At 61.3% G+C, this 56,103-nt stretch carries 52 protein-coding genes and 1 riboswitch (2 of these 53 running past the window's edge); of the genes, 30 read left to right on the top strand and 22 right to left on the bottom strand.

Features of this window, described 5'->3' with window-relative positions; translation table 11 throughout:
* The 5 genes from dapB to mepA all read right to left on the bottom strand — a co-directional run.
* Window positions 1-711, bottom strand: partial view of a 4-hydroxy-tetrahydrodipicolinate reductase gene (gene dapB, locus ACHZCU_RS06810; RefSeq protein WP_319518169.1) — the 5' portion only. The gene continues 117 nt to the left of window position 1, outside the view; only the first 711 of its 828 coding nucleotides appear in the window; the start codon lies at window positions 709-711; its stop codon lies off the left edge, out of view.
* A gap of 132 nt (window positions 712-843) precedes the next feature.
* Entirely contained in the window at window positions 844-1,704 is an 861-nt protein-coding gene (locus ACHZCU_RS06805; RefSeq protein ID WP_319518168.1) for an SDR family NAD(P)-dependent oxidoreductase, read from the bottom strand.
* A 180-nt stretch (window positions 1,705-1,884) separates the two neighbouring features.
* Window positions 1,885-2,469, bottom strand: coding sequence for a TetR/AcrR family transcriptional regulator (locus ACHZCU_RS06800; RefSeq protein WP_319518167.1), 585 nt, complete (start codon window positions 2,467-2,469; stop codon window positions 1,885-1,887).
* Window positions 2,470-2,729: 260 nt separating this feature from the next.
* Window positions 2,730-3,752 carry a glucokinase gene (locus tag ACHZCU_RS06795; protein ID WP_319518166.1) on the bottom strand — a complete coding sequence of 341 codons (1,023 nt, stop codon included), beginning with the start codon at window positions 3,750-3,752 and terminating at the stop codon, window positions 2,730-2,732.
* A 257-nt stretch (window positions 3,753-4,009) separates the two neighbouring features.
* Window positions 4,010-5,026, bottom strand: a complete 1,017-nt coding sequence (mepA, locus tag ACHZCU_RS06790; protein ID WP_319518165.1) for a penicillin-insensitive murein endopeptidase — start codon at window positions 5,024-5,026, stop codon at window positions 4,010-4,012.
* A 158-nt stretch (window positions 5,027-5,184) separates the two neighbouring features.
* Here mepA and ACHZCU_RS06785 point away from each other — a divergent pair, with 158 nt between their 5' ends.
* The 20 genes from ACHZCU_RS06785 to ACHZCU_RS06690 all read left to right on the top strand — a co-directional run bounded on the left by ACHZCU_RS06785 (window position 5,185) and on the right by ACHZCU_RS06690 (window position 29,353).
* Window positions 5,185-7,014: an extracellular solute-binding protein gene (locus ACHZCU_RS06785; protein WP_319518164.1), complete on the top strand. Its 1,830-nt coding sequence runs from the start codon at window positions 5,185-5,187 to the stop codon at window positions 7,012-7,014.
* Window positions 7,015-7,444: 430 nt separating this feature from the next.
* The gene (locus ACHZCU_RS06780) at window positions 7,445-8,542 is read left to right on the top strand and encodes a microcin C ABC transporter permease YejB (RefSeq protein WP_106307275.1); all 1,098 of its coding nucleotides are present in this window, start codon (window positions 7,445-7,447) and stop codon (window positions 8,540-8,542) included.
* Window position 8,543: 1 nt separating this feature from the next.
* The gene (locus tag ACHZCU_RS06775) at window positions 8,544-9,683 is read left to right on the top strand and encodes an ABC transporter permease (RefSeq protein ID WP_319518163.1); all 1,140 of its coding nucleotides are present in this window, start codon (window positions 8,544-8,546) and stop codon (window positions 9,681-9,683) included.
* On the top strand, window positions 9,680-11,299 hold the full coding sequence (locus ACHZCU_RS06770; protein WP_319518162.1) for an ABC transporter ATP-binding protein: 1,620 nt from the start codon (window positions 9,680-9,682) through the stop codon (window positions 11,297-11,299). Before ACHZCU_RS06775 ends, ACHZCU_RS06770 begins: the two co-directional genes overlap by 4 nt.
* Before the next feature lie 51 nt (window positions 11,300-11,350).
* Window positions 11,351-12,310 carry a glyoxylate/hydroxypyruvate reductase A gene (locus tag ACHZCU_RS06765; RefSeq protein ID WP_319518161.1) on the top strand — a complete coding sequence of 320 codons (960 nt, stop codon included), beginning with the start codon at window positions 11,351-11,353 and terminating at the stop codon, window positions 12,308-12,310.
* Window positions 12,311-12,393: 83 nt separating this feature from the next.
* Window positions 12,394-12,615: a hypothetical protein gene (locus ACHZCU_RS06760; protein ID WP_319518160.1), complete on the top strand. Its 222-nt coding sequence runs from the start codon at window positions 12,394-12,396 to the stop codon at window positions 12,613-12,615.
* A 19-nt stretch (window positions 12,616-12,634) separates the two neighbouring features.
* Window positions 12,635-12,865 carry a hypothetical protein gene (locus tag ACHZCU_RS06755; RefSeq protein WP_319518159.1) on the top strand — a complete coding sequence of 77 codons (231 nt, stop codon included), beginning with the start codon at window positions 12,635-12,637 and terminating at the stop codon, window positions 12,863-12,865.
* Window positions 12,866-13,010: 145 nt separating this feature from the next.
* Window positions 13,011-14,315: a nicotinate phosphoribosyltransferase gene (pncB, locus tag ACHZCU_RS06750; protein WP_106307292.1), complete on the top strand. Its 1,305-nt coding sequence runs from the start codon at window positions 13,011-13,013 to the stop codon at window positions 14,313-14,315.
* Window positions 14,316-14,404: 89 nt separating this feature from the next.
* Window positions 14,405-14,605, top strand: a riboswitch (cobalamin riboswitch).
* 167 nt (window positions 14,606-14,772) lie between these two features.
* Entirely contained in the window at window positions 14,773-16,677 is a 1,905-nt protein-coding gene (locus ACHZCU_RS06745; RefSeq protein WP_319518158.1) for a TonB-dependent receptor domain-containing protein, read from the top strand.
* Window positions 16,678-16,707: 30 nt separating this feature from the next.
* Complete coding sequence (locus ACHZCU_RS06740; protein ID WP_319518157.1) at window positions 16,708-17,562, top strand: ABC transporter substrate-binding protein; 855 nt, start codon at window positions 16,708-16,710, stop codon at window positions 17,560-17,562.
* On the top strand, window positions 17,555-18,556 hold the full coding sequence (locus ACHZCU_RS06735; RefSeq protein ID WP_319518156.1) for an iron ABC transporter permease: 1,002 nt from the start codon (window positions 17,555-17,557) through the stop codon (window positions 18,554-18,556). The genes ACHZCU_RS06740 and ACHZCU_RS06735 overlap by 8 nt, the downstream gene beginning before the upstream one ends.
* Window positions 18,556-19,317 carry an ABC transporter ATP-binding protein gene (locus ACHZCU_RS06730; RefSeq protein ID WP_319518155.1) on the top strand — a complete coding sequence of 254 codons (762 nt, stop codon included), beginning with the start codon at window positions 18,556-18,558 and terminating at the stop codon, window positions 19,315-19,317. Before ACHZCU_RS06735 ends, ACHZCU_RS06730 begins: the two co-directional genes overlap by 1 nt.
* A 198-nt stretch (window positions 19,318-19,515) precedes the next feature.
* On the top strand, window positions 19,516-20,766 hold the full coding sequence (locus ACHZCU_RS06725; RefSeq protein ID WP_106307392.1) for an aspartate kinase: 1,251 nt from the start codon (window positions 19,516-19,518) through the stop codon (window positions 20,764-20,766).
* A gap of 82 nt (window positions 20,767-20,848) precedes the next feature.
* A complete protein-coding gene (gene ptsP, locus ACHZCU_RS06720; protein ID WP_106307395.1) occupies window positions 20,849-23,116 on the top strand; it encodes a phosphoenolpyruvate--protein phosphotransferase in 2,268 nt (755 codons plus the stop codon).
* Between the two features lie 57 nt (window positions 23,117-23,173).
* A complete protein-coding gene (prfA, locus tag ACHZCU_RS06715; RefSeq protein WP_319518154.1) occupies window positions 23,174-24,256 on the top strand; it encodes a peptide chain release factor 1 in 1,083 nt (360 codons plus the stop codon).
* A gap of 10 nt (window positions 24,257-24,266) precedes the next feature.
* On the top strand, window positions 24,267-25,133 hold the full coding sequence (prmC, locus tag ACHZCU_RS06710) for a peptide chain release factor N(5)-glutamine methyltransferase (RefSeq protein WP_319518153.1): 867 nt from the start codon (window positions 24,267-24,269) through the stop codon (window positions 25,131-25,133).
* Window positions 25,134-25,451: 318 nt separating this feature from the next.
* Window positions 25,452-26,213: a DUF4167 domain-containing protein gene (locus tag ACHZCU_RS06705; protein ID WP_319518152.1), complete on the top strand. Its 762-nt coding sequence runs from the start codon at window positions 25,452-25,454 to the stop codon at window positions 26,211-26,213.
* A gap of 147 nt (window positions 26,214-26,360) precedes the next feature.
* Complete coding sequence (cmk, locus tag ACHZCU_RS06700) at window positions 26,361-26,993, top strand: (d)CMP kinase (RefSeq protein WP_319518151.1); 633 nt, start codon at window positions 26,361-26,363, stop codon at window positions 26,991-26,993.
* A 171-nt stretch (window positions 26,994-27,164) separates the two neighbouring features.
* Window positions 27,165-28,871, top strand: a complete 1,707-nt coding sequence (gene rpsA, locus ACHZCU_RS06695) for a 30S ribosomal protein S1 (protein WP_106307313.1) — start codon at window positions 27,165-27,167, stop codon at window positions 28,869-28,871.
* 128 nt (window positions 28,872-28,999) lie between these two features.
* The gene (locus ACHZCU_RS06690; RefSeq protein ID WP_319518150.1) at window positions 29,000-29,353 is read left to right on the top strand and encodes a DUF6665 family protein; all 354 of its coding nucleotides are present in this window, start codon (window positions 29,000-29,002) and stop codon (window positions 29,351-29,353) included.
* A 75-nt stretch (window positions 29,354-29,428) separates the two neighbouring features.
* Here the strand turns inward: ACHZCU_RS06690 and ACHZCU_RS06685 are convergent, their stop codons facing one another.
* Complete coding sequence (locus tag ACHZCU_RS06685; protein ID WP_106307316.1) at window positions 29,429-29,602, bottom strand: YdcH family protein; 174 nt, start codon at window positions 29,600-29,602, stop codon at window positions 29,429-29,431.
* Between the two features lie 273 nt (window positions 29,603-29,875).
* On the opposite strand from ACHZCU_RS06685, the gene purE reads away from it, so the two are divergent.
* From purE to ACHZCU_RS06665, 4 genes are all read left to right on the top strand, one after another.
* A complete protein-coding gene (purE, locus tag ACHZCU_RS06680) occupies window positions 29,876-30,379 on the top strand; it encodes a 5-(carboxyamino)imidazole ribonucleotide mutase (RefSeq protein WP_227023671.1) in 504 nt (167 codons plus the stop codon).
* 4 nt (window positions 30,380-30,383) lie between these two features.
* Window positions 30,384-31,457 (top strand): 5-(carboxyamino)imidazole ribonucleotide synthase, encoded by a 1,074-nt coding sequence (locus ACHZCU_RS06675; RefSeq protein WP_319518149.1) that lies wholly within the window; start codon window positions 30,384-30,386, stop codon window positions 31,455-31,457.
* Between the two features lie 127 nt (window positions 31,458-31,584).
* Window positions 31,585-31,710, top strand: a complete 126-nt coding sequence (gene ykgO / locus ACHZCU_RS06670) for a type B 50S ribosomal protein L36 (protein WP_018064355.1) — start codon at window positions 31,585-31,587, stop codon at window positions 31,708-31,710.
* A 76-nt stretch (window positions 31,711-31,786) separates the two neighbouring features.
* Window positions 31,787-32,380 carry a hypothetical protein gene (locus ACHZCU_RS06665; protein WP_319518148.1) on the top strand — a complete coding sequence of 198 codons (594 nt, stop codon included), beginning with the start codon at window positions 31,787-31,789 and terminating at the stop codon, window positions 32,378-32,380.
* An 83-nt stretch (window positions 32,381-32,463) separates the two neighbouring features.
* Here ACHZCU_RS06665 and cydX read toward each other — a convergent pair whose 3' ends face one another.
* The 9 genes from cydX to ACHZCU_RS06620 form a co-directional block, all read right to left on the bottom strand.
* Window positions 32,464-32,586, bottom strand: a complete 123-nt coding sequence (cydX, locus tag ACHZCU_RS06660; RefSeq protein WP_061449716.1) for a cytochrome bd-I oxidase subunit CydX — start codon at window positions 32,584-32,586, stop codon at window positions 32,464-32,466.
* A 56-nt stretch (window positions 32,587-32,642) separates the two neighbouring features.
* Window positions 32,643-33,797: a cytochrome d ubiquinol oxidase subunit II gene (gene cydB / locus ACHZCU_RS06655; RefSeq protein ID WP_319518147.1), complete on the bottom strand. Its 1,155-nt coding sequence runs from the start codon at window positions 33,795-33,797 to the stop codon at window positions 32,643-32,645.
* Window positions 33,798-33,803: 6 nt separating this feature from the next.
* Complete coding sequence (locus ACHZCU_RS06650; RefSeq protein ID WP_106307917.1) at window positions 33,804-35,399, bottom strand: cytochrome ubiquinol oxidase subunit I; 1,596 nt, start codon at window positions 35,397-35,399, stop codon at window positions 33,804-33,806.
* A 92-nt stretch (window positions 35,400-35,491) separates the two neighbouring features.
* Window positions 35,492-37,192, bottom strand: a complete 1,701-nt coding sequence (cydC, locus tag ACHZCU_RS06645) for a thiol reductant ABC exporter subunit CydC (protein ID WP_319518146.1) — start codon at window positions 37,190-37,192, stop codon at window positions 35,492-35,494.
* Window positions 37,189-38,979, bottom strand: coding sequence for a thiol reductant ABC exporter subunit CydD (gene cydD, locus ACHZCU_RS06640; RefSeq protein ID WP_319518145.1), 1,791 nt, complete (start codon window positions 38,977-38,979; stop codon window positions 37,189-37,191). The genes cydC and cydD overlap by 4 nt, the downstream gene beginning before the upstream one ends.
* A 3-nt stretch (window positions 38,980-38,982) precedes the next feature.
* Window positions 38,983-39,567 carry a GbsR/MarR family transcriptional regulator gene (locus ACHZCU_RS06635; protein ID WP_181190784.1) on the bottom strand — a complete coding sequence of 195 codons (585 nt, stop codon included), beginning with the start codon at window positions 39,565-39,567 and terminating at the stop codon, window positions 38,983-38,985.
* 274 nt (window positions 39,568-39,841) lie between these two features.
* A complete protein-coding gene (locus ACHZCU_RS06630) occupies window positions 39,842-41,041 on the bottom strand; it encodes an MFS transporter (protein WP_319518144.1) in 1,200 nt (399 codons plus the stop codon).
* Window positions 41,042-41,094: 53 nt separating this feature from the next.
* Window positions 41,095-41,415, bottom strand: coding sequence for a helix-turn-helix transcriptional regulator (locus ACHZCU_RS06625; protein ID WP_106307902.1), 321 nt, complete (start codon window positions 41,413-41,415; stop codon window positions 41,095-41,097).
* Window positions 41,416-41,496: 81 nt separating this feature from the next.
* Window positions 41,497-42,264, bottom strand: a complete 768-nt coding sequence (locus tag ACHZCU_RS06620) for a LamB/YcsF family protein (protein ID WP_106307899.1) — start codon at window positions 42,262-42,264, stop codon at window positions 41,497-41,499.
* Window positions 42,265-42,497: 233 nt separating this feature from the next.
* On the opposite strand from ACHZCU_RS06620, the gene pyrC reads away from it, so the two are divergent.
* A complete protein-coding gene (gene pyrC / locus ACHZCU_RS06615) occupies window positions 42,498-43,538 on the top strand; it encodes a dihydroorotase (protein WP_319518143.1) in 1,041 nt (346 codons plus the stop codon).
* On the opposite strand, the gene ACHZCU_RS06610 is transcribed toward pyrC, so the two are convergent.
* From ACHZCU_RS06610 to ACHZCU_RS06595, 4 genes are read right to left on the bottom strand one after another with little or no spacing between them, the layout of a single operon-like run.
* Window positions 43,517-44,368: a metal ABC transporter permease gene (locus tag ACHZCU_RS06610; RefSeq protein WP_319518142.1), complete on the bottom strand. Its 852-nt coding sequence runs from the start codon at window positions 44,366-44,368 to the stop codon at window positions 43,517-43,519. The two genes, pyrC and ACHZCU_RS06610, sit on opposite strands and share 22 nt — an antisense overlap.
* Window positions 44,365-45,228: a metal ABC transporter permease gene (locus ACHZCU_RS06605; RefSeq protein ID WP_319518141.1), complete on the bottom strand. Its 864-nt coding sequence runs from the start codon at window positions 45,226-45,228 to the stop codon at window positions 44,365-44,367. Before ACHZCU_RS06605 ends, ACHZCU_RS06610 begins: the two co-directional genes overlap by 4 nt.
* The gene (locus ACHZCU_RS06600) at window positions 45,221-46,117 is read right to left on the bottom strand and encodes a manganese/iron ABC transporter ATP-binding protein (protein ID WP_319518140.1); all 897 of its coding nucleotides are present in this window, start codon (window positions 46,115-46,117) and stop codon (window positions 45,221-45,223) included. The genes ACHZCU_RS06605 and ACHZCU_RS06600 overlap by 8 nt, the downstream gene beginning before the upstream one ends.
* Complete coding sequence (locus tag ACHZCU_RS06595; protein WP_319518139.1) at window positions 46,101-46,997, bottom strand: metal ABC transporter substrate-binding protein; 897 nt, start codon at window positions 46,995-46,997, stop codon at window positions 46,101-46,103. Before ACHZCU_RS06595 ends, ACHZCU_RS06600 begins: the two co-directional genes overlap by 17 nt.
* A 332-nt stretch (window positions 46,998-47,329) precedes the next feature.
* On the opposite strand from ACHZCU_RS06595, the gene ACHZCU_RS06590 reads away from it, so the two are divergent.
* Window positions 47,330-49,216 carry a DUF2264 domain-containing protein gene (locus ACHZCU_RS06590; RefSeq protein ID WP_319518138.1) on the top strand — a complete coding sequence of 629 codons (1,887 nt, stop codon included), beginning with the start codon at window positions 47,330-47,332 and terminating at the stop codon, window positions 49,214-49,216.
* 68 nt (window positions 49,217-49,284) lie between these two features.
* Here ACHZCU_RS06590 and ACHZCU_RS06585 read toward each other — a convergent pair whose 3' ends face one another.
* From ACHZCU_RS06585 to ACHZCU_RS06575, 3 genes are all read right to left on the bottom strand, one after another.
* Complete coding sequence (locus tag ACHZCU_RS06585; RefSeq protein ID WP_319518137.1) at window positions 49,285-50,043, bottom strand: FadR/GntR family transcriptional regulator; 759 nt, start codon at window positions 50,041-50,043, stop codon at window positions 49,285-49,287.
* Between the two features lie 162 nt (window positions 50,044-50,205).
* Window positions 50,206-50,994, bottom strand: a complete 789-nt coding sequence (locus tag ACHZCU_RS06580) for a carbohydrate-binding protein (protein ID WP_319518136.1) — start codon at window positions 50,992-50,994, stop codon at window positions 50,206-50,208.
* 11 nt (window positions 50,995-51,005) lie between these two features.
* On the bottom strand, window positions 51,006-52,796 hold the full coding sequence (locus tag ACHZCU_RS06575; RefSeq protein ID WP_319518135.1) for a heparinase II/III family protein: 1,791 nt from the start codon (window positions 52,794-52,796) through the stop codon (window positions 51,006-51,008).
* 274 nt (window positions 52,797-53,070) lie between these two features.
* Between ACHZCU_RS06575 and ACHZCU_RS06570 the strand changes: the two genes are divergently transcribed.
* The 4 genes in view from ACHZCU_RS06570 to ACHZCU_RS06555 are tightly spaced (at most 30 nt apart) and all read left to right on the top strand, a layout consistent with a single transcriptional unit that may run on beyond the window.
* Window positions 53,071-54,042, top strand: coding sequence for a carbohydrate ABC transporter permease (locus tag ACHZCU_RS06570; RefSeq protein ID WP_394706032.1), 972 nt, complete (start codon window positions 53,071-53,073; stop codon window positions 54,040-54,042).
* Between the two features lie 12 nt (window positions 54,043-54,054).
* Window positions 54,055-54,891, top strand: coding sequence for a carbohydrate ABC transporter permease (locus ACHZCU_RS06565; protein ID WP_106307869.1), 837 nt, complete (start codon window positions 54,055-54,057; stop codon window positions 54,889-54,891).
* Window positions 54,892-54,896: 5 nt separating this feature from the next.
* Window positions 54,897-56,072 carry a glycoside hydrolase family 88 protein gene (locus ACHZCU_RS06560; RefSeq protein WP_319518133.1) on the top strand — a complete coding sequence of 392 codons (1,176 nt, stop codon included), beginning with the start codon at window positions 54,897-54,899 and terminating at the stop codon, window positions 56,070-56,072.
* Between the two features lie 30 nt (window positions 56,073-56,102).
* Window position 56,103: a 1-nt sliver of a sn-glycerol-3-phosphate ABC transporter ATP-binding protein UgpC gene (locus ACHZCU_RS06555; protein ID WP_319518132.1), read on the top strand. It continues 1,109 nt past the right edge of the window; just 1 of its 1,110 coding nucleotides falls inside the window; the start codon is cut by the window's right edge — 1 of its three bases falls inside, at window position 56,103; its stop codon lies off the right edge, out of view.

Genomic DNA, 56,103 nt, shown 5'->3' with positions numbered 1-56,103 from the left:
CTTGTGGGAGAGGCTGACGGTCTCGCCCTCGCCGGCCAGGAGAACGGAATGTTCCCCGACCACCGACCCGCCGCGCAGCGTGGCAAAGCCGATCGTGCCTTCCTCGCGCGGGCCGGTATACCCGTCGCGAACCTTCACGGCATTGTCCTTCAGCGCGATGCCGCGGCCTTCAGCCGCTGCCTCGCCCAGAAGAAGAGCCGTGCCGGAAGGTGCATCGACCTTGTGGCGGTGGTGCATCTCGAGAACCTCGATATCCCAGCCCTTCGCCGAAAGTGTGGCGGCGGCCTGCTTGACCAGTTCGCCAAGCAGATTGACGCCCAGTGACATGTTTCCGGATTTGATAATACGGGCGTGGCGGGCGGCCGCCTTGATCTGGGTCTCGTCGTCTTCGGAAAAACCGGTCGTGCCGATGACGTGGACGATGCGCGCCTGTGCGGCAAGGCCGGCATATTCGACGGATGCGGCGGGTGCGGTGAAATCGAGCACGCCGTCGGCATCGACGAACGCCTTCAGGGGATCGTCGGTGATTGCCACGCCGAGCGTGCCGACGCCGGCAAGTTCGCCGGCATCCTTGCCGAGTGCTGCGCTTTCCGGGCGGTCGATTGCGGCGTGAAGGACCGCGCCTTCGGTTTCGCTGATCACGCGGATGAGGGTCTGTCCCATCCGTCCGCTGGCGCCCACGACGACGAGTTTCATTGCCGGACTGGTCATGCTTCTTCCTGGTATTGCTTCAGATCTGGTTTTCGCCGCGCTGAACGCGTGGCGAAAGCAGTGAGACCTTATTGGAAGCGCCTGCGGAAGAAAAGGTCGATCTTGGCTTAGCGGGTCCGGTGCTGACCCACGCTAGAGATTCCGGAGAAAGGAAAGGTCGGCGTCCTCGTAGTCGGTGGAGCGGCTGACGCTTTCCCATGCATCGGCCTCCCTGCGGCGGTTTTCTTCCGCTTTCTTCAGAAGTTCCACGGCGTCACTGCCCAGAACAAGGTGTTCGGGGACGTCGTCGCCATAGACGAGATCGAGGATGACCGCGGCGACCCTGTCGGGGTTGCCGATCTCGTTGCCGACCACCTTCTCGAGCGCGGCCTGCATGGCCCCCAGCGAAGCCTGGTAATCTTCCGTCAGCGCGGGCGCATCGCCGCGGGCGATCTGTCCCCACTCGGTGCGCATGCCGCCGGGTTCGATCGAAACCGTCTTGATGCCGAGATGGCGGGTTTCCTTCGCGATGATTTCGGAAAAGCCGCTGACGGCCCATTTCGATGACTGATAGGCCGCCATACCGGGGCCTGTCATGCGCCCGCCGACCGAGGAGATGTTGATGATGTGGCCGGAATGCTGGCGTCGCATCACCGGAAGCACTGCACGGGTCATGTTGACCACGCCGAAGAAATTGGTGTCGACCTGCGCGCGGAAATGATCGGGATCGCTCTGCTCGAACGGCGCGAAATGGCCGAAACCGGCATTGTTGACCAGCACATCGAGCCGGCCGAAAGTGTCGACGGCGAAATCGACGGCGGCCTGGGCCGCTTTCGGATCGGCGACATCCAGCGCGAAGGAGGCAATCCGGTTGCCGAACTCTTCCACGAGCGGTTCGAGATGTTCCGGCCTGCGGGCTGTTGCGATCAGACGGTCGCCTGCTTCGAGAACGGCGCGGGCGATGTGCAGGCCGAGACCGCGGGCGCTTCCGGTAATGAGCCAGACTTTGGACATTGTCATTCTCCTTGTTAATGAGTGAGCAGGCACTCAAATTATCTCTGATATTTTCGGATGGTCCGGTTTGTTTGCGGGGTGGTCATCCTGAAGGGTTTGCGTCGGGCTGGGTCGCTACAGGACGTTTATTGCGGAAATTCGTCGTGGCATGTGGCGGGGCATTGTCGCTGGCCTTTGCATCTATCCGGTGGTGGCGAGCCCGGCCATGCCGGCCCAGAAAACGGCGAACCCGCGTTGTTTCAGGCGCGTGCTCTGGTCGGGATCGTATGCAATCGAATCGAAGGTCGCCTCGGCAATCGCCGTCATGATCAGGCCGGCATAACGCAGGCTGGCGCCTTCTCCGGCCTGTTGCGCAAGCGCGCGCTTGAGCACGCCGGCGGCCTGTTCAAACAGCCGCTCGCCTTCCTCGCGGGCGCTGTCCGACACCAGGCTGGATAATTTGAGCCGCCTGAGGGTCCGCCATTTTTCGGGATTGACCGCACCCCAGTCGATCAGCCTGTTCCAGAAATACTGCATGTCCTTGCGGCCGCCGTCGCCGGGCAGAGGGCCGGCGAGCACGGCTGCGGCAAGTTCGTTCTCGATCGCAAGAAGCACGGCGCCGAACAGCGCTTCCTTGGTGGCAAAATAGGTGAAGATCGTACCTTCGGCCACGCCGGCCTTTCTGGCGATCTTGGCGGTCGATGTGCCGGTGCCCGCAGTTGCGATGAGCTCCGTTGCTGCATCCAGGATGGCGATCCGTTTTTCTTCACTGGCGGGGCGGGCCATGGTGTATCCGATTAATGATTGAGTAGTCACTCAAATATATGGATGCAGTCCCCACATGCGCAAGAGCTTCGTGCGGAAAAATGCAAAAAAGCGCGGCGCTGTGCCGCCAATGGGGCAAAAAATGCTGTCTGTGGGCCGTCATGCCGGGCTCAAAGCCTGTGGGCACCGGTCGGGAAAACGGAGCTCACATCCGGTGCGCCAAACATGCGCTATCTGGCGCGTCTTACCCTCATGAATGCGGAGGAAAACGTGCCGGTCGTTCACCCCTGCCAGCGGCGACCATCCAGCGCCAGGCCGAAACGCAGCGGTGTGCGGGCATAGGTGGCAAGGCCGGCAAGGGCTGCCAGCGGGTGGGTGACGACATAGGTCGGGATCGACTGCAGCAGCGCGTTGTGCGGCGCCTTGTCCTCGAAGGCGGCGCGGAATTCCGGCCTTTTCAGCGCAGGCAGGATTTTCTGCGAAATGCCGCCGGCCAGATAAACGCCGCCGCGCGCCATGAACACCATCGCCATGTCGCCGGCAATGCGGCCGAGATAGGTCGAAAACAGCGAAAGCGTCTCGACTGCCTGCGGATCGGAACCGTCGAGGCCGGAATGGCTGACATCCTTGGGCTCGTATGGCTTTGCCTCGATCCCGTCGGCGGCACAGATGGCATTATAGAGGTTGACCATGCCGCGTCCGCACAGGATCTGTTCGGCCGCGACCCGGCCCTCGATGGTCTTGATGTGCGGGAAAACCTGATAGTCGCGGTCGGTGCGCGGGCCGACATCGATATGGCCGCCTTCGCCGGGCACCGGAATCCAGCGCTCTTCGGCATGCACCAGACCGGCAACGCCGAGCCCCGTTCCCGGGCCGAGCACGACGCGCGAGGCGATCATGGTGTCGGGACGCGGGGCGATCGGCTCGCGAAATTCGTCGGGCATATTGGCGATTGCCAGCGCCTGCGCTTCGAAATCGTTGATGATCACCACATCCTCTAGCCCGAGCGAACTGATCATATCCTTCGGCTTGATCACCCAGTCGCAATTGGTCAGCGGAATTTCATCGCCGCGAATGGGACCGGCGACGGCCAGAATGGCGCTGCGCGGCTGCAGCGAGGTCTTGTCCATGACGCCCGCCTGAATGGCGGCATCGACGGTCGGAAAATCGGCCGTGTGCACGATCGGAAATTCACGCGGCTCGGCATAGGGGTCAACAAGCAGCGAGAAACGCGCATTGGTGCCGCCGATATCGCCGATCAGGATGGGAAAGGAAAGAGGATCCGCAGTGGTGGTTCTGGCCATGGTGTTTCCGAAGTCTGCCCTGTCCCGGGCGTTTTGAATGGTCTGGTCGGTGACGCAATCTCTGCATCCGCTCCGGCGATTTTGCAAGGTCATCGGTCAATTCTAGAAAACGCGCCGTCTGCCGCGTCCGTGCGCGCCCGTCTTGAGGACGGTCGCAAGCCGGCCGAACGGCGTCTTCCTGATACATCAACCCAAAGCGCTTTGAAAGCGATAACCGGGCCAAGCATGTCCGGCCTTTTGCCGCAGGCTCCGGCCGTTCACCCCTGCGGGCGCGGCTGGGGAACCGGCCCGACTTCCGGCCAGGGGGCCAGCGGCGGCAGCGGGATCGTCGGTGTCAGTGCCGCCGTCGGCAGAGGCGAGGGGGCTGGTGCGCCGAGCACGCCCGTGCAGGCTGCAGGCAGGTCGGCCAGCGTCTTGTAGGACGGGCGCGTCGGCTTTGGCGCCGGTTTTTCCGGCTTTTTCGGCGGCGGGGCAGGCTCTGCCGGCGCCCAGGGCTCGTCGGAAAGCCACCATGCCAGATGGTCGCCGCAGCCGTCATCCTTCATGTCGACGGCATTTTGCGCCTTGCAGCCCGGCGAGCCGGGACGGCAGAACAGGCGGATATGAAAATGATAGTGATGGCCGTAATAGGGGCGGACCTTGGCGAGGTTGGAACGGTCGCCCTTCCAGTCTTCGCAGATCGCCTTCTTGATGCCCGGATGAACGAAGATGCGCTGGACTTCCGGATAGCTTGCCGCGCGCATGATCAGCCGTTCATGGGCGGGGGTGAATTTTTCCGGATCGACGAACAGCGTGCCATCGTTCTTCAGCATCGAAACGGCGGAAATGTCCTCGCGTTCGCGCAAGCTCAGCCGCCGGTCGGGCATCGGGTTCAGCCAGATATCGGCATCGAGGCCGACCTGATGGGAGGCGTGACCCGAGAGCATCGGCCCGCCGCGCGGCTGCGAGATGTCGCCGACCAGAAGGCCCGGCCAGCCGTCATAGCGCGCGGCGTCGCTGGCCAGGCGCTTGATCAGCGCGATGGTATCGGGATGGCCGAAACGACGGTTGCGCGAAAGCCGCATCGCCTGCCAGTTCGGCCCGTCGATCGGCAGCGCTTCGGCACCGGCGATGCAGCCATTATTGTAGAAGCCGAAGGATTTTGGCGATCCCGCGCTTGGCGCCGTTTCGGATGCAAACAGGATTTTTGCCGATTGTGGAAAATCCTGCGCTGCTGCCACAAGCGTCATTGCCAGAAGCGTCGCGATGGCCGAAAAGGCCCTGAACCATTGCATCGCACTCTCCTTCAAGGCAGCGCGTTATCACTTATTCGTGCCGATCGGCAGGCATGCCGCACTCCCGCCTCACAAAAACGGCACTTGTACACCCGGGTCGATATTTGCTTATTCTTGTTGCGAACACGAGAAAAGCAACAACGGAGATGGCAAAAACCATGTGGAAAACAATCTCGGCCGCTGCTTGGGTTGTCGCCGCAGGGGCCTTGGGCCTGGCACCGGCGGCATACGCGCAGGACAGCGAAGCCAGTGAATGGCAGTATGCCTCCGCGCTGACCGGAACGCCGGAATACCCGCGAGACTTTTCCCATTTCAGCTATGTCAATCCGGATGCGCCCAAGGGCGGTGAACTGAAGCTTTACGCCACCGGCACGTTTGATTCGCTGAACCCGATCCCCTATGGCGGCGCGAAAGCCTCCGGCCTCGGCCTCGTCTTCGAAACGCTGATGACGCCCGCAGAAGACGAGATCGACGCGCAGTACGGTCTTCTGGCCAATGGCTTCAAGGTGCCCGAGGACATTTCTTCGGTGACCTACCGCCTTAACCCGAAAGCGAAATTTTCGGATGGTGAGCCGGTGACGCCGGAAGACGTGGTGTTTTCCTTCGACAGCCTGAAGGAGCTCAACACGCTCTATGCCAATTACTACCGCCACGTGACCAGTGCGGAGGTCACCGGCGAGCGGGAAGTGACCTTCTATTTCGACGAGACCGGCAATCGCGAACTGCCGCAGATCGTCGGCCAACTGGTGATGGTGTTTCCCAAACACTGGTTTGAGGGCGATCCGGCCCGCGACGTTTCGGCCAGCACGCTGGAAAAGATCGTCGGCTCCGGCCCTTACGTGATCGATACGGTCAATCCCGGCTCGTCGATCACCTATCGCCTCAATGACGACTATTGGGGCAAGGATCTGCCGGTCAATGTCGGCCGCAATAATTTCGGCTCGGTGAACTATCTCTATTTCGCCGATCTCGATGTCGCCTTCGAGGCGTTTCGCGCCGGAACCTTCGACTTCTGGGTGGAAAGCCGGGCCAAGCGCTGGGCGACGGGCTATAATTTCCCGGCGATCAAGGATGGCAAGGTCAAGCGCGAGGCGGTGCCCAACCCCTTGAACAAGACCGGGATCATGCAGGCGCTGGTGCCCAACAACCGCCGCGCGCCTTTTGATGATCAGCGCGTGCGTGAGGCTTTGATCTATGCCTTCGATTTCGAGACCATCAACAAGAACCAGTTGAGCGACGCCTATTCGCGCGACAATAGTTTCTGGTTCGGGACCGATCTCGCCTCGTCTGGCCTGCCAAAGGGCGAGGAACTGCAAATTCTGGAATCTGTCCGCGATCTGGTTCCCGATTCCGTCTTCAACACGGCCAACAACCTGCCGGTCGGCGGGACCGAGGAAGAATCACGCGCAAATCTGCAAAAGGCCTTTCAATTGCTGAAGGAGGCCGGTTTCGAGCGCCGCGGCAACCAGATGGTCAATGCCGAAACCGGTAAGCCGTTCTCATTCGAAATCCTGCTCGACAATCCGACGCTTCAGGTCGTGGTGCTGCCCTATGTCGAAAACCTGCGCAAGCTCGGCATCGATGCCACGATCCGGGTGGTCGACACCTCGCAATATCAGAACCGGGTCAATGATTTCGACTACGACATGATCTGGGAATTGTGGGCGCAGACGCTCAGCCCGGGCAATGAACAGTTCAACTACTGGGGCTCGCGATCCGTCGATCAGACAGGCTCGGAGAACTATGCCGGCATTGCCGATCCGGGCGTCGACGCGCTGATCCAGAAAATCGTTTTCGCCGATGACCGCGCCACGCTGGTGGCCGCCACCAAGGCGCTCGATCGCGTGCTGCTGGCCCATGATTTCATCATTCCGCTCTATTATTCCAGAGACTACCGCATCGCCTACTGGAACAGGATCACGCATCCCGGCTTTCCCGAATACGGACTGGATTTTCCCGCCGGCTGGTGGTCGACGGAGGCTGAATGAGGGTGCTTGCTGATGATGTTCGCGCTAGGACTGCGGCTTGCGGTCAGTCACCGGGGCTGCTCCGGTGCGTCATGTTTGGTCCTGGTTTAACCGTGCCCGGATTGCATACTGTGCCCGCAAACAGGTCTTTCGGAAATGCGCGCTCCCTGCGAAACGCGTCATCCTCGGGCTTGACCCGAGGATCCAATCCCGTTTGCCGCGAGAGGTGCCGGCGGACCTTTGCGCCAGAAGGCCGAACAGGCCCGGAGCGATCGCTCGCGCTTGTCGCAAGGCGAAGTGCTTGGATCCTCGGGTCAAGCCCGAGGATGACGCCAGAGCGAGGGGAGAGGTCGGACGCGTCTTCCGTGCTACCCCGGACATCGGCGCAAGGCCGAAATGACCGTTCAAGGCAGGCAGTGCTTTCGTTCGCCAATACCGAGAGCGTCGCATAATGGGCTCCTACATCATTCGCCGTCTTCTGCTGATGATCCCGACGCTGATCGGCATCATGACGATTTCCTTCATCATTGTGCAGTTTGCGCCGGGCGGCCCGGTGGAGCAGGTGATTGCCGAGCTGAACGGCCAGGGCGGCGGTGCGGAAAGCCGCATCTCCGGCGGTTCGGATGCCGGCATGTCGATGGACAGTTTCGACAGTGGGGCCTCATCCGACTATCGCGGCGCGCAGGGTCTCGACCCGGAACTGATTGCCAATCTGGAAGCCCAGTTCGGTTTCGACAAACCGCCGCTGACGCGCTTCCTGCTGATGATGCGCGACTATCTGACCTTCGATTTCGGCGACAGTTTCTTCCGCAATTCCTCCGTCATCGACCTCATCATCGACAAGCTGCCGGTGTCGATCTCGCTCGGCATCTGGGTGCTGCTGTTATCCTACGGCGTTTCCATTCCGCTTGGCATCCGCAAGGCGGTGAGGGACGGGTCGCGCTTTGATGTGTGGACCTCGGGCATCATCGTCATCGGCTTTGCCGTGCCGGGCTTCCTGCTCGGTATCCTGATGATCATCCTGTTTGCCGGCGGCTCGTTTTTCGACTGGTTTCCGCTGCGCGGTCTCGTTTCCGATAATTTTTCGCAGCTTCCCTGGTGGCAGAAGCCGCTGGATTATTTCTGGCACCTGACCCTGCCGCTGATCGCGCTTTCGGTCTCCTCCTTCGCCACCACGACGCTTCTGACCAAGAATTCCTTCATAGACGAGATCGGCAAGCAATATGTGATCACCGCGCGCGCCAAGGGGCTGGCGGAGCGCAAGGTGCTTTATGGCCATGTTTTCCGCAACGCCATGCTGATCGTGATCGCCGGGTTCCCCGGTTCCTTCATTCTCGCCTTCTTCACCGGGTCGCTTTTGATCGAAAACGTGTTCTCGCTCGATGGTCTCGGGCGTCTCGGCTATCTGTCGCTGGTCAATCGGGATTATCCGGTGGTGTTTGCCACGCTCTATATCTTCTCGCTGCTCGGGCTTTTCATCGGCCTTGTCTCCGACCTGATCTACACCTGGATCGATCCGCGCATCGATTTCGAAAAGAGGGATGTGTGACATGAGCGATCTCACATCCACCGAGGTGACGGGGCGTCCTAAGACCGGTTGGCTTTCGCCGATGAACGCGCGACGCTGGCAGAATTTCAAGGCCAACCGGCGCGGCTACTGGTCGCTGTGGCTTTTCCTGTTCCTGTTTATCATCAGCCTGTTTGCCGAATTCGTCGCCAACGACAAGCCGATCATCGCCTCCTACAAGGGCGAAATCCTGTTTCCGGTGGCGATCGATTACCCGGAGGAAAAATTCGGCGGCTTTCTCGCCGTCACGGATTACCGCTCCGATTTCATTCAGGAGGAGATCGAGGCCAATGGCTGGATGATCTGGCCGCCGATCCGCTATTCCTACCGCACCATCAATGCCAACGTGCCTTATTCGGCGCCCACCCCGCCCTTCTGGCTGATGAGCAGGGAGGAGCGCTGCGCCGGCTACCCTGAAGGCGTGGATGATCCGGGCTGCAATCTCGGCAATATGGACTGGCTCGGGACGGACGACCTTGCCCGCGACGTGCTTGCCCGGGTGATCTACGGTTTCCGCATATCGGTGCTGTTCGGCCTGCTGCTTACCGGGTTTTCGGCCGTCATCGGTGTCGCCGCCGGTGCGGTGCAGGGCTATTTCGGCGGCTGGGTCGATCTTCTGATGCAGCGTTTCATCGAGATCTGGTCGTCGCTGCCGACGCTTTACATTCTGCTGATCATCGCCGCCATCCTGCCGCCCGGCTTCTTCGTGCTGCTGGGGGTCATGCTGGTGTTCTCATGGGTCAGTTTTGTTGCTGTCGTCAGGGCCGAATTCCTGCGCGCACGCAATTTCGAATATGTGCGGGCGGCGCGTGCGCTCGGCGTTGGCAATTTCACCATCATGTTCCGCCACCTGCTGCCGAATGCGATGGTCGCGACGCTCACCTTCATTCCCTTCATTCTGTCAGGCGCGATCGTGACACTGACCTCGCTCGATTTCCTGGGCTTCGGCATGCCGCCCGGCTCGCCCTCGCTTGGCGAACTGGTCAATCAGGGCAAGAGCAATCTGCAGGCGCCCTGGCTCGGCATCACCGCCTTCTTCACCCTTTCGATCATGCTGTCGCTGCTGGTGTTTGTCGGCGAGGCGGTGCGCGATGCGTTCGACCCGAGGAAGACGTTCCAATGAGTGACACGCCGCTGCTTTCCGTCCGCGATCTCTCCGTCGCCTTCCGTCAGGGCGGGAGCGACAATCTCGCCGTCGATCGGATTTCCTTCGATATCATGCCCGGCGAGGTGGTGGCGCTGGTGGGGGAATCGGGCTCCGGCAAATCCGCCACGGCCGCCTCCGTCCTGCGGCTTCTGCCCTATCCCGCCGCAAGCCACCCGAGCGGCGAGGTCCTGTTTGAGGGCCGTGATCTTCTGAAGGCCGATGACCGGACGCTGAGGCAGGTGCGCGGCGGCGACATTACCCAGATTTTCCAGGAGCCGATGACGTCGCTCAACCCGCTGCATTCGGTGGAAAAACAGGTGGGCGAAACGCTGGCGCTCCACGCCGGCATGACGGGGGCGGACGCCCGCAAACGCGTGCTCGAACTGTTGCGGGAGGTCGGCATTCGCGAGGCGGAAAAGCGGCTCGGCGCCTTCCCGCATGAATTATCCGGCGGCCAGCGCCAGCGCGTGATGATCGCCATGGCGCTTGCCAACCGGCCGAAACTGCTGATTGCCGACGAGCCGACAACCGCGCTCGACGTGACCGTGCAGGCGCAGATCCTGAAACTTCTGAAAAGCCTTCAGCGCGATCACGGCATGTCGATGCTGTTCATCACCCACGATCTCGGCATCGTGCGCAAATTCGCCGACCGGGTTTGCGTGATGACGGAGGGAAAGATTGCCGAACATGGCCCCGTGGCGGAGATTTTCGACAATCCGCAGCATGCCTATACCCGGCACCTGCTGGCCGCCGAACCGAAGGGCGAGCCGCCGGCGCATGATCCGACGCGCGAAGTGATCGTCGAGGCCGATAACCTCAAGGTCTGGTTTCCGGTCAAGGCCGGCCTGCTGCGCAAGACGGTCGACCATGTGAAGGCGGTCAACGGCATTTCGCTCAAATTGCGCGCCGGGGAAACCCTCGGCGTCGTCGGCGAATCGGGCTCCGGCAAGACCACGCTGGGGCTGGCGCTGACGCGGATGATCGGATCGGAAGGCCGGATCGCCTTTGTCGGCAAGGATATCAACGCCTATTCCTATCAGGCGATGAAACCGCTGCGCGAGGCGATGCAGATCGTGTTTCAGGACCCCTATGGCTCGCTGAGCCCGCGCATGTCGGTGGGCGAGATCGTTGCCGAGGGCCTGAAAATTCATGAGCGCGGTCTGTCGCCGAAGGAGCGTGATGCCCGCGTTGCCGCGACGCTGGAGGAGGTCGGCCTCGATGCCGCCACCCGCTGGCGCTATCCGCACGAATTTTCCGGCGGTCAGCGCCAGAGGATCGCGATCGCCCGCGCCATGGTGCTCAAACCCCGTTTCGTCATGCTGGATGAGCCGACCTCGGCGCTCGACATGAGCGTGCAGGCGCAGGTGGTCGATCTGCTCGCCGATCTTCAGAAGAAGCACAATCTCGCCTATCTGTTCATTTCGCACGACCTGAGGGTGGTCCGCGCGCTCGCCAACGAAATCATCGTCATGCGCTTCGGCGAGGTGGTCGAGCGCGGCCCGGCGGCAGACGTTTTCGAAAACCCGCAGGCCGACTATACAAAAGCACTGCTCGCCGCCGCTTTCGATATCGAGCCGGTGGAAGCGGGGTGAGTATCTGGCCGTTCTCCCCGGTCCGTTGAAAAGACAAAGAAGATATCGCGCATGCCCAAAGCTCCCATCCTGATCGACCTCAAATTCTCCGGCCGCGCCGCCATCGTGCAGGCCCTTGGGCAGCATTTCCATGACCGGCCGGTGGTTGATCTGGCTGACGGAAACAATGCGGGCCGTGATCTTTCCGACTGCCGCTATGCCGTGCTGTGGAACCCGGATGACGATCTGTTCGAACGCGCCCGCAATCTCGATATTCTCTTTTCCGGCGGGGCAGGGGTCGACCGCGTGCTCGAACTGGAAGGCTTGCCGGATGTGCCGCTGGTGCGTTTCGTCGATCCGTCGCTGACCCGGCGCATGAGCGAATATGTGGTGCTGCAATGCCTGTATCATGCCCGCCGCATGCCCGATTATGCCCGCCAGCAGACCGAAACACACTGGCAGCAATTGCCGCCCGCCGAAGCGGGAGACTTCACGGTCGGGATCATGGGGCTTGGCGAACTGGGGCAGGATGCCGCCCGCAAGCTGAAGGTCATGGGCTTTGATGTCATCGGCTGGTCGCGCAGCAAAAAGCAAATCGAGGGCGTGGACTGTTTCGATGCCGAGGGCCTCGATGCGTTTCTGGCCAGGACGGATATTCTCGTTGGTCTTCTGCCGCTGACAGCGGGAACCACCGGCATTTTCAATCGCGCGCTGTTTGAAAAACTCAGCCGGTCCGGCCCGCTTGGCGCGCCGGTGTTCATCAATGCCGGGCGTGGCGGTTCACAGGTCGAGGCCGATATCGTTACCGCGCTGGATAGCGGTGTTCTCGGCGGTGTGTCGCTGGACGTGTTCGCCAGCGAGCCGTTGCCGCCGGCAAGCCCGCTCTGGTCGCATGAGCGTGCGCTGGTGACCCCGCATATTGCCTCTGATACCGATGTCCGGGCGCTTTTTGCCCATGTCGCCCGGCAGATCGCCCGTTTCGAGGCGGGCGAACCGCTTCAGCATGTGGTCGACCGGACCGCGGGATACTGATCTGCCGGGAACAAAGACCCGCGCCTTGCCGTTTTATCCCTTTGGAAACGCCTCCGCCCCGCGCGGAGGCGAAGGAGGACGATATGACGACGCATTTCGATCCGAAGGAAGGCCGGCCCGTCAGATATCCGGGCGAGGATGACTATCCGCAGAAGAATGAGGACGACACCCGCATCCCGCCGACCGAAAAACGGCATCTCAACCGCGGGCAGACCGTGATCATGATCATCATCGCCATCATGGTTGCCGTGGTGCTGATCTGGGGCGGTGCTTCGTGGCTGTTCGGCGCGCCCGGCGCGAGCTAGGACGATCCGGGAGGACGACATGGTTGAAAAGAAGACGACAGGCCACCGCCCCGAGGATGCCGAGGTTGACGTGACCCCGACGGAGGCGCGGCATTCCGAGCGCGGCCGTCCGGTGCTGATCATTCTGGCGGTGGGCCTTGTTCTGGCCTTCGTGGCCTGGGGCGCGGTGGAACTGTTTGCCCCGCAGGGCGGCGATCCGGCGGGCGAGACAGTCAACGAGGACGCGAACGCGGCTGCACCGGCTCAGTAAAGCTCACATCGAGCAAAACGACGTGTCCGCTCTGGACTTTGTGCCGTCTTTGCAGCTAAGTCATGGGCCCGGAAGGGCGGCATGGCGGCCCTTCGCGCTATTTTTCCGCCGCAACGGCGCCTGAAAAGCCGAGGAGCGAACGGCGATGCCGAAGACCGATATCGCAACACGGGTCTACGACCATAGCTGGAAGCTCGACCCGATTATCCGCAGTCTGCTGGATACGGATTTCTACAAACTCCTGATGCTGCAGATGATCTGGAAACTCTATCCGGACGTCAATGCGACATTCTCGGTGATCAATCGCACGACCTCGGTGCGTCTGGCCGACGAGATCGACGAGGGCGAGTTGCGCGACCAGCTCGACCATGCGCGCGAGATCAGGTTGACCAAGAAGGAAATGATCTGGCTTGCCGGTAACTCGTTTTACGGCCGCTCTCAGATCTTCGAGCCGGAATTTCTGACCTGGCTCGCCAATTTCCGCCTGCCGGAATATGAACTCACCAAACGCGATGGCCAGTATCAGCTCGATTTTCACGGCCGCTGGATGGAAACCACGATGTGGGAGATTCCAGCGCTTTGCATCATCAACGAGCTGCGCTCCCGTTCGGCCCTGAAGGACCTCGGGCTGTTCACCGTCGATGTCACCTATGCCCGCGCCAAGGCCAAGATGTGGGCCAAGGTCGAGCGGCTGGCAGCTCTCGATGGCCTGAAAATCTCCGATTTCGGCACACGGCGGCGCCATTCCTTCCTGTGGCAGCGCTGGTGCGTGGAAGCGTTGAAGGAGGGCATTGGCCCGGCCTTTACCGGCACCTCAAATGTGCTTCTGGCCATGGATACCGATCTGGAAGCCGTCGGCACCAATGCCCATGAGCTGCCGATGGTCGCAGCCGCCCTTGCCGAAACCGACGAGCAACTGGCCGCAGCGCCCTACAAGGTGATGCAGGACTGGAACAAGCTTTACGGCGGCAACCTGCTGATTGCGCTGCCCGATGCCTATGGCACCACGGCGTTTTTGCGCAATGCGCCCGAATGGGTTGCCGACTGGACCGGCTTTCGCCCCGACAGCGCCCCGCCGATCGAAGGCGGCGAGAAGATCATCGACTGGTGGAAGAAGATGGGCCGCGATCCGCGCGAGAAAATCCTGATCTTTTCCGACGGGCTGGACGTGGATGCGATCATCGAGGCCTACAAGCATTTTCAGGGCCGCGTGCGCATGAGCTTCGGCTGGGGCACCAACCTCACCAATGACTTCATCGGCTGCGCGCCGCACCGCGTCGGCGGGCTGAAGCCGATCTCCGTCGTCTGCAAGGTGACGGACGCCAATGGCCGCCCGGCCGTCAAGCTTTCCGACAATCCGCAAAAGGCGACCGGCGACCCGAAGGAAGTCGAACGCTATCTGAAATTCTTCGGCTCGGAAGACATGTTCGACCAGCCTGTGCTGGTGTGAAACCCCGACCTGTGGCCGAAAAGCAATACCCGGATTTGTTCGTACAAATCACGGGGTTGGCTGCGTTGACACCGCGGATGCGCGCCGCATAGATTGCGCGCGGATCAGGTTCCGTTCGCAAGAACGGATGAAAAGGGAACACGGGACAGGGCGCTTGCCCCAGGCCGTGGCTGCCCCCGCAACTGTAGCCGCAGAGCCGTTTCCATGACGTCACTGGATTGATCCGGGAAGACGGAAACAATGGCGATGACGCGGAAGCCAGGAGACCTGCCCGATCCCGTCACCCTTGCCGGAACACGGGGTTCTTGTTTTGGCGCGGTCTGCCGTCGCGGTGACATTTCGAAACGATGTTGCCGCCGACGGGACAGGATCGCGACCGGGTGTTTCCGCGTCAAAAGCTGTTGTCCCCGACGGGCTTTTTCGGCCGGCGTCATGCCGGCCGCCTTGGGGACATGGAATGAACAAATCTCTGCTTGCGGCCTCCGCCGCGCTTTTGGCCTTGGTACCGGCACAGCAGGTGCTGGCGCAGGACGCCGCGCCTTTCGACGATGTCGTGACCGAGCTTGAACCGGTCTATGTGACCACGCCTTTGCGCCGGCCTTCGACGATCACGCAATCAACCTCCACCGTGACGGTGATCGATGAGGAAGATATTGCAAAATCCGCAGCGCCCGACCTGCCGTCGCTTCTGCGGAAATATCCGGGCGTCAACATCACCACCAATGGCGGGCAGGGCGCGCAGGCCTCGGTGACGCTGCGCTCTGCTCGTGCCAACCAGACACTGGTTTTGGTGGATGGTATGCGCGTCGCATCGGCAACCACCGGCACGGCCTACCTTTCCAATATTCCTCTGAGCGCGGTCAACCGGATCGAGGTCGTTGAAGGTGCACATTCGGCGCAATGGGGCGCGGATGCGATCGGCGGTGTCATCAACATCATCACCAGAGATGGTTCATTCTGTGAAAACGGAAAAAATGTCTGTACGACCGTTGAGACGGGCGTGACATGGCCGTGGGGCGGTTTTGCCAATGGCACTGTGCGCGGCAGTACTGCGGACGGGGTCGATTTCAATGTCGGTCTCGGTATTCTCGGGACCGAAGGGTATAACTTCACCACGCCCGCAAGCGGCCTGATCGAGCCTGATGACGATGGGTTCCTGCAGGGTTCGTTCAATTATGCGCTGTCGAAGGACTTTCTCTGGGGCCGACTCTACACAGATGGGTTCTACGCCCGTTCCAACCCACATTTCGATGGCGCTTCCAGCTGGGGCCCCGGCGCGAACCAGTCCCTGCAGACCAATGCCGGCTTCAAGGTCGGCGCCGAGATCGACCACGGCGAGGACTGGTCCTCCGTCTTCGAGATTTATTCCGCTCTCGATTACAACAAGACCTTTCTCAAGGGCGACGCTACCTATAACAGCGATTTCGATACGACGCGGTATGGCTTGAATGCCAGCACGACCAAGGAATTCGTGACAGGCGACCTGTTCAGCAGCCTGACCTTCGGCGGGGAGGCTTACGAGGAGCATGTCAGTTCCTCGACGGACTATTCAAAATCCAGCCGCGCCATTGGCGCGGTCTATACGCAGTATTCGCTGGAATGGGAGGCGCTCGATCTTAATGCCGGGTTGCGTTACGACGCCAACGAGGATTTCGGCGGCGCTTTGACCTATAATGTCGGTGTCGGCTACGAGCTTATCGAGGGTCTGACTGCGCGGGCATCCTTTGCCACCGGTTTCCGCGCGCCGGATTTCAATCAGCTTTATTATCCAGGATATTTCGGTTCTTATGTCGGCAATCCCGATCTCGATCCGGAACGGTCCAAATCCTATGAGGTTGGCCTCAATTGGGCGGCGTCGGATACAAGCAGTGTTGATCTCGTCTGGTATCAGACCTTCATTGACGACATGATTGACTACACCAGCGACTTTTCGACCTATACGAATATCGACAAGGCGAAGATTTCCGGCGTGCGGGCGGTCTGGTCGCAGGCGCTCATGGATGACCGGCTCGGTCTTGATTTCGGCTTCGAATATCGCCTGCCGAAGGATGAGACTGACGACCAGTATATCGCCAATCAGAACCGTCTGAAGCTGACGGCAGCCGCAAGCTGGCAGGCAACCGAGGCGCTCAATCTCAATGCCGATATCGAATATGTCGGCAGCCGCTGGACCAATACGGCAAGCTATAATCCCCAGCTTGGCGATTACACGCTGGTCAATGTCTCGGCGCTCTACGACATCGATCAGGCCGCCCGCGTCAAGTTCGCAGTCGAGAACCTGTTCGATGAAGACTATGAGACCGCCTACGGCTATAATGCGCCCGGCACCACGGTGACGCTTTCCTATCAAAGGACGTTCTAGATGATGCGGTCGGCGCGGTCGGCTCGAACAATGCTGTCTGTCAAAACCGCCTGCGCCGGCCTCCTTTGCCTGTTTTCTGCCGTTCCTTCGGCTCTTGCGCTCGATGAAGGAGACGCACCGGCCCGTGTGGTCTCGATCAATCTGTGCACCGATCAGATGGCGATGGCGCTTGCGGGCGAGGGGCAGCTCATTTCCATATCGGCCCTTGCGGTCGATCCGGCCGTCTCCGCCATGGCGGAAGAGGCCGCGGCCTATCCGCTCAATCACGGGCAGGCGGAGGAAGTGTTCCTTCTGAAACCGGATCTGGTGCTGGCCGGCAGCTATACCACCCGCGAGACGGTCAATCTCCTGAAACGGCTCGGTGTCCCCGTTGCCGAATTCGCGCCGGAGGCCTCGCTTGAGGATGTGCGCGAAAATCTTCTGCGCATGGGCCATCTTCTGGGGCGCGAGGCGGCGGCCGAACGGATTGTCGCGGACATGGATGAAATCCGCGCAGCCCTGCTGGAACAGCCGGCAAGCGACAAGACCGCAGCGCTTTATTATGCCAATGGCTACACCTCGGGCGAGGGCACGCTTGCCGGCGATATCGTTGCCGATGCGGGGCTCGACAATATCGGTATTTCCGCCGGCATCGATGGTCTTGGCCGCCTGCCGCTCGAACGCCTGATCATGGCGGCGCCCGAGGTTATCATCGGCGGCGACAGCGGCTATGATGCACCCGCCCTGGCCGAGGCGCCGTTTGCCCATCCCGCCTTTCGCGCAGCGGCTGAAAAGGCAGAACTCATTGATCTTCCCAGCCGTCTGACGATCTGCGGCGGGCCGTTCAATCTTGACGCAATCGCCCGCCTCAGAAATGGCGTGGCCAAGGGCAACGGACATGAGTGAACAGCGTCGCTATTACCTGCTTCTCGCCGGTCTTGGCGTGCTCGTGAGCCTGCTTTTTCTGGCGTCTTTGACGGTCGGTCCCGCCGGTTTCGGGTTCCGGGCGGCATTGTCGGGGCTTTTCAGCCGGGATGCGGGCGCGATTGCGCTGATCATGCAGGAGATCAGGCTGCCGCGCGCGCTGCTCGGGTTCACCATCGGGGCAACGCTCGGCCTTTCGGGCGCGGTGCTGCAGGGCTATCTGCGCAATCCGCTGGCCGAACCCGGCCTGCTCGGCGTTTCGGCGTCGGCCTCGCTCGGCGCGGTGATCGCGATCTATACCGGGCTTTCGGCGTTGTTTGTGCTGGCCTTGCCGGTTCTGGCGCTTGTCTTCGCCTTTGCCTCGGTGGTGCTGGTGCGGTTTCTTGCCGGCGGCGGTGCGCGCAGTCTTTCCATTATTCTTGCCGGTGTCGCGGTCACCAGTTTTGCCGCCGCCATGACCTCGCTTGCGCTCAACCTTTCGCCCAACCCCTTCGCCGCCACGGAAATCATGTTCTGGATGCTGGGTTCGCTGGCCGATCGCTCGATGCTGCAGTTCTGGCTCTCCATCCCGTTCATGGCGTTCGGCTGGGTGCTGCTGTTTTCCGCAGCCCGTGCGCTCGATGCCATGATCCTCGGGCATGATGCGGCCGTCAGTCTCGGCCATGCGCCGAAGACCACCGAACGGCAGGTGATCTGGGGTGTGGCCGCAAGTGTTGGTGCGGCAACGGCCGTTTCCGGCGCAATCGGCTTCGTCGGGCTTGTGGTCCCGCATCTGCTGCGCCCGCTTGTCGGGTCCTTGCCCTCGCGCCTTCTGCCGGCCAGCGCGCTCGGCGGTGCCGCTGTCCTGCTGGCCGCCGATGTCGCCGTCCGGCTGATCGCGCCGGAGCGGGATTTGAAGATCGGGGTCGTGACCGCCCTGATCGGCGCGCCCTTTTTCCTGTGGCTGATCTACAAGACACGCCGGGAGTTGATTTGATGTTGCTGGAGGCTGACAAGCTCACTGTCCGCATCGGCGGGCGCGCGATTGTCGACAATGTCGCCTTTTCGGTCGGCCATGGCGAACTCGTTGGCCTGATCGGGCCGAACGGTGCGGGAAAGTCGACGCTGCTGAGGGCCTGCCTCGGGCTGATCGAGGCATCCGGCGATGTCAGTCTGTTGCAGACGCCGCTGGCGCAGATGACGCCGCTGCAGCGCGCGCGGGTGGTGGCCTATCTGCCGCAGGATCACGAAATTGCCTGGGCCGTTGCGGTGCGGCGCGTCGTGGGGCTTGGGCGCCAGCCCTGGCGGGAGAGCGGCGAGGCCGGGGGACAGATCGTCGCCCGCGCCATGGAGCGCATGGGGGTCGATACGCTTGCCGAGCGCCGCGCCGATACGCTGTCGGGTGGCGAGCGCGCGCGGGTGCTGATTGCCCGCGCTCTGGCCCAGACCACGCCGCTGCTTGTGGCCGACGAACCCGTCGCGGGCCTTGATCCCGCCCACCAGATTGCGCTGATGGAGGTCTTCGTCTCGCTGCTGCGCGAGGGCCGGTCGGTGGTCTGCTCGTTGCATGATCTGGGGCTTGCCGCGCGCTGGTGTACCCGTCTGGTGATGCTGTCGGAAGGCCGCGTGGTGGCGGAGGGAACACCCGAAACCGTGCTGACGGCGGAAAATCTGCGTCGGGTCTATGGTGTGGAGGCCTTTTTCGGCCATGCGGATGGCGGACCGGTGGTCATGCCGACCGGCCTTTCGGGCAAATAGAACTTTTGCGTTACCTGCCATGCACAAACTCTTGCCAAGCGCCATTGCGCGCGGTGTCCGATTTCGCTAAGAAACCGCAGCTTTCCGGCTTCAGCTCCGGTCGCGACCTGAGCCGGCCGTCGATCGGAACCCGGCGGAAATGTCATGGTGTTGCGTCCGCCATCGCTTTTGGACGTTCTTGAAGTCGAGTGTTGGAATATGGCCCGCATTGTCATGAAGTTCGGCGGCACGTCCGTCGCCAATATCGAGCGAATCCGCAATGTGGCCCGTCATGTCAAACGCGAGGTCGATGCCGGCCACGAGGTTGCCGTCGTCGTGTCCGCCATGGCCGGCAAGACCAATGAACTGGTCGAATGGACCCGCGAAGCCTCGCCGATGCATGACGCGCGTGAATATGACGTGGTCGTCTCGTCCGGCGAACAGGTCACCTCGGGGCTGCTGGCGATCGTGTTGCAGTCGATGGGCGTCAATGCGCGCTCCTGGCAGGGCTGGCAGTTGCCGATCAGAACCGACAGCACCCATGGCGCCGCCCGTATCGATGATATTGACGGTTCGGATATCGTCAAACGCATGGGTGAGGGCCAGGTCGCCGTCTGCGCCGGTTTTCAGGGTATCGGCCCGGATAACCGGATTGCGACACTCGGTCGCGGCGGCTCCGATACCTCCGCTGTCGCGGTCGCTGCCGCCGTGAAGGCCGATCGCTGCGATATCTACACCGATGTCGATGGCGTCTACACCACCGATCCGCGCGTCGAGCCGAAGGCAAAACGCATGAAGAAGGTGGCATTCGAGGAAATGCTGGAGATGGCCTCGCTCGGCGCCAAGGTGCTGCAGGTGCGTTCGGTCGAACTGGCGATGGTTCATAAAGTGCGCACATTCGTGCGGTCGAGTTTCGAGGCGCCGGATGCGCCGGGCATGGGCGATTTCGACAATCCGCCCGGGACCCTGATTTGCGACGAGGATGAGATTTTGGAACAGGAAGTCGTGACCGGCATCGCGTATGCCAAGGATGAGGCACAGATCTCGCTGCGCCGTGTGGAAGACCGCCCCGGCGTTGCCGCGGCCATTTTCGGCCCACTGGCCGAGGCCCATGTCAATGTCGACATGATCGTCCAGAACATTTCCGAGGACGGCACCCATACAGACATGACCTTCACCGTGCCGGCGTCGGATGTGGACAAGGCCAAGGCAGCGCTTGCCGCCCGCCATGACGATATCGGTTATGACGCGGTTCAAAGCGAAACCGAACTGGCGAAGATTTCGGTGATCGGCATCGGCATGCGGTCCCATTCGGGCGTTGCCGCATCGGCCTTCAAGGCGCTTTCCGAGAAGGGCATCAACATCAAGGCGATCACCACGTCGGAGATCAAGATCTCGATTCTGATCGATGGCGCCTACGCCGAACTTGCTGTCAGAACTTTGCATTCCTGCTACGGTCTCGATAAATAAGCCGTAGCGGAATGTCCTGAAAATTGTTTTCAGGATATTCCGAATGAAGCTTTTGAGGCTTCTCCACCGGGGACAGACTGTGATGAATCACCAAGCACCGAGTCCGCGTATTCTGCTCAAACGGCTCCGGGAACTGATGGCGGAGCCGCTGGAGCCGCAGGATCGTCTCGACCGTATCGTCGGCCAGATCGCCGATAATATGGTGGCGGCAGTGTGCTCGGTTTATGTCCTGCGGGCCGACAGCGTGCTTGAGCTTTACGCAACGCAGGGGTTGAAGCGCGACGCGGTTCACCTGGCGAGCCTCAGGATGGGCCAGGGCCTGGTCGGCACGATTGCGGCTTCCGCGCGGCCGCTGAACCTGTCGGATGCCCAGTCGCACCCGGCCTTCCGCTATCTGCCGGAAACCGGCGAAGAGATTTATCACTCCTTCATGGGCGTGCCGATCCTGCGCGCCGGCCGTACGCTCGGCGTTCTCGTGGTCCAGAACACCGATGAGCATGCCTATAGCGAGGAAGAGGTCGAGGCGCTGCAGACCGGGGCCATGCTGCTGGCCGAGCTGATCGCCTCCGGAGATCTCAAGAAAATCACCCGGCCGGGGATGGAACTCGACCTGACCCGTACGGTTTCGCTTTCCGGCGATGCCTATGGCGAAGGCATTGCGCTTGGCCATGCCGTGCTGCACGAGCCGCGCATCATGGTCAACAACCTCGTCAACGAGGACAGCGATGCCGAAATCGCGCGGCTGCGCGCGGCGATGGAAAAGCTGCGGTTTTCGATCGACGAGCTTTTGCAGCGCAACGATGTTTCCGCCGAGGGCGAGCACCGCGAGGTGCTGGAGACCTACCGGATGTTTGCCCATGACCGCGGCTGGGTCCGGCGGCTGGAAGAGGCGATCACGCTGGGTCTGACGGCCGAGGGCGCGGTGGAAAAGGTCCAGAGCGACACCAAGGCGCGGATGATCCGCCTGACCGATCCCTTCATGCGCGACCGCATGCATGATCTCGACGATCTTGCAAACCGGTTGCTGCGCCAGTTGACCGGCCATTCGGTCGATGCCGACGGCGAGGGTTTTCCCGACGACGCGATCATCGTCGCGCGCGCCATGGGCGCTGCCGAACTGCTCGACTATCCGCGCGAAAAGCTGCGCGGTCTCGTGCTTGAGGACGGGTCGGCGACCAGCCATGTCATCATCGTGGCGCGCGCCATGGGCATTCCGGTCATCGGACAGGCCACCGGCGTGGCAGCCCAGGTGGAAAACGGCGATGCCGTCATCGTCGACGGTGATGATGGCGAGGTGCATGTGCGCCCGCTCGATGCCGTGGTGACGGCTTATGAGGAAAAGCTGAGGCTCAGAGCGCGCCGCCAAGAACAGTTCCGCGCGCTTCGCTCCGTCGATCCGGTTTCGGCTGACGGCGTCAGGGTTCGGATGATGATGAATGCCGGGCTGCTGGTCGACCTGCCGCAGCTCGATGACAGCGGCGCGGAGGGCATCGGCCTGTTCCGCACCGAGCTGCAGTTCATGATCGCCTCGCGCATGCCCAAGGCGGCCGAACAGGAAAGCTTCTACCGGCAGGTGCTCGATCATGCGGGCAATCGCCCCGTCACCTTCCGCACGCTCGATATCGGCTCCGACAAGGTGGTGTCCTATTTCCGTGCGCAGGAAGAGGAAAACCCGGCCATGGGCTGGCGCGCCATCCGGTTGGCGCTCGACCGGCCCTATCTGCTGCGCATGCAGCTTCGCGCCCTGATGAAGGCCACGGCCGGTGAAACGCTGAGAGTGATGGTGCCGATGGTTTCCGAGGTCGGCGAAATTCGCGCGGCCCGGGCGCTGATGGCCAAGGAAGTGCAGCACCTCACCCGGTTCGGCCATCAGGTGCCGCGCCGGATCGAGCTTGGCGCCATGCTGGAAGTGCCGGCCCTTCTTTACGAGATTGACGAGCTGATGGCCGAGGTCGATTTCGTCTCCGTCGGGTCCAACGATCTCTACCAGTTCTTCATGGCGATCGATCGCGGCAACGCCCGTGTCGCCGACCGCTATGACACGGTCAGCAAACCGTTCCTCCGGATGCTGCGCGATATCGTGCGGGCGGGCGAGCGCAACAATGTGCCGGTGACGCTGTGCGGGGAATATGCCAGCAAGCCGATTTCCGCCCTTGCGCTGTTTGCGATCGGCTATCGCTCGGTTTCGATGTCGGCAACGGCCATCGGGCCGGTGAAGGCGATGCTGCTCGGTCTCGACATTGCCGCCGTCAGCGACGTTGTGAATGCGGCCCTCGATGACCCGTCCAATCTGACGCCGATGCGCGCGCTGCTCGAGCGTTTCGCCAGCGAGCACAACATTCCGCTTTAGCGACGCCCGAAAAACCAAAGCGGCAACAACACCAACAACAAGCGGAGATGACGAGGCGTGGCGAGGCTACCACAGGAAAAGATGCGGGAACTGGAACGGCGGTTTTCCGAAGTCGAGGCGCGCATGTCATCGGGTCCCGACGCGGAAACTTATGTGAAGCTCGCCTCCGAATATGCCGAGCTGGACCCGGTTGTCGCAAAAATCCGTGCTTATCAGGCTGCCGAAAGCGAGCTTGCCGATCTCAACAGCCTGCTTGCCGACCGTGAGACCGAAAAGGAAATGCGCGCGCTGGCGGAAATGGAAGTGCCGGAACTGGAAGAGCGCATCGAGACGCTGTCCGGCGAAATCCAGCTTCTGCTTCTGCCGCGCGATGCGGCGGATGAAAAAAGCGCGGTGCTGGAAATCCGCGCGGGAACCGGCGGCTCCGAGGCCGCGCTTTTTGCCGGCGACCTGTTTCGCATGTATGAGCGCTACGCATCGGACAAGGGCTGGAAGGTCGACGTGTTGTCGGCCAGCGAGGGCGATGCCGGCGGTTACAAGGAAATCATCGCCTCTGTCTCCGGCAAGGGCGTGTTTTCGCGGCTGAAATTCGAATCCGGCGTGCACCGGGTCCAGCGTGTTCCTGAAACCGAAGCCGGTGGCCGTATCCACACCTCCGCGGCCACCGTTGCCGTTTTGCCGGAAGCCGAGGATATCGATATCGAAGTCCGCCCGGACGATATCCGCATCGATACGATGCGCTCGTCGGGGGCGGGCGGCCAGCATGTGAATACCACCGATTCGGCGGTACGCATCACCCATATTCCCACGGGCATCGTCGTCACCAGTTCGGAAAAGTCGCAGCACCAGAACCGGGCAAAAGCGATGCAGGTTCTGCGCGCCAAGCTGTTCGACATGGAACGTCAGCGCGCCGACAGCGAGCGCTCCGCCGACCGCAAGAGCCAGGTTGGCTCCGGCGACCGCTCCGAGCGTATCCGCACCTATAATTTTCCGCAGGGGCGCGTCACCGACCACCGCATCAATCTCACGCTTTACAAGCTCGATCAGGTGATTGCCGGCGATCTTGACGAGATCGTCGATGCGCTGGTTGCCGATTACCAGGCCGGCCAGCTTGCCCTTCTCGGCGTTCAGGACGGTTGAGGAAACGGGCGTGGCGACACTTCAGGCGATCTATCGTCAGGCCGTTGACGCCTTTGCCGCAGCCGGGCTCGATGCACCGGCAGACGACGCCCGGCATCTGGTGAGCGGCATACTCGGCCTTTCGCTTTCCGGGATGATGAGCGAGGGCGCGCGCGAACTGGAGGCTGACGAGGAGGCTGCCGTTGCGGCGGCCGTCAAAAGGCGGCTTGCCCGCGAACCGGTCTACCGGATCCTCGGCGCCCGCGAGTTCTACGGGCTCGATTTCATGCTGTCTGACGATACGCTGGAACCGCGGCCGGATACCGAAATTCTGGTCGAGCACTGTCTGCCCTGGCTTGAACGGGCGGTGAAGCGCAACGGGGCTGCCCGCATTGTCGATCTGGGTACCGGAACCGGGGCCATTGCGGTCGCACTTTTGAAAAATTGTGCCGAAACCACAGCACTGGCGACAGATATTGCCGACGGGGCTCTTGAAACGGCGCGCGCCAATGCCTTGATAAATGGTGTTGCAGACCGTTTCGTCACCAGGCGCGGACCGTGGTTTTCCGCGGTGCAGGGTCGTTTCGACATGATTGTGTCAAATCCGCCCTATATCGTGTCTGATGTGATCGCGACGCTGGCGCCGGAGGTGCGGGAGCATGATCCCGCTCTTGCGCTGGACGGCGGTGCAGACGGTCTTGACGCCTATCGGGCAATCGCGGCGCAAGCCGATGCTCATCTCGCCGAAAATGGCGTTATCGCGCTAGAAATCGGCTTTGACCAGAAGGACATGGTAACAGCAATCTTCTGTAAAGCGGGCTTCACGCCGGTGGAAAGCCATCGGGATCTGGGCGGAAATGACCGCGTTGTCATTTTTGCAAGCGCTCGGAAAAGCTGAAAATCGCCCCGGGTCCGGCCTTTTTGAAAACAGGTGAAGAAAGGGCTTGGAATTTCGGGACAAGCACGATAGGTTGCACGCACGCAAAACGGTGACTGAAAGAAACAGCGATTCGTCGCTTGGCCGCAGTCTCAAGGTTTTCCGTCCAATGTTGGTTCATTGTGACATGCCGTTTTTTGCGTGATTCAGGTATTTGGATTCCACGAATGGCAGCGCGTGTTTTGCCCTGCCGACGGGGCTATGCCGTCATGTTTCGCTGATGCGAAAGCGGTAGACGGACAAGCTCGACCATTGACAGAAAATTCAGGTGAATACTCCATGAGGCCAGGACAGCAGAATAAGCGCAGCCGGGGGCGCGGCGGCAATAATAACTTTAACCGCAAGGGCGCCAACCCGCTGACCCGGACCTATGACAGTACCGGTCCTGATGTGAAGGTGCGGGGCACCGCGCAGCATGTCGCCGAGAAGTACATGTCACTTGCGCGCGATGCGCAAAGTTCGGGCGACCGTGTCATGGCGGAGAACTACCTCCAGCACGCCGAGCACTATAACCGCATCATTGCAGCCGCCCAGTCCCAGCTTCAGGAGCGCCACCAGCGTGACGACCGCTCCGACAGCAATGACGACAATGACGATAATGCGGCCAGGAAGAACGGCAATAACGGCAACCAGCCGTCGGCCGATGAGCGCAGCGAGCGCAAGGAACAGCCGCGCAGGCAGGAAAAACAGGTTGATGCCGACGGGCCGCAGCCGGTTATCGACGGAACACCCGCCGAGGTTGCAGCCGAAGAGGCTGACGGCCAGCCGGCGCCGAAGTCGCGCCGCCGCACACCGGCCGCCAGCCGTCCGCGCCGCACCAAGCGCGCCGCTGCCGCCGACAATAGCGGCGAGGAAGGCAATGCCGCTCCCGCCGAGGCGAATGCTGCAGAGGCAAATGTCGCAGAGGCGGAAGCTCCGAAAAAGCCGGCACGTCGCCGCCGCACGCCGAAGGCCGAAGCCGGTGCAGATGATGCGTCCGCCAAGGACACGCCTGCCGACAAGGACAAGACGCCGGCCATGGCGGACGGTCCTTCGGAATAAGCGCCAGGCATTCAGAAGTCTCGCAAACAGGCCCGGCCATGATGACCGGGCCTGTTTCGTTTGTTTTCCGCCGAATGCGCTCGATAACCGGTTTTGATCTTCGCGGTGATGCGCTATGTCACCGTCAAACGGAACGGGACGATCTTCATGGGCTTTGTCATCGCAATCGACGGACCGGCGGCGGCCGGCAAGGGTACGCTCGCACGCAAGCTTGCCGAACACTACGGTTTGCCGCATCTCGATACCGGCCTGACCTATCGGGCCACCGCCAAGGCGCTTGTCGATGCGGGAAAACCCCTTGATGACGAAACGATTGCCGCAGAAACTGCCGCTGCGATTGATCTCGGCAATCTCGATCGTACCGTGCTGTCGGCCCACGAAATCGGTGAAGCGGCATCGAAAGTCGCCGCCATGCCGTCGGTGCGCGTGGCGCTGGTCGAAGCCCAGCGGCGTTTTGCCGAGGCCGGCAGGGGCGCAGTGCTCGACGGCCGCGATATCGGCACGGTGGTCTGCCCCGATGCGCCGGTGAAGCTCTATGTGACGGCGGATGCGGAAATTCGCGCCAGACGGCGTTATGACGAGATCGTGGCCAGAGGCGAGACGGCGGATTTCACGCAGATTCTGGACGATGTCCGCCGTCGCGATGAACGCGATATGGGGCGAAAGGACAGTCCCTTGCGCCCCGCGGACGATGCGCACTTGCTTGATACGTCCAAAATGGGTATAGAAGCCGCGTTTCGGGCCGCCTGCGCTTATGTGGACAAGCGGCCCGACCCGTAATGCATGCGGAGGAAGCTCCGCAAATTGAGGTTTTCACTGCATCCATGCGCCGGAATGCTCTTTCGCCCTGAAACAGGGTGAAGAGGGATGCGGTGACAGCCAAAGATCAACACCAGCCACCGGCGCAACGCGTGTTCGGCCTGAAATGACCGACACGATCCAGGAGTTTTTATGACTGCACAAACCCCCACGCGCGACGATTTCGCCGCAATGCTCGAGGAATCCTTCGGCGCGAACAATGATCTTGCCGAAGGCTATGTTGCCAAGGGCCTGGTCACCGCCATTGAAAAGGATATGGCCATCATCGACGTCGGCCTGAAGGTCGAAGGTCGTGTGCCGCTGAAGGAATTCGGCGTGCGCGGCAAGGATGGCGAGCTGAAGGCCGGCGACGAAGTTGAAGTCTATGTCGAGCGCATCGAAAACGCGCTGGGCGAAGCTGTTCTGTCGCGTGAGAAGGCCCGTCGCGAAGAGGCTTGGGTCAAGCTCGAAGCCAAGTTCGAGGCCGGCGAGCGCGTCGAAGGTCAGATCTTCAATCAGGTCAAGGGTGGCTTCACGGTCGACCTCGACGGTGCGATCGCCTTCCTGCCGCGTTCCCAGGTGGACATCCGTCCGATCCGCGACGTATCCCCGCTGATGCACACGCCGCAGCCGTTCGAAATCCTCAAGATGGACAAGCGCCGCGGCAACATCGTCGTTTCGCGCCGGACCGTTCTTGAAGAAAGCCGTGCGGAACAGCGTTCGGAAATCGTTCAGAACCTCGAAGAGGGCCAGGTCGTTGAAGGTGTTGTCAAGAACATCACCGATTACGGCGCCTTCGTCGATCTCGGTGGCATCGACGGTCTGCTGCATGTCACCGACATGGCATGGCGTCGCGTCAACCACCCGACCGAGCTTCTGTCCATCGGCCAGAACGTCAAGGTTCAGATCATCCGCATCAACCAGGAAACGCACCGCATTTCCCTGGGCATGAAGCAGCTTGAAGCTGACCCGTGGGATGGCATCCAGGCCAAGTATCCGGAAGGCAAGAAGATTTCCGGTACCGTCACGAACATCACCGACTACGGTGCGTTCGTCGAGCTGGAGCCGGGCATCGAAGGCCTGATCCACATCTCGGAAATGTCCTGGACCAAGAAGAACGTCCACCCCGGCAAGATCCTGTCGACCACGCAGGATGTCGAAGTTGTCGTTCTCGAAGTCGATCCGGCCAAGCGCCGCATTTCGCTCGGTCTCAAGCAGACGCTTGAAAATCCGTGGGAAGCCTTCTCCTTCTCGCATCCGTCCGGTACGGAAGTCGAAGGCGAGATCAAGAACAAGACCGAATTCGGCCTGTTCATCGGTCTCGAAGGCGATGTCGACGGCATGGTTCACCTTTCCGATCTCGACTGGAACCGTCCGGGCGAGCAGGTCATCGAGGAATACAACAAGGGCGATATCGTCAAGGCTGTTGTTCTCGATGTGGACATCGAAAAGGAACGCATCTCGCTCGGCATCAAGCAGCTCGGCAAGGATTCGCTGACGGAAGCAGCTGCTTCCGGCGAACTGCGCAAGGGTGCTGTTGTTTCCTGCGAAGTGACCGACACCAACGATGGCGGCGTCGAAGTCAAGCTCGTCAACCACGACGATGTCTCGGCCTTCATCCGCCGTTCGGATCTGGCCCGCGACCGCGACGAGCAGCGCCCCGAGCGTTTCTCGGTCGGTCAGGTGTTCGACGCCCGCGTCACCAACTTCTCCAAGCGCGACCGCAAGGTCATGCTCTCCATCAAGGCGCTTGAAATCGCCGAGGAGAAGGAAGCCGTTGCACAGTTCGGTTCGTCCGACAGTGGCGCTTCGCTCGGTGACATTCTCGGCGCAGCCCTGAAGGGCCGCGACGACCAGTAAGCACTGCTTACGCCGTGAATACCGAACCGCCGGGTGGCAACGCCCGGCGGTTTTTTGTTGTGCCTGCTGTCTTGACCTCAGTCGGCCGGTTTCCGATGTTTGAGGGAGGAAGAGCGAAGGAAAAGATCATGGCCAAGAAGACGCCGATACTGCCCGGAACGAACAGCAGGCCGCTCGATCCCGAGATGGATGCCCTGCAATACGAGATCATGCAGGAGACGGCGCAGGCGCTGGGGCGGATCGGACGGCGGCTGGAGGAGGCGCTGGCAGCCCTGAAGCGCCATGACGAGACGCCGGGTTCCAATCAGGACCGCGACGAACTGGTGCAGGCGGCGGCCGACAGGGCCTTTGCGCTGTTCATCCAGCGTGACTATCTGGGGCTCAGGACCGATCATCACCTGAAATCGACCTATGATATTCCCCGTGAGGTGATGCTGCGCGTCGGCGTGATGAAGAAAGCCGAAAAGGCCGACAAGTCCTGAAAACGCTCTGAAATAGCCGCAAAAAAACGCCCCGGTCAAAAGCCGGGGCGTTGCATTCCTGGAAAGGGACTATGATCAGTTCACAGATTGCTGAAGGCGCTCGATTTCGTCCTTGAGCACAAGTTTCTTGCGTTTGAGTTCTGCAATTTCCTCATCTTGACTGGATGGCGAGGAGATCACGTTCTGCAGCTCTTTTTCGAGCGCGGAATGTTTTTCCTCAAGGGCGGCAAGGTGGGTCTGAACTGTCATTTCAACACGTCCTTCCTTTGTTTATCGCCGCAGGATGCGGCGCCTCGTCATCGATTTGCAATAAAACAATGCCATGTTTCAGCACACTTGTCGAAGGCGGAAATGTGATTTTCCGGCGGCATTTTCAATGTCTGCGCTATCACCGCTCGCAAGCTCGCTTTTCACCGAAAACGAATGATGCTAAAGCCGTTTTCAGGCCCTTTTCGGCCACATTTGACCGTGGCCTCGTCGCGGTTTCGCCAGAACTGGAATTACGACTGAAACGGAAGGCCGATGAGCCCGATCATGAATCCGCCCGTCGCCATTGCCATGGGCTCCCAGTCAGACTGGGAAACGATGAAGAATGCTGCCGATACGCTCGATGTTCTCGAAATCGATTATGATGCACGCATCATCTCGGCTCATCGCACGCCGGACCGGCTTTACGACTTTGCCCGCGGTGCGCGCGGCGAAGGGTTTCAGGTCATCATCGCAGGTGCTGGCGGTGCGGCCCATCTGCCGGGCATGCTGGCGGCCATGACGCCGTTGCCGGTGTTCGGCGTTCCGGTCCAGTCGCGTGCGCTTTCCGGCCAGGACAGCCTGCTTTCAATCGTGCAGATGCCGGCGGGCGTGCCTGTTGGAACGCTGGCGATCGGCAAGGCGGGTGCCGTCAATGCCGCGCTGCTTGCCGCCGCCGTTCTGGCGCTCTCGGACGAGGAGCTTGCCGGCAGGCTTGATGACTATCGGGCCCGTCAGGCGGCCCATGTCGCAGAATATCCCATCGACAAGGATGAGTGAGTCCATGAAAACCATCGGTATCGTCGGCGGCGGCCAGCTCGGTCGCATGCTGGCCATGGCTGCCGCCCGGCTCTCCATCCGCACGGTCATTCTGGAGCCGCAGGCGGACTGTCCTGCAGCACAGGTGGCCAATGCGCATATCGTGGCGGCCTATGACGATGAAAGCGCGCTTGAAGAGCTTGCTGCCCGCTGTAATGTCATCACCTATGAATTCGAAAACGTGCCGGAAAAAAGCGCGGCCCAGCTTGCGGGCAAACGCCCCGTCTATCCGCCTGCGCGCGCCCTTTCGATTTCGCAGGACCGGCTCACCGAAAAGTCCTTTCTCAATGAGTGCGGCATTCCGACAGCAGGTTTTCACGCAGTCGACACCCGCGCCGATCTCGATGCCGCGCTTGAACTGTTTGGCGGACGCGGTGTCCTGAAGACGCGCCGTTTCGGTTATGACGGCAAGGGGCAGTGGGTTTTTACCGGCAGCGGCGATGATGCCGATGCCGCCTTTGCAGCGCTTGCCGGAGCGCCGGCGATCTTCGAGGAATGGATCGATTTCGAGCGCGAAATTTCGGTGATCGCGGCGCGCGGTGTCGATGGCGCGTTTGTCTCATTCGATCCGGCGGAAAACGAGCACCGTGATGGTATTCTGCGGATTTCGCGGGTGCCGGCCCGCGTGTCCGATGAACTTGTCGGAAACGCGAAAATCGCCGCTGAAAAGCTGCTTTCGGCCTTGGGCTATGTTGGCGTTGCGGGCCTTGAACTGTTTGTTGCGCGCGATGGGCGTCTGCTTGCCAATGAGTTTGCCCCGCGGGTGCACAATTCCGGCCACTGGAGCGAGGCGGCCTGTGTGATCTCGCAGTTCGAGCAGCATATCCGCGCCGTCTGCGGCCTGCCGCTGATCGATCCTGTCCGCCACAGCGATTGCGTGATGCACAATATCATCGGCGACGATATGGACGACATTCCGCGCTGGATGGCGACGCCAGGCGCGCTGGTGCATCTTTATGGCAAGGACGAAAGCCGGCCGGGCCGCAAGATGGGCCATGTCACCGTGCTTCATCCGCATGAAAACCACCGGAACGGTTGACTTTCGCGCAGCCATTCGCTAGGAACCGGCCACAGCCAAGCGCGCCTCCTTCCGGCGCGCTTTTGAATGTTGAAACAGACCGCCTTTACTGATCAGTCGAGAGCGGCACAAACAGCGGATCGAAAACATGAAGATCAAGAATTCGCTCAAGGCGCTCAAGTCCCGTCACCGGGAAAACCGTCTGGTGCGCCGCAAGGGCCGTGTATACATCATCAACAAGCAGAACCCGCGCTTCAAGGCTCGTCAGGGCTGAGTGCGTGTAACCGGACCGTGACCGGGCCGGTGCAATATCTGTTTGACCTTTTGCCATGACGGGATACCATCCCGTCATGCGCTTTTTTATGCCTGCTTTTCTGACATTCGTTTCGCTGGCGCCGCTGGCCGGCATGCCTGCGCTCGCGCAAACGGCCGATGGCGCTGACGTTGCGGCTGCAACGACGCCTGCCGATCCGCTGGATACATTGTATCGCCAGCTTGTGCGCACGCGCGATCCCGCCGAGGCTGCCGCTTATGCCAGGGACATCGACGATTATCTCGACCGCTCGCCCAGCGCGACGGTGTCGCTTCTGATCAAGTCTTCGGACGAGGCGGAGGCCGATGGCCGCACTGCCGCCGCGCTTGATTTCCTGTCGGAGGCGATTGCGCTCAGGCCCGACGAGCCGGCGGCCTATCGCAAGCGCGCGGTGCTTCACTATACCCATGGTGATCTGAACCGGGCGATGGATGACATCGGCAGTGCGCTTGCGCTGGAACCGCGCGATTTCGGCGGGCTCGGGCTGATGGCGACCATCCTCGACCGCACCGGCCGGCCCGAAGCCGCACTTGAGGTCTGGCGGCGTTATCTCGATTTTTATCCCGCCGATCGCGATGTCGGCTCTTACGTCGATACGACCGAAAACGACTTGGCGGGTGAGCGGCTGTAAAAAGCTTCCGTCGGAGTAGGGAGCATGAAAAAGCCCGGGCCTGCAATTGGCAGACCCGGGCTTTTTATTCCAGCAGGTGCGCGTCAGCCCTGTTTCTGGCTCTGGCGCTCCTTGGCGCGGTCATCCATCAGCTCGTACCACATGGCGTTCAGCACCGCGAAGAGTGCTGCCAGCGGCAGACCGAGGATCCAGGCGAAATACCACATTGATATCTCCTTTTACGGGTTTCGGTGAGCCGGACCCGAAGGCCCGGCCCTGTCACTCAGTATGCGTGGCTGTCCGGGTTGGTCACATCCTCGTTCGTCACCTTGCCCCACATGATGTGATAGACATAGGAGGTGTAGAGCAGGATGATCGGCACGAAGATCAGCGCGCAGACCAGCATGATGAACAGCGTCAGCTGGCTGGACGATGAATCCCAGGCCGTCAGGCTTGCAGCGGGCTGCTGCGAAGACGGCAGGATGAAGGGGAACATCGCCACGCCGGGCGTTGCAACCACACCGAAGACCGAGATGCTGGACGACAGCATGGCGAGCGTCGGCTTGCTGCCCTTCAGCCCGATGAACGCGCCGAGTGCGCCGAGGAAGCCCAGCGCGGGTGCGAGCATCATCCAGGGATAGCGCCCGTAATTGGCAAACCATGCACCCTGTTCGCGCGCCACGTCGCTCATCAGCGGGTTGGACGGGCCACCGGCATCGACCGCGCCGGTGAAGGCATAACCGTCAATGCCGTAGTAAAGCCAAACACCGGCCAGCGCGAACAGCACGATCAGGACGAGAGCCGCAATCGAACCGAAAGCACGCGAGCGGTCGTTGACCGGACCTTCCGTCTTGGTCGACAGATAGGCTGCACCATGCATGACCAGCATGGCGACGCAGACCAGACCGGCCAGCAGTGCGAAGGGGTTCAAAAGGCCGAAGAACGAACCGTCGTAGAAGATACGAAGGTCGTCATCGAACCGGAAGGGAACGCCCTGCAGCACATTGCCCAGCGCCACGCCGAAGATCAGCGTCGGCACGAAACCGCCGATGAACAGCAGCCAGTCCCAGGTGTTGCGCCAGGTGGCGCTTTCACGCTTGGAGCGGTACTTGAAGCCGACCGGGCGCAGGATGAGCGCGAACAGGATCGCGAACATCGCCAGATAGAAGCCCGAGAAGGATACGGCGTAGATTGCCGGCCACGCCGCGAAGATCGCGCCGCCGCCGAGGATGAGCCAGACCTGGTTGCCTTCCCAGACCGGGCCGATCGTGTTGACGACAACGCGTCGTTCGGTATCGCCCTTGGCGACGAAAGGCAGCAGCGTTGCCGTGCCGAGGTCGAAGCCGTCCATGATGGCAAAGCCGATCAGCAGAACGCCGAGCAACAGCCACCAGATAACGCGGAGGACTTCGTAGGATATGAGATCGTGTAGTACCATGATGTTTTACTCCGCTGGTGCCACTTCGACGCCCTTGACCCGGCGGAAGCCGAGAACGGGCATTTCGGGTCCGTTGTCAGGCTGCGGTCCCTTGCGGATCGCGGCGAGCATCAGGCCCATTTCGACGATGAACAGCACCGTGTAGATGCCAACAAAGCCGGCAATCGTGAGGAGCAGCGTGCCCGCACCGAGGCTGGAGACAGCAAGCGCCGTCGGCAGGATGCCCTCGATGATCCACGGCTGGCGGCCGAGCTCGGCGACGATCCATCCCGCTTCTGCGGCAATCCACGGCAGCGGAATGATCCAGACTGCGAGGTGCAGCAGCCAGCGATGGCTGTCGAGGCGGCGGCGTGCCGACAGATAGAAGAACACAGCCATTACCGCGATGAACAGGAAGCCGCATGCAACCATGATGCGGAACGACCAGAACAGTGTGCCGACCGGCGGCACGAGGCTGTTGGCCGCCTCTTCGATCTGTGCCGGTGTAGCCTGGCTCGGGTCGTCGACATAGCGCTTCAGCAGATAGGCATAGCCGAGGTCGTTGCCATACTGTTCAAGTGTGGCCTGATCCGCCGTATCCGGCGTGCCGGTTCCCATGGCCTGACGCATGTTGGTCAGCGCGTTATAGGCGAGGATACCGTTTTCGATCCGGGTCTTGCCGCTTTCGACCAGTTCGTTGATGCCCTCGATCGGGGTATCCAGCGAACGCGTGCCGATCAGGCCCATGACCCACGGTATTCTGACGGCGTAATGCGTCTCGCGGTCCTGGGTATCGGGAATGCCGAACAGGGTGAAGGATGCAGGTGCGGGCTCGGTGTCCCACATGGCCTCGAGCGAAGCCAGCTTCATCTTCTGGTGTTCGGTGGTCAGATAGCCGCTTTCGTCACCCAGCACGACGACCGAAAGCGCCGCAGCCAGGCCGAACGAACAGGCAATCGTCATCGAACGCTTGGCGAGTTCGACATGCCGTCCCTTCAGCACATACCAGGCGCCGACGCCGAGCACGAACACCGAAGCGGTGACATAGCCTGCAGATACCGTATGCACGAACTTGGCCTGGGCAACCGGATTGGTCAGCACCTGGAAGAAGTTGGAGACTTCCATGCGCATCGTAACCGGGTTGAAAGTCGAGCCGACCGGGTTCTGCATCCAGCCATTGGCGATCAGGATCCAAAGAGCCGACAGGTTCGAGCCGATGGCCACGCACCAGGTGGTAATCAAATGGGCAACCCGCGACATGCGGTCCCAGCCGAAGAAGAACAGGCCGACAAAGGTGGCTTCCAGGAAGAAGGCCATCAGCCCTTCAATCGCCAGCGGTGCACCGAAGATGTCGCCGACATAGTGGCTGTAATAGCTCCAGTTCATGCCGAACTGGAATTCCATAACGATACCGGTGGAAACGCCGAGTACGAAGTTGATGCCGAACAGCGTCCCCCAGAATTTTGTCATTTGCCGCCATATGCGGCGGCCCGTCATGACGTAGGTCGTTTCCATGATCGCCACGATCATGGAAAGGCCCAGCGTCAACGGCACAAACAAAAAGTGGTATAGTGCCGTCATAGCAAATTGAAGGCGCGATAGCGCCACGATGTCCAGTTCCATTGCGTCTCTCCCGCGTTCAAACCGGGTCTCAAGTTTCATCGGTTTTGCCGGACCAACGGCAAGACCGCATTTCTTTATTGGAGGCCGGGGTTTTAATCCGGCCTCAAGGTGGCAAGCGCGGCATCAAAGCCGGGTTCGCCTCGTTTGGGGGCGGCAATGATCCGCCCCGAATGGATAACAAGCAGTCTGTCGGCGATTTCCGCCTCCCTGCGGATATGGGTCGCGACGAGAAGCGTACGGCTCTTACCGGCGCGCGCATTGATCCGTGACATGACATCGCGCGCGGTCTTGCCGTCGAGGCCTTCGGTCGGCTCGTCGAGCAGGAAAACCGGCGTGTCGCGCAGAAGCAGCCGGGCAAGCGCCAGTCGCCGCGACTGGCCGCCGGAAAGGCCGATGCCCTGTTCGCCGAGATCGGTATCGAGGCCTTGCGGCAATGCCCGGACGGTCTCGCCGAGACCGGCGGCATCGAGGGCAGCCATCATCGCGTCGTCATCGGCTTTCGGCGCGGCAATCTTCAGGTTGGCGCGCAGCGAATCCTTGAAAAGCTCGGTGCGCTGGGTCAGAAGCGTCGCCTCGCAGGCGGCAACGGTGCCGGACTGCGGGTCGGTCTCGCCCGCAAACAGCGACATGATCGAGGATTTTCCCGCGCCGCTGGCCCCGATCAGCGCCACCTTCTCACCGGTTTTGACGGCAAGCGAAAGACAGTCGACCGCCGCGCGGGCGCGGCCTTCGTAGCGCATGGTGACATTGTTCAGTTCAAGCGCATTGCCGGTCTTCGGCGTTGCCGGCTGAAAACGGGTCGCGGCCGCAGCGTCAAGGCGCGGTGAAAGCCGTCTGGCCGCCAGCAGCGTGCGGCCAAGTTCCATTGCGCCGCGGCGCAGGCCGGCAAAGGGCTCCAGTGCGGCAAAGGCGATCAGCAGGGCAAGGGCGGCAAGCGGCGCCGTTACCGTGCCTGCCGAGGCAAGTGCTGCACCAGCCAGGAGCACGCCCGACAAAATGAGGGCGGTGACGATATCGAAGCCGAAACCGGCATTGGTTTCGATCCGGTTGAGCGCCAGATCCGAAACATGCTCGCGCGTGTCTGCCGCTGCGACGCGGGCGCGCTGGCTTTGAAGGCCGCCGGCAAAGGCCAGTTCGCTCTGCCCGGCAACCAGATCGACGGCGCGCGCCCGCAGCGCTTCCTGCGCATGGGCGCGGCGGCGCGCGGGCTTTTCGGCAAAGCGTGCCGAAAGCGCGGGAATGGCGAGGCCGGGAATAACGATGGCCGCACCGACGGCAAAGGCGAGCGTCCACGACAGCGCGCCGAGCGCGGCAATGGTGACAAGGCCGGCGATAATGGCAACGAAACCGGGCACCAGTACGCGCAGGTAAAGCGAATCGAGTGCATCGACATCCGCCGTCAGCCGGAACAGCAGCCGGGCGGGGCGAAGCCCGAGTGCGCGCGCCGCTCCCGGTGCGGCAAAGCCCCGGAACAGGCTGACACGCAGATCCGCCAGAACGCGCAGCGTGGCGTCATGGGTCTGCAGCCGCTCGAAATAGCGCGCGGCCGTGCGTGACAATGCCAGAAAGCGGATGGCGGCCGATGGTGCGAACACATCGAAGGCCAGCGCGGTGGCCGTTGTCAGCCCGGCAATGGCAGCCGCCGTGACGAACCAGCCGGAGACGCCGAGAAGGGCAATGCCGGCCAGAACGGTGGCGGCCGAAAGGGCAGCGCCTGCCATAAGTCCGCCGCGTCGTTGACGCCAGAACAGCCGGATAATCGGACCGAGGCTTGAGAATTTGCCGGCTTTCATCGTGCAACCTCCCGGAAATCCTCGTTGAGGCGGATGACGCGGTCCATACGCTCGGCAAGCAGCGGGTCATGGGTGGCGACGATCAGCGTACGTCCGCTGGCGAGCGTCAGCAGAGCCTCGGTGATGTCGCCTGCAGTGCGGTGATCGAGATGGGCGGTCGGCTCGTCGGCAATGATCAGGCCGGCGGCGCGGTTGGCGGCCGCGCGGGCCAGTGTCAGCCGCAGCGCCTCGCCGCCGGAAAGCCCGGCGCCGTTTTCGCCGATCATGGCATTGCCATGGGCTTCTGCCACATGATCGAGCGATGCAAGAGCAAGCGCATCGGCCACGGCATCGCGCGCAATGTCGTTGCGGTAAAGGCGGATATTGCCGGCAATCGAGCCTGCAAAGAGATGCGGGTTCTGGCCGATCCAGGCCATGCGGGTGCGGAGTTCCGCCGCATTGGCGTCGTCCAGCGTGGTGTCGTCGATCAGGATGCGGCCGTGGCGGGGTTCGGCAAGGCCGGCCAGAAGCGCCAGAAGCGTCGTCTTGCCACTGCCCGACGGGCCAAGCAGCGCGATGTGCTCGCCGGGGGCGATCGAAAGGTTGAAGTCTGCAAAAACCGGATCGCGCGAACCATAATGCACAAAGCCGAGATCGCGGAACTCGACGCTGAGCGGGCGTGGCCTTGCGGCCGTTGCTTCTGCCAGATGGCCGTCCTGTTCCGCACCCACCATGGAAAGCCCGTCTTCGGCCAGCCTGTCGAGGGCCGAAATCGCGGCCTCGCCTGCAGCCCGGTCGTGCCAGACGGAAGACAGCATGCGCAGCGGATCGAAGAAGGCGGGGGCCAGCAGAAGGATGAACAGCCCTTCGGAAAGCGTCAGCGTGCCGCCCCATGCACCGAAACCGATCTGGCCGAGCAGATGAAAGCCGATATAGGCGGCGGCCATGGCAACGCCGAGCGCGGAGAAGAGCTCCAGCACAGCCGATGTCATGAAGGCGATGCGCAGCACCGACATGGTGCGCCGGCGCAGGTTTTCAGCGCGCAGGCTGAGACGCCGGGAAACCTGATCGACGGCATCGAAGGAACGGATGGTCGAAAGCCCGCGCAGCCGGTCAAGCAGAAATGCGTTCAGTGTGCCCATATCGGCAAGGTGCTTTTCGCTGGCCGATTGCGCGCTCCAGCCGATCAGCGCCATGAAAACGGGGATCAGCGGCGCGGCGATCAGCAGAACCAGGCCTGCGATCCACGAAAACGGGAAGATGACGGCGAGAATTGCCAGCGGCACGACGGAAGCCTTGAAACGCGCCGTCTGGAAGCGGGCGAGGTAAGGCACGATGTGTTCGGCCTGCTCGGCGATCACACTGGCCGCTTCGCCGGAGGCGACCCGGCTTGTATCAAGCGGCGAGCGGCGGCTGAGGGCGGCAAGGGCGGCTTCGCGCTTGTCGCTGAGGATCGCGCGCGCCGTCCGATAGGCCAGCCGGTTGCCGCTGCGTTCGCACACCGCCTTGACGACGCCGAGCGCGAGAACGGCGGCGGCCAGCGGCAGCACGGCGGCAACGCCCTCTCCGCGGGCAATCAGGCCGATGCCGTGGGCCAGACAGGCCGCCTGCGGCAACCACATCAGTTCGGCAAGGGTCTGCAGCCAGGCGGCGATCTTCAGCCCCCGCGGCTTCGGTGCGCGCGAAACCGGCCGGCTGTTTTTCGCACCTCCGGCGGCGGGCTGTGCGGCCGTACCGGTCACGCGGGCATCTCTGCCCCGCGCGTCCGCCCTGCCGCCGGCGGCTTTTTCAAAAACAAGCTCGCTCATGCCTTACCCACCAACCTTTTCACCCTGATCGCGGCCGGTCTTGCGGCCGAGCGATGTCACCTTGTCTGCCGTCTCGAGAAACCGCGTCACCCGCGCTCCCATGCCGAGCAGCATCAAAAGCCTGTCTGTCTCCAGGCCCTTCACATCGTCGTACCAGGACGAGAGCCTTTCGATCAGGTCGTGCATTTCGCCCATCCGTCTCTGGGCATATTGTTCATCCTCGTCACGCGGTGTGCGTGTGGAAACCTCTGCAAGCAGCGCCAGCGTCGGGTCGACTTCCCGTTTCTTGCGCTCTTCCGCCAGCGTGCGCAGGATCGACCAGACATCCTCCGGCGTCGTGTAATAATCGCGCCGGTCGCCCGGCTTGTGCTTCAGCAGCACCAGTCCCCAGGACTGCAGTTCCTTCAGGCCGGCGGCGACATTGGACCGCGAAATCTTCAGGTCCTCCACCATGTCGTCTGCGCAGAGCGGATCGCGTGATGCGTAGAGCAGCGCGTAGATCTGACCCACCGAACGGTTAATGCCCCAACGGCTTCCCATCTCTCCGAAATGAAGGACAAAATCCTGAACGATGGGCGACATTGTCATCGGCATTCCTGTTTCGGCTGTATTTTCAGTTTTTTCTGAAAACTGTGTATCGCGATATCTGATATCGTGCAAGCCTGTCCTTGCCGGCCATCGAAATGCGCAACTGAACCCCCTTCTGTTTCAACGGGTTTAGCCGAGAGGGGCGTCAGGCAATTTGATTTATGTCATGCAGGCCGAAAAAAGCAGAATACGCCTGCCGGTTGTACTCTGAAAATTCACGTACTGTGGAATTAACCGGAATTGAGTCCAGTGAACAAAGAGCCCTGTGGGCCGGTCAGGCGTGGGAGGAGCCGAAGACGCGGCCGAAAACGAGCGGCACAAGGACGACCAGAATGGCAGGAAATACCAACCAGTTCATCAGGCTCCAGCCGTTTTCCGTGTTGACCAGAGCGCCGGCAAGAAAGGATGCGGAGGCCACCGATCCGAACACCAGAAAGTCGTTCAGGCCCTGCACCTTGCCGCGTTCTTCCGGCGTATGGCAATCGGTAATCATCGCCGTCGCGCCGATGAAGCCGAAATTCCAGCCCACGCCGAGCAGGATGAGGGCAAGCCAGAAATGGGTGAGGCCGAGGCCCGAAAGCGCGATTGCGGCGCTGGCGGCGATCAGCAACAGGCCAGTGGCGGCAATCCGTTCCTTGCCAAAGCGGGCGATCAGCTTTCCGGTGAAAAAGCTCGGCCCGAACATGGCCAGCACATGCCACTGGATGCCGAGTGTGGCCTCGCCGACCGTGTGGCCGCAGGCGACCATGGCCAACGGGGTTGCGGTCATGATGAAGGCCATCAGCGCGTAGGAAACCACGCCGGTGCCGGCGGCAAGGATGAAACGCGGGGAGCGCGCGATTTCACCAAGCGGCCGTCCACCGGAAAGGTCGACCGAAGCGGTCCTGTCCGGGCGCGGAATTTCAAGGCGCGAAACCAGAAGAAGCGTCAGCAGGGCAAGGCAGGACAGGCTGATGAAACTGGCGACATAGGGCAGGCCGGGAATGGCATTACTTGTCCAGATAACCACCTGCGGCCCGATAATGGCCGCGACCAGTCCGCCGATCATCACCCGTGAAATCGCCACCGCCCGCATGTCGCCGGAAACCGAGTCGGTGGCGGCAAAACGGAAGCTCTGCAGATAGGAGCCGTAAAACCCGACCAGCACCGTGCCCAGGCAGAAGATCAGGAAAGTGGCGGCCGCAATGCCGGTTGCGGCAACCAGCCCGCCGCCAATGCCGATCAGCGCGCCGAAAATATATCCCTGCCGGCGCCCGACACGGCGCATGACCCAGGCGGCAGGCAGCGTGCCCACAGCCAGGCCCAGATTGTAGAGACTGACGGGCATGGTCGCGAATGCGGGATCGGGGGAAAGCAGCTTGCCGACAATGCCGCCAAGCGAAATGATGATGGGCGGCGCGGCGCCGCCAACGGCCTGCGACAGGGTCAGGATACGGATATTGCGGCGGGCGGTGTCCGGGCTGTCGGCGGTCATTGGCGGGTCACGGGTTTTCGGGCGCGTGCCCGTCAGGATCGGGAAGGCGGGCGTCAGGCGGGCTGTTCGGACTTGTCCACACAGTAGGAATCGTAGAGCGTGGTCAGAATCTGCCGCGCCGGTTCGCTTTCGATCCGATACCAGATCGTCTGCCCGTCGCGGCGCCCGGCGATCAGCTTTTCACGGCGCAGCAGGGCCAGATGCTGGGAAACGGTGGAATCCCGGATGCCGAGAAATTCGGCAAGCTCGCCGACCGATCGCTCGCCGTCGATCAGCTGGCACAGGATGAGCAGCCGGTGACGATTGCCCAGCGCCTTCAAAAGCTCGCAGGCCTCGTCAGCGGATTCGACCATGTTTTCGGAAATAATCTTCATGGTTTCGTATATACGATTTTTTCTCGAAAGGTCAAGGCGGAAACGTTCAGCCGGAAGAAGTGCTCCGGCTGTTGATAAAGCCTAGTGAATGAAGTTTGCAATGGCAAAGCCCTGTTTTTCCAGCCCATTGCGCACCGCCTGGGCGATTTGCAGCGCTTCCGGTGTGTCGCCATGCACGCAGATCGAGCCCATGGGGGTTTCAAGCCGCTTGCCGGAAACCGTGATGATTGCACCTTCGCTGACCATCTCGACCACCCGCCAGGCGGCAACATCGGGATCGCGGACCACCGCGCCCTTCATGCCGCGCGGCACCAGAATGCCTTCATCGGTATAGGCGCGGTCGGCGAAGATTTCCGAAACCACGGTGAGGTCCATTTCCTCGGCAATGCGATGCTGCTGGCCGAGCGCGATTGCCAAACAGATCAGGGATGAGTCGACGGCCTTGATGGCGTTGCAAATGGCCCGGGCCACGGCTTCGTCCTGCTGGGCGAGGTTGCCCAGCGCGCCGTGCGCCTTCACATGGGTGATCGGGTGGCCGACATATTGCGACACCGCCTGGGCGGCGCCGATCTGGTAGGCGACAAGCCGTTCGATCTCGCCCACCGAAAAGGGAATATGGCGGCGGCCGAACCCCATCAGGTCGGGAAAGCCGGGATGGGCGCCGACGGCGACATTGCGATCGCGGGCAAGCGCGAAGGTCTTGGCCATGATATCCGGATCGCCTGCGTGAAAGCCGCAGGCCACGTTGGCCGACGAGACGATCTTCAGCATTGCCGCGTCCTCGCCCTTTTCCCAGGCGCCGAAGCTTTCGCCCATATCGCAGTTGATGTCGATCCTCTGTCGCGTCACTGTGTCGCCTCCCTGTGTTCTTTGCGGTTGGTTGTCCCAATGTAGGGGGTGGAAGAAAGTTCGAACAATGGGTTTTTTGCAGTAAGTCTTGCGTTTTTGTCATGCGTGCCATGCGTTAATGCATGTCTTGAGCCGTCATTTTGGTGCGGCGGCGCGCTCTGCGCCTGCCAAACCTTTTCTTCTGCGTGCAAACGCTCTATTGCCGGAAAGAGCCGATTTCATGGAGTGAAATGATGAAAAGCCTGACCATCCGCCGCCCCGACGACTGGCATCTGCATTTGCGCGATGGCGCTATGATGGAAGGCGTGATCGGCGATACGGCGCGGCATTTCGCACGGGCGATCATCATGCCCAATTTGGTGCCGCCGGTTGTGACCTCCGCCGATGCGACCGCCTACCGGGACAGGATCATGGCGGCATTGCCCGCCGGGGCGTCCTTCACGCCGCTGATGACGCTCTATCTCACCGAAACCACGGACCCGGACGATGTGGCGCGTGCCTATGAAAGCGGGTTGATCACGGCGGTAAAACTCTATCCGGCAGGCGCCACCACCAATTCGGCAAGCGGCGTGCGCAATTTCGACAATGCCATGCCAGTGCTGGAGAAGATGGCCGAGATCGGGCTCAATCTTTGCGTCCATGGCGAGGTTACGGCCGCAGATGTCGATATTTTCGACCGCGAGGCCGTGTTCATCGAAACCGTTCTCGATCCGCTGCGCAAACGCCTGCCGGAGCTGAAGGTCACCATGGAACATGTGACGACGAAGGATGGGATCGATTATATTGCCGGGGCCGAGCGCAATCTGGCAGGCTCGATAACCACCCATCACCTGATCATCAATCGCAACGATATTCTGGTGGGCGGTATCCGCCCGCATTATTTCTGCCTGCCGGTCGCCAAACGGGAGGAACACCGCAAGACGCTGGTCGCGGCCGCGACCTCCGGTAATCCCCGCTTCTTCCTCGGAACGGATTCTGCGCCGCATGTCGACCCGGCCAAGGAATGCGGCTGCGGCTGCGCCGGCATCTACACCGCGCCCAACACGATGAGCTGCCTTGCCCATGTGTTCGAAAACGAAGATGCGCTTGAAAACCTCGAAGCGTTTACTTCGCTGAACGGTCCGGCCTGGTACGGGCTTTCGCCGAACGTGGACACGATCACGCTGGTCAGGCGCGACGAACCGGTTACCTATCCGAAAAAGCGCGAGACCGGCGCGGGCCCGGTTACCATTTTCGATCCCAAATTCCCGCTCTACTGGAATGTCGAGGGCTGAACAGCGCGGCGCGTCACCCAGACCGTTCGGACAAAACTTGCGACAAACACCAGGGTCATCACCAGAACGATGGTCGGGGCCGGGGCGCTGTCGATGTAGAAGCTCGCATAGATCCCCAGAAACGATGAGCCGAGCGCGACGGCAAGGGCGACCAGCAGCATGACGGAAAACCGGCGCGACCACAGGAAGGCGATCGCTCCCGGCGCGACCAGCAGCCCGACCGACAGAATGATGCCGACGGCCTTGAGGGCGGCCACAACCGTCAGGGACAGCACAGTCAAAAGCCCATAGTGCAGGAACCGGGTCGGCAGGCCGATGGCGCGTGCGTGCTGGGGATCGAAGGCCTGCAACAGCAGGTCCTTGCGCCAGATGACGAGGAAACCCGTTGCCGCGATTGCGATCAGGCCGGCTTCCAGCAGATCGGCCGGTGTGATGCCGAGCATGTCGCCGAAAAGGATATGGTCGAGATGGACGGCCGAATGGACCTTCACATAAAGCACCATGCCAAGTCCGAACATGCCGGAAAACACAATGCCGAGGATCGTATCTTCCTTCACCCGGCTGTTTTCGGTGAGAAAACCGGTCGAAAGCGCACAGACCATGCCCGCCACGAAGGCGCCGATGCCGAGCGGCAGGCCGATCATGTAGGCCAGCACCACGCCCGGAAGGACGGCATGGGAAACCGCGTCGCCCATCAGCGACCAGCCCTTGAGCACCAGAAGGCAGGACAGGAGCGCCATCGGGATTGCGACCAGAAGCGTGATTGCAAAGGCCCGCAGCATGAAATCGAGCTGAAAGGGAAACAGTGCGAGTTCCACAAAGCCGCTCATTGTGCCGCCTCCCGCAGTGCCTGGCGGGCACGTCGTCTGGCGGCAAGCAGGCCATGCTTGGGAGCAAACAGGAAGGCGGCAAGAAACAGCAGCGTCTGCAGCACGATGATGATGCCGCCAGTCGCGCCATCCATGAAGTAGGAAACATAGGCGCCGACAAGCGAGGTCACAGCGCCGATTGCGGCGGCAAGCGCAACGAGGCGCGGAAACCGGTCGGTCAGAAGATAGGCGGTTGCTCCCGGCGTGACCACGAGCGCGATTACCAGAAAGGCGCCGACCGTCTGCAGGGCAGCCACGGTGGAGGCGGCCAGCAGGGTGAAGAACAGCAGTTTCATCCGGTCGGCATTGATACCGATGGAACGGGCATGGTTTTCATCGAAGAACACCACCATCAAATCTTTCCATTTGACGGAGAGGATCAGCAGGCTCAGCCCGCCGATGATGACAAGCTGGATCGTGTCGGAGCGGGTGATCGCCAGAACATTGCCCATGATGATTGTCTGGATGTCGATCGGGATCGACGAGACCGAGGCCATGAACAGGCCAAGGCCGAAGAAACCGGTGAAGATCAGGCCGATGATGGCATCTTCCTTCAGCTTGGTCTTGCGGTTGAAGAACAGCATGGCGCCGGCCGCAAGCCCGCCTGCCACGAACGCGCCGAGCGAAAACGGCAGGCCGAGCATATAGGCGCCGGCAACGCCGGGGACGATGGAATGGGACAGTGCATCGCCGATCAGCGACCAGCCCTTCAGCATCAGATAGGCGGAGAGAAAACCGCAGACGCCGCCGACCAGTGCGCTGACCCAGATTGCGTTCAGCATGTAACCATAGGTCAGCGGCTCGATCAGGCGTTCAAGCATCGCCACCCTCCGGCTTGGCTGGCGGGGCCGTCGAGGTGCCGTGTTCGCCATACATCACGAAGGGGCGCTCGTCGTCGGTGATCACCTTCAGCCGCCTCGTGTCGGCATCGGCATCCGCATGCAGTTCCGTGCCTTCCAGAATGAAATGGCGCAGCACGCCGCCAAAGACCTTCTCCAGATTTTTTTCGGTAAAGGTCGTTTCCGTCGGTCCATAGGCGACCACCGTGCCCTTGACCAGAACCGTGCGGTCGCAGAATGCGGGCACCGAGCCGAGATTGTGGGTCGAGACCAGCATCACCCGACCCTCGTCGCGCAGATCGCCGAGAAGGGCGATGATCTGCTCTTCGGTTTTGACGTCGACGCCGGTGAAGGGCTCGTCCAGAAGGATGATCTGTCCCTCCTGCGCCAGTGCCCGCGCCAGAAACACGCGCTTGCGCTGGCCGCCGGAAAGCTCGCCGATCTGGCGTTCGGCAAAGGCTGTCATGTTGACGCGCTCCAGCGCGGCATCGACCATGGCATGGTCGCGGCGCGTGGGGTGGCGCAGCCAGTTCATATGGCCGTAACGGCCCATCATCACCACATCGCGGACCAGAACCGGAAAGTTCCAGTCAACCTCTTCCGCCTGGGGAACATAGGCCACAAGGTTTTTCTTCAGCGCGGTGCGGGCGGGCAGGCCCAGTATCTCGACCGTGCCCTTTGCCAGCGGTGCAAAGCCCATGATCGCCTTGAACAGCGTCGACTTACCGGCGCCGTTGACGCCGACAAGGGCGGTTATGGTGCCGCGCGGAATTTCGAAACCCGCATCGACAAGTGCCGTATGGCCGTTGCGATAGGTTACGGTTACGTCGCGAACGACAAGGCCGGAGCCGGCCTCATTGCGGTGTGGCATTGCTCAGTCCTTCGGCAACGGTGCCGGTGGTGACAGCGAGAAGATCGAGATAGGTCGGAACCGGCCCGTCCGGTTCGCTCAGACTGTCGACATAAAGAACGCCGCCATAGGTCGCGCCGGTCTCCCGTGCGATCTGCCGCGCCGGCTTGTCGGAGACCGTGCTTTCGGAAAAGATAACATCGATATCGTTCGCGCGCATGGTGTCGATCACGTGGCGTATTTGCTGCGGTGTGCCCTGCTGGTCCGCATTGACCGGCCAGAGATAGAGTTCCTTCAGATCGAGATCGCGGGCAAGATAAGAGAAGGCCCCCTCGCTTGTCACCAGCCAGCGGCGTTCTTCGGGAATATCGGCAAGCATTTCGCGCATCGGCGCCAGTTCGGCGGCAATCTGTTCGCCATAGGCAGCGGCATTGGCGGTGTAGTCGCCGGCATTGTCCGGGTCGATCGAGATCAGCGCGTCGCGAATATTTTCAACGTAGATCGTGGCGCTGTCGGGCGACATCCATGCGTGCGGGTTGGGCCTGCCCTCATATTCGCCGCTCGAAATATCGATGGGGTCAATGCCGTCGGAAACCACGACATTGGGAACATCACCGATATTGCGGAGGAACTTTTCAAACCAGCGTTCAAGGTTCAGTCCGTTGGACAGGATGATGTCGCCATCGCGTGCCCGCAGAATGTCGCGCGGCGTGGGGGCGTAACCGTGGATTTCCGCGCCCGGCTTGGTGATGGATACGACATCTGCATGGTCACCGGCAATATTCTGCGCCATGTCGGCGATCACCGTAAATGTCGTCACGATTTTGGGTTTGTCTGCCGCGGAAGCGACAAGCGGCAAGGCGGCGAGCACGGTGCCTGCAAGGATGACATTGAGATGCATGGGGCCTCATCGGTTGACAGATCGGAGCGCTGCAGTTGCGAATGAGTTGCAAGTATGGCGGCGCCAGAGATGAATGTCAACGCTATTGCAAATCAGTTGCAAAAACTTGCTAAGTTAGTGTTTTCTTACGATAGGCAAGTTGGTTATCGTGGAGGATGCATAATTCCGATTATGGTTCAGGAAAGTGCCAAACCACAATATTTTCGGTGTGTTTTGCTCTTCTTGAACAGTTCGGTCTGGTTTACATTATGTGCTGATCTTTCAATCTGTGCCGCATCGCGATAGTTGTGCGGCCTGGATCAGCCAGTATAGAGATGAGGAGTTCCTGCGGCATGATTTCCGGACGGTCATTTTCTTCGTGGGATTATCAGGCGCTGGTGCGGCGAATGGCCGACTGTAATCCCATGGCCAACAATCCGCTGAAGACCAGGGCCGATATGCAGGCCGTGATGGCGGGGTTTTATGCGCCGCTCGCCCCCTGGTATTCGCCCGGCAATGCACGCCTGCGGCTTTCGGCGGGATCGGCCCATTACGATGATGACGCCGCCGAGATGGAAGCCTTCGTCCGGCCGCTCTGGGGCATCGTCCCGCTGGTGGCCGGCGGCTACAGTTTTGAAGATTGCCGGCGTTTCGTCGAAGGTTTTTCGCACGGCATGGATGCCAATCACGAGGAATTCTGGGGCGAGCCCGGCGATTTCGACCAGCGTCTGGTCGAGACGGCCGGTATTGCGTTGGCGCTTCTGCTGGCGCCGGAAAGCTTCTGGCGGCCGATGTCGGAACCTGCAAAGGACAAGGCCGAGCGCTGGCTTTTGAAGATCAACGAACGCGACGTGCCGGACAATAACTGGCTGTTCTTCCGCGTTCTGGTCAATCTCGGCCTCAGGAATGTCGGGCGGCAATGGTCTGAGGAGGCCGTGCGCGCTGCGCTTGAGCGCATCGAGACCTATTATCTCGGCGACGGCTATTACCGTGACGGCAAATGGGGCCATCGCGACTACTACCTGCCGATGGCGCTGCATTTCTACGGTCTGGTGATCGCCAAATGCGCCGGCGACATCTTTCCCGACTATGCCGAACGTTACCGGGAGCGCGCCCGGCTTTTCGCGCAGGATTTCCAGCATTGGTTTGCCGATGACGGTGCGGCCGTGCCCTATGGACGCTCGCTGACCTATCGCTTTGCCGAGGGCGCGTTCTGGGCGGCCTGCGCCTTTGCGGATGAAGAGGTGCTGCCCTGGGGGCGGGTGAAGGGTCTGCTTCTGCGGCATCTGCGGTGGTGGTCGCAAATGCCGATAGCTGATCGGGATGGCGTGCTCACCATCGGCTATGCCTATCCGAACCTGCTGATGTCGGAATCCTATAATGCGCCCGGCTCGCCCTACTGGGGCTTGAAGATTTTCCTCGTACTCGCGCTTGATGACAACCATCCGTTCTGGGTGGCGGAGGAAGAGGCGCCGGAAGCGCTGCCGAGCGGTCGCGTGTTCGCGCCGGCGGCCGGTTTTGCGCTCCGCCGTGCGCCCGGTGATGCGGTGATGCTGACCGGCGGCCAGGATGGACGTGAACATCGCCTTCATGATGCCAAATATGCCCGTTTCGCTTATTCATCGGCTTTCGGCTTTTCGGTGCAGTGCGATGTTACCTCGCCGGACCGTCCCGACTGCAGCGCGGTCGACAGCGGCATTGCCATCTCGCGTGACGGCCGGACCTATCTCTCCCGTGCGGTGATTACCGAAGAGGGGGCTGACCGGGGCATGGTCTGGGGCGTCTGGCAGCCGGATGACCGGCTCAGGATTGAAACCTGGCTGGATTTTGCCGGCGAGGGCTGGCATGTGCGCCTCCATCGTATCGATACGAAGGACCGGCTGTTTGTCAGTGAAAGCGGGTTTTCCGTCGACCGCACCGGCGAAAGCAAGCCGGGCTTTGCCAACGGGCTTTCCGCAGTCACCGGGCGCGCCTGTGTCGCCACGCCGACCCACACGACGGCGATTGTCGACCTTTCCGGCGAGCGGGCCGGCGAGATTATCCGTGCGGCCCCCAACACCAATATCCGGTTTCCGAGAACGCTGTTTCCGCGCCTCTTCGGCGAACTGCCGGCAGGCGAGCACTTCATCGCCACAGCTGTTTACGGCGTGACGAAGCGTGTGGACACGCTGCCGCCGGTTTCACTGCCGGACACGGTCAAGGCGTTTTGCGCCGAAAATGGCGTGAAACTGCAGGACTGAGCGCATTTTTGCTGGAGCCGGTGTTCCGGTTCCCGCGCTTGCCTTGGGGATGTTGTCGGGCGGGCTGTTCAGTTTTCGCTGTCCTGCTGCAGGCGGGCCATGTGGCGCACCCGTTCCTCACGCAAAAGACTGCGATAGCGCTCGAGGCTGCCTTTCAGGTGTTCGCGCATGGCATCGCGCGCGCCCTGTTCATCGCCGTTGGAAATGGCGAAGACGATGCGCTCATGTTCCTTGATCAGCAGGCTGCGATAGGCGATTTCGCCGCCCTCGTCGGTATCGATCTGGCCGGTCTGGGGGATGATCGATGTGCCCTGCATTTCAAGAAATGTCGCAAAAAGCGGGTTGTTGGTGGCCTTGGCGATGGCCAGATGCAGGCCGATATCGGCATCGCTCCAGGCCTTGCCGTCATTGCGCCCGGCAATGCCGGCGGCATGGCGCTCGAAAATCTCTTCCTCCTGGGCGGGGGAGCGCCTGAGGGCCGCAAGACCGGCCGCCTCGATTTCAAGCGGTGTGCGGGCTTCGAGAATCTCGAGAGAGGTATAGATCCGGTCGGAATCGACTGTCGGCTTGGTTTTCCTGAATGCAAAGGCGATCGGATCGAGCACGAAGACGCCGGCGCCCTGACGCGGCTCGACCAGACCGTCGGACCTCAAGGCCGCCACCGCCTCGCGCACCACCGTGCGGGAAACGCCGTGCTCCTGGGTCAGGCGCGCCTCGCTCGGCAGTTTCTCTCCGGGCAGAAACTCACCGTCCAGAATGGCTTTCCGCAGTGCCTCGCTGACCTTGTAGACCAGGGTTCCGTTGCGGGCGGCGGTTTGCGTGGTCAAAATTCATCCCCTTCGAGATCCGTCCTCAGCACAGCGGGCTTTTCACTGCGAAAGCAGGGTCGACGGACAGTCATGTTCGATTCAGTGCCAAAAATTGTATGATAAGTTGAACCGAAATGCAATATAACATTGTTTATAAAGGAGATGAGTGGAGCGCTGAAGTCAGGTTTCGCGACCCCAGACCTCGATCTGGGTCAATGCCGGAAACGGCGAGGGGTCGTCTGCCTTGATGAGTTTTTCAAGCCGCACCCATTCGGTCTCGCGTTCGGGAAAGGTGAAGCGCTGGCCGACCCCGGTTTTTTCAAGCGGGATGTCGATGCTGTGGCCGTCGCTGAAGGTCAGGCGGGCCGCGGTCCACCAGGCGTCATGTGGGAAGTCGGCGCGGGTATAAAGCACGACGGAATGAGCGATGACCCTGCGGCCGAAATCGACGGTCATGGTCGCGTCCGGGTCGCGGTTGATGCCCCAGCTTGTATAGGGCCAGAAGCCGTGGTCGTCGCTGGCGATCTCGCCGTCGATGGCATTGCGGGCGGCAAAGGCCGCCTCGCCGCGGGTCTCGACGCTGGCAAAGGCGTGCGGATAGGCGGTTTCGTTGCCGTGATGATCTGTCGGGTTGAGGGCAATATTGCGGGTGCCGGAAAGCGCGTCTTCGCCGGTGACATGGGCTGAAATTCGGTGGCTGTCGCCTGAAAAGGCTGTCGGCGCATAAACGGTCTTTGCATCGCCGAAGGGCACGGGAAAGCTGAAACTGCGCTGTTTCAGCAGAACAATGGCCGGCGCCAGCGCATTGTCGATATTCAGCGTCACGAACACGTCCGGACTGTCGGTCTCGACGGTAATCCGGTCGCCGGCTTCATAGGCCTGTCGATAAAACAGCGAAACGGCCGTCGTGCCGGTCTTGCGGGCGCGCACCTGTCCGGTCTTGTCGAGAACGGAAAGTGTGATCTCCATGGGGGTCTCCGTCAATTGATTGTCAGCCTGAGCGTTTCGCCGTTCAGGGGAATAAGGATGCGATAGAGTGTGTCGGGCCAGGCGGCCCTGAGGCGCTGGTCGGTAATCGCGATTGCCTCGACCTGCGGCCTGCCGCCGCCTTCGACGGCGATCTCGCCAAGGCAGGGAAGGGTGATCCGTTCCGCCGTCGCCTCAGGGCGCTCAGCGACCATCAGCGATAGCGTGGCCTGCCGGTCACCATGATATGTATCTGTTATTTCAATGCCTTTCCCCTTGGTGAAGGACACTTTCCGGTGGTAGCGCCTGACGCCCGCTTTGGCCGGATAGGCGCCGGCGATGTCCATCGAGATGCAGGCGTGGTCGTCTTCAAGCGAAACGGCCACATCGCTTGCCGCGAAGGCTTCGCCGTCCTGCTGCATGATGCCGTCGAAGCTCGGCAGATTGTGAAACGCGGACTGCATGGTCCAGATTTCGTAGCGGCGGGGAGAGAAGGTTTTGGCTGTATAGTTTTCCACGCCGACATCGATGAGGAACGGCTTGCCGTCCCTGTAAAGCGTGAAACTGCCGGTGTCGTTGTGGTTATGGCTGTCGCCATTGTCGCCGGCCTTGACGGCGAGCGCAAAGCGCGCGTCGCGTGCTGTCATCAGGCCGATGCTCGGGAAAAAACGGTCGCTGGCAGTTGGCCGCGGGACCGTGTGGGCGGCAAGGTCGCCGGCTGTCATTGCGCCTTGCAGGCGGTAGAACAGGTTGATTTCTTCCGGCTCGTCGGGGGCGGGCGATTCTTTCCAGTCGGCGGCGGCGAAATCGGTCAGAAGTGTTGAGCTGACGGCCTTGCCGAAGAGATATTCGCGCGCGCCGGAAAAGCCGGCCCGGGCGGATGAGTCGGCGAAGTTGAAATAGCGATCGCCGGCAACATGCATATGCGGAATGAACTCAGCGATGTTGCGGATCTTTTGCGCCTGCCACAGCGGCGCAAAGGCATCGGGCGCGACCGTCGCGAGGATATTCAGGGCGTTGAACAGGCAGAGCCCGGCATGCCGGTAGTAGAGCACGCCCTCCTCACAGGCGCCGTCCTCGCCGTAACCCTTCAGGAAAAAATCGAGGCTGGCCGCGGCCTTTTCGACGACGCTTCGGCGCGTCTTTTGGTCGAAAGGGCGGGAGAACGCGGCAAGCAGAACATTCTGGGTGCACCAGGCCGTCCAGTTGTTCATCGGCTCGCCGCCGCGGCCCATCCACCAGAAATGCTCTTCCAGATAGGGCCTGATGATGCGGTGGCTGATCTCGTGATCAAGCCGGGCGACGATCATCGGCGTGACCGCATCCAGCTCCGTTTCGAACAGGGCGGCAAGCACGGCCAGCTGGGCCCCGGTTTCGGCGGCGAACAGGTCGACTACAGGGCGGCGCGGGTCCGGCAGCGGCAGCGCCTTCGCGTCGCGGATATAGACATTGTGTGCGGGCAGCTGCCAGCCGCTTTCCTCGGCAATCAGCATTGCGCCGTCGATGATGCGGTCGAGGTAGCGCCCGTCACCAGCAACGCATTCGCCAAGCGCCAGCGCATTCAGCATGCGGCGGCGCCGCATATAGGGGGTCTCGTAGCCGATGCGGTCGCCGCTCAGGGAAAACGCGCGGTATCCGCTTGCCGTGAGGACCGGCCATTCCGCCGCGCAGGTTTCGGCGGATTTCGTCAGTCGGGCCGCATAGTCTTGGGGCAGGGATGACCATTTGTCGCGGTCGGCATAGGGCCAGGCCGGCGCGAACTGCGCAAAAATATCGGGCAAGGCCTCAAGGCGCTCACGAAACATTCCGTCCTCCCGGAACCGGCTGCTCCCCCTTGCGAAAAGGGATTTCTGTACGGTTCCAACTTGTTCTTTTTCCGTCTTCGGTCACGCGCCTGACGCTGTCAAAGGCGGCTGCCGGAATCCGGACTTGGCTATCCCCTAGCACATATATGTGATAAATTTTAGTCAAAAAAATACATTTTGGGATACTTGTATTATATCTTTTACGAAGATAGGATAAGTCAAAATCGCGAACGTCCGTCAGGGCGGTCGCTAAAAGCATTCCGGGGTTGTTCCGATGAGGCAATCCCAAGGATGGGAGGATCATGTGGCTGCCACCGGCTTGGATACCGCGAGCGGGCAAACGAGGAAAAAGCGTCGTGTGCTGACCAAGCGTCAGCAGACGCGGCGCGCCAGCCTCGTCGCCTATTCCTTCATTGCTCCGAACTTTATCGGTTTTGCCGTCTTCACGCTCGGGCCGATCATCTTCGCCTTCGCCCTGGCCTTCATGCACTGGGATGGCTCCAACCCGATCGAATTCGCCGGTCTTGCCAATTTCTTCGAGCTGTTTCACGACCGGGCCTTCCAGGCCGCCTTCTGGAACACGATCATCTACACGGTGTTTTCCGTGCCGCTGACCATGGCCTGCTCGCTCGGTCTCGCCATGCTGCTGAACAAGAAGATCTTCGGGCGCGATTTCTTCCGCGCGGCGATGTTCTTCCCCTATGTCGCCTCGCTGGTGGCTGCCGCCGTTGTCTGGAACATGCTGTTCAACCCGGAAATGGGTCCGGTCAACATGATCCTCTACACGTTCGGCATCGACCCGCAGAACCTGCCGGGCTGGGCTGCCGACAAGGACTGGGCGATGGTCACCATCATCCTGTTCGGCATCTGGAAACAGGCCGGCTATTTCATGGTGATCTATCTGGCCGGCCTTCAGGGCGTGAACCGCGAACTCTATGAGGCGGCCGATCTCGACGGCGCCAATTCCTGGCAGAAATTCTGGAACGTGACGCTGCCGCAGCTGGCGCCGACCACCTTCTTCGTCTCGGTGATGCTGACCATCAACTCCTTCAAGGTGTTCGATCAGGTCTACATGATCACGCAAGGCGGGCCGGGAACCTCGACGCTGGTGCTGGTCTACCACATCTACAACGAGGCCTTCATCTCCTGGGATCTCGGCTATTCGAGCATGGTCGCGCTTGTTCTGTTCGTGCTGGTTCTGGCCGTGACGTTGATCCAGTTCCGCTTTTCGCGCAGCCTTGATTAGGGAGAGGGTGAGATGAAAATTTTCGGTCGCAAGATCAAACTGTCCACCGTCGCTCTTTATGCGCTGATCATCGTCATCACGATCATCATGCTGCTGCCGTTTGCGTGGATGCTGTCGGCGTCGCTGAAGTTCAATCGCGAGGTGTTCGAATTCCCGATCCACTGGATCCCGGAAAATCCGCGCTGGTCCAACTATGTGCAGATCTGGACCAAGATCCCGCTCGGCCTGTTCGTGTTCAACACCGCCAAGATCACGATCATGGTGACGCTGTTGCAGCTGTTCACCTCGTCGTTCGCGGCCTATGCCTTTGCCAAGCTGAAATTCCCCTACCGCGATGTGCTGTTCCTCGGCTACATCGCCACCATCGCCATGCCGTGGCAGGTCTACATGGTGCCGCAGTTCATCCTGATGCGGGAATTCGGGCTTTATAACACCCACTGGGCGCTGATTGCGCTGCAGGCGTTTACCGCCTTCGGCGTGTTCCTGATGAAGCAGTTCTACATGTCGATCCCGGATGAGTTGTGCGAGGCGGCCCGCGTCGACGGCATGAACGAATACCAGATCTGGTGGAAGATCATGCTGCCGCTGTCGAAGCCTGCCCTGTCGACGCTGACGATCTTCACCTTCGTCTTCGCCTGGAACGACTTCCTCGGCCCGATGATCTACCTGACGCAGACGGACCTGAAGACCATCCAGATCGGCCTTCGCATGTTCATCTCGCAGTATTCGGCCGAATACGGGCTGATCATGGCCGCCTCCGTCGTTGCAATCATCCCCGTTCTCGCCGTCTTCCTGGCGCTCCAGCGCTTCTTCGTCGAAGGCGTCGCCAATGCCGGACTGAAAGGCTGATCCCGATGACCGCTTACGAGAAAATCACCGCCGTCGCCCCGATCACCGATGCCGAAGTCGCCGATGCCATCAAGGTCGCGGTCGCACAGGTGCGCCGCAACCTGCCGGACTTCACCTATCGCCAGCAGAACCATTCGAGCGTGAATAATTTCTATCCGGCGATCGACAATGACCAGTGGACCTGCGGTTTCTGGCCGGGCGAGATTTGGCTGTCCTTTGAGCTGACCGGCGACAAGGTGTTTCAGCACGCCGCCCAGATCCAGGTGCAGAGCTTCCTGCACCGGATCGAGAATAAAATTGAAGTCGATCACCACGATATGGGCTTCCTCTATTCGCCAACCTGCGTTGCCGCCTGGAAACTGGTGGGCGACGAGGATGGGCGAAAGGCCGCGATCCTGGCAGCCGATCAGCTGATTGCGCGTTTTCATGAGGTCGGCGGCTTCATCCAGGCCTGGGGCGAGATGGGCGCGCGGGAAAACTACCGCTACATCATCGATTGCCTGCTGAACCTGCCGCTGCTCTACTGGGCGAGCCGCGAGACGGGCGACGAAAAATACCGCGATATCGCCCGCATTCATGCGGCAACCACGCTGGCCCATTCCTTCCGTGAGGACGGGTCGACCTATCACACCTTTTTCATGGACCCGGAAACCGGCGGCCCGGTAAAGGGCGTTACCGTTCAGGGCTATCGTGACGACAGCGACTGGGCGCGCGGGCAGGCATGGTCGGTCTACGGGCTGGCGCTTTCCTACCGCTACGACCCGAAGCCGGAATATGCGGCCATGTTCAAGAAGGCGGTCGATTTCTTCATGACGCGCCTGCCGGCCGACATGGTGCCTTATTGGGACATGATCTTTTCAGACGGCGATAATGAACCGCGCGACTCCTCCTCCGCCGCGATCGTCGCCTGCGGCCTTCTCGAAATGGCCGACATTGTCGGCGGCGAGGAGGCCGCACAGTATCGCGATATCGCCAGGCGTTTCGTGAAGAGCCTGGCCGATGGTTATGCCGTGAAGGACCCGGCGGTCTCCAACGGCCTCGTGCTCCACGGCACTTATTCGAAAAAGACCCCCTACAACACCTGCACGCCGGAAGGCGTCGACGAGTGCGTCTCCTGGGGCGACTACTATTATCTCGAGGCGTTGACGCGGCTTTCGCGCAACTGGTCCTCATACTGGTAACGCCCGAGGCGGTTTGAAAAGGATACGATTA

Origin of the sequence: uncultured Martelella sp., from assembly GCF_963677965.2 — a bacterium.
GTDB classification, from domain to species: Bacteria; Pseudomonadota; Alphaproteobacteria; order Rhizobiales; family Rhizobiaceae; genus Martelella; species Martelella mangrovi.
This window is presented reverse-complemented; position numbering and strand designations above follow the sequence as displayed.

What these genes read in the sequence shown, in the direction of transcription:
- ACHZCU_RS06805 (WP_319518168.1), bottom strand. Translation starts at nt 1,704, where the DNA reads ATGTCCAAAGTCTGGCTCATTACCGGAAGCGCCCGCGGTCTCGGCCTG.
- ACHZCU_RS06800 (WP_319518167.1), bottom strand. Translation starts at nt 2,469, where the DNA reads ATGGCCCGCCCCGCCAGTGAAGAAAAACGGATCGCCATCCTGGATGCA.
- ACHZCU_RS06795 (WP_319518166.1), bottom strand. Translation starts at nt 3,752, where the DNA reads ATGGCCAGAACCACCACTGCGGATCCTCTTTCCTTTCCCATCCTGATC.
- mepA (WP_319518165.1), bottom strand. Translation starts at nt 5,026, where the DNA reads ATGCAATGGTTCAGGGCCTTTTCGGCCATCGCGACGCTTCTGGCAATG.
- ACHZCU_RS06785 (WP_319518164.1), top strand. Translation starts at nt 5,185, where the DNA reads ATGTGGAAAACAATCTCGGCCGCTGCTTGGGTTGTCGCCGCAGGGGCC.
- ACHZCU_RS06780 (WP_106307275.1), top strand. Translation starts at nt 7,445, where the DNA reads ATGGGCTCCTACATCATTCGCCGTCTTCTGCTGATGATCCCGACGCTG.
- ACHZCU_RS06775 (WP_319518163.1), top strand. Translation starts at nt 8,544, where the DNA reads ATGAGCGATCTCACATCCACCGAGGTGACGGGGCGTCCTAAGACCGGT.
- ACHZCU_RS06770 (WP_319518162.1), top strand. Translation starts at nt 9,680, where the DNA reads ATGAGTGACACGCCGCTGCTTTCCGTCCGCGATCTCTCCGTCGCCTTC.
- ACHZCU_RS06765 (WP_319518161.1), top strand. Translation starts at nt 11,351, where the DNA reads ATGCCCAAAGCTCCCATCCTGATCGACCTCAAATTCTCCGGCCGCGCC.
- ACHZCU_RS06760 (WP_319518160.1), top strand. Translation starts at nt 12,394, where the DNA reads ATGACGACGCATTTCGATCCGAAGGAAGGCCGGCCCGTCAGATATCCG.
- ACHZCU_RS06755 (WP_319518159.1), top strand. Translation starts at nt 12,635, where the DNA reads ATGGTTGAAAAGAAGACGACAGGCCACCGCCCCGAGGATGCCGAGGTT.
- pncB (WP_106307292.1), top strand. Translation starts at nt 13,011, where the DNA reads ATGCCGAAGACCGATATCGCAACACGGGTCTACGACCATAGCTGGAAG.
- ACHZCU_RS06745 (WP_319518158.1), top strand. Translation starts at nt 14,773, where the DNA reads ATGAACAAATCTCTGCTTGCGGCCTCCGCCGCGCTTTTGGCCTTGGTA.
- ACHZCU_RS06740 (WP_319518157.1), top strand. Translation starts at nt 16,708, where the DNA reads ATGCTGTCTGTCAAAACCGCCTGCGCCGGCCTCCTTTGCCTGTTTTCT.
- ACHZCU_RS06735 (WP_319518156.1), top strand. Translation starts at nt 17,555, where the DNA reads ATGAGTGAACAGCGTCGCTATTACCTGCTTCTCGCCGGTCTTGGCGTG.
- ACHZCU_RS06730 (WP_319518155.1), top strand. Translation starts at nt 18,556, where the DNA reads ATGTTGCTGGAGGCTGACAAGCTCACTGTCCGCATCGGCGGGCGCGCG.
- ACHZCU_RS06725 (WP_106307392.1), top strand. Translation starts at nt 19,516, where the DNA reads ATGGCCCGCATTGTCATGAAGTTCGGCGGCACGTCCGTCGCCAATATC.
- ptsP (WP_106307395.1), top strand. Translation starts at nt 20,849, where the DNA reads ATGAATCACCAAGCACCGAGTCCGCGTATTCTGCTCAAACGGCTCCGG.
- ACHZCU_RS06705 (WP_319518152.1), top strand. Translation starts at nt 25,452, where the DNA reads ATGAGGCCAGGACAGCAGAATAAGCGCAGCCGGGGGCGCGGCGGCAAT.
- cmk (WP_319518151.1), top strand. Translation starts at nt 26,361, where the DNA reads ATGGGCTTTGTCATCGCAATCGACGGACCGGCGGCGGCCGGCAAGGGT.
- rpsA (WP_106307313.1), top strand. Translation starts at nt 27,165, where the DNA reads ATGACTGCACAAACCCCCACGCGCGACGATTTCGCCGCAATGCTCGAG.
- ACHZCU_RS06690 (WP_319518150.1), top strand. Translation starts at nt 29,000, where the DNA reads ATGGCCAAGAAGACGCCGATACTGCCCGGAACGAACAGCAGGCCGCTC.
- ACHZCU_RS06685 (WP_106307316.1), bottom strand. Translation starts at nt 29,602, where the DNA reads ATGACAGTTCAGACCCACCTTGCCGCCCTTGAGGAAAAACATTCCGCG.
- purE (WP_227023671.1), top strand. Translation starts at nt 29,876, where the DNA reads ATGAGCCCGATCATGAATCCGCCCGTCGCCATTGCCATGGGCTCCCAG.
- ACHZCU_RS06675 (WP_319518149.1), top strand. Translation starts at nt 30,384, where the DNA reads ATGAAAACCATCGGTATCGTCGGCGGCGGCCAGCTCGGTCGCATGCTG.
- ykgO (WP_018064355.1), top strand. Translation starts at nt 31,585, where the DNA reads ATGAAGATCAAGAATTCGCTCAAGGCGCTCAAGTCCCGTCACCGGGAA.
- ACHZCU_RS06665 (WP_319518148.1), top strand. Translation starts at nt 31,787, where the DNA reads ATGCGCTTTTTTATGCCTGCTTTTCTGACATTCGTTTCGCTGGCGCCG.
- cydX (WP_061449716.1), bottom strand. Translation starts at nt 32,586, where the DNA reads ATGTGGTATTTCGCCTGGATCCTCGGTCTGCCGCTGGCAGCACTCTTC.
- cydB (WP_319518147.1), bottom strand. Translation starts at nt 33,797, where the DNA reads ATGGTACTACACGATCTCATATCCTACGAAGTCCTCCGCGTTATCTGG.
- ACHZCU_RS06650 (WP_106307917.1), bottom strand. Translation starts at nt 35,399, where the DNA reads ATGGAACTGGACATCGTGGCGCTATCGCGCCTTCAATTTGCTATGACG.
- cydC (WP_319518146.1), bottom strand. Translation starts at nt 37,192, where the DNA reads ATGAAAGCCGGCAAATTCTCAAGCCTCGGTCCGATTATCCGGCTGTTC.
- cydD (WP_319518145.1), bottom strand. Translation starts at nt 38,979, where the DNA reads ATGAGCGAGCTTGTTTTTGAAAAAGCCGCCGGCGGCAGGGCGGACGCG.
- ACHZCU_RS06635 (WP_181190784.1), bottom strand. Translation starts at nt 39,567, where the DNA reads ATGACAATGTCGCCCATCGTTCAGGATTTTGTCCTTCATTTCGGAGAG.
- ACHZCU_RS06630 (WP_319518144.1), bottom strand. Translation starts at nt 41,041, where the DNA reads ATGACCGCCGACAGCCCGGACACCGCCCGCCGCAATATCCGTATCCTG.
- ACHZCU_RS06625 (WP_106307902.1), bottom strand. Translation starts at nt 41,415, where the DNA reads ATGAAGATTATTTCCGAAAACATGGTCGAATCCGCTGACGAGGCCTGC.
- pyrC (WP_319518143.1), top strand. Translation starts at nt 42,498, where the DNA reads ATGAAAAGCCTGACCATCCGCCGCCCCGACGACTGGCATCTGCATTTG.
- ACHZCU_RS06610 (WP_319518142.1), bottom strand. Translation starts at nt 44,368, where the DNA reads ATGAGCGGCTTTGTGGAACTCGCACTGTTTCCCTTTCAGCTCGATTTC.
- ACHZCU_RS06605 (WP_319518141.1), bottom strand. Translation starts at nt 45,228, where the DNA reads ATGCTTGAACGCCTGATCGAGCCGCTGACCTATGGTTACATGCTGAAC.
- ACHZCU_RS06600 (WP_319518140.1), bottom strand. Translation starts at nt 46,117, where the DNA reads ATGCCACACCGCAATGAGGCCGGCTCCGGCCTTGTCGTTCGCGACGTA.
- ACHZCU_RS06595 (WP_319518139.1), bottom strand. Translation starts at nt 46,997, where the DNA reads ATGCATCTCAATGTCATCCTTGCAGGCACCGTGCTCGCCGCCTTGCCG.
- ACHZCU_RS06590 (WP_319518138.1), top strand. Translation starts at nt 47,330, where the DNA reads ATGATTTCCGGACGGTCATTTTCTTCGTGGGATTATCAGGCGCTGGTG.
- ACHZCU_RS06580 (WP_319518136.1), bottom strand. Translation starts at nt 50,994, where the DNA reads ATGGAGATCACACTTTCCGTTCTCGACAAGACCGGACAGGTGCGCGCC.
- ACHZCU_RS06575 (WP_319518135.1), bottom strand. Translation starts at nt 52,796, where the DNA reads ATGTTTCGTGAGCGCCTTGAGGCCTTGCCCGATATTTTTGCGCAGTTC.
- ACHZCU_RS06570 (WP_394706032.1), top strand. Translation starts at nt 53,071, where the DNA reads ATGAGGCAATCCCAAGGATGGGAGGATCATGTGGCTGCCACCGGCTTG.
- ACHZCU_RS06565 (WP_106307869.1), top strand. Translation starts at nt 54,055, where the DNA reads ATGAAAATTTTCGGTCGCAAGATCAAACTGTCCACCGTCGCTCTTTAT.
- ACHZCU_RS06560 (WP_319518133.1), top strand. Translation starts at nt 54,897, where the DNA reads ATGACCGCTTACGAGAAAATCACCGCCGTCGCCCCGATCACCGATGCC.